A 55,360-nucleotide genomic window follows, 5' to 3' on the forward strand; every position below is an offset into this window, starting at 1 on the left:
CACCACCGCGGCAGGCTTCTGTGAGTTCGCTGTTTGCACAGGTCGCTGAACACGGGATGGCTGGGTACCCTCTCTCGGTGATGGGTCGTCGTGTCAGCGTTGTTGCGGGTTGGACCGCTGCGGCGATCGCCGCGGTGGTGACCGCCGCAGGTTGTGCGCACGAGGTCACCGGCACCGCGGCACCCGTCCGCACCGGCGTCGCGCCCGACCCCGACCGCGATTACGGATACGTCGACAACCGCTGCGGGCTGCTCGAGGACTCCACGGTCTCGGAGACCCTGGCCGCCGACGAGGTGGTCCGGCCCTACAGCGGTGCGGTGTGCCAGTACGTCCTCATGCGTGACGAGGTCATGGTCGACGTCACCTTCTCCTGGTTCGACAGGGGCAACCTCGGGCGGGAACGCTCGCTGGCCGTCGAACGGGGCGCCGAGGTCACCGACACCGACATCGAACGTCACCCCGCCTTCCTGGCCCGCCGCGACAGCACCGGGCCGGGATGCGCGGCGACCGCGGCGGCCGGACAGGGTGTGCTCAGCTGGTGGGTGCAGTACCGGGGCCGGCAGTCCGGCGACCCGTGCGTGGACGCGGAGAAGTTGTTGTCGGCCACTCTTTCGGCGGATCTGTGATGAAGCGGCTCATCCTCGGCATCTCGGCGGCGGCGGCGCTGCTTCTGTCCGGCTGCGGCGGCGCCGACGAACAGGCACCCACCCCGCCGGCCGGCCCGTCCGCCGGATCCTTCCGCAGCGACGGGTGCAACGGCGTGACCGACGAGGACGTCACCAAGGCGGCGGAGTCGACGGTGTTCAAGAAGGTCGTCGACAGCGACGCCGGCTGCTTCTGGCAGGAGGACACCATGCTCGGCACGTTCGGCGCCGGGATGGGAATCTCGACCTGGTGGTACCGCGGCAGCGACATGGACGTCGAACGGGAGCTCGAACAGCAGGCGGGCCGCAAGATCACCGAACTGTCGGTCGACGGCAACAAGGGTTTCAAGGCCGCCGACACCAACGCCTGCAGTATCTATGTGGCCAAGGGCGGCGACGTGATCACCTGGTCGATCCAGACCATGAACCCCGACATGCTCCCCGATCTGTGCTCGATCACCGAACGCCTCGCCCAACTCAGCCAGCAACGGGTGAACTGAGCCGCCGTAGGGTTAGAGTCTCCGCCGACCGCAATTCGATCGGTGACAGACGAAGGGTGGGAAGGACATGCCGGCTCAACCGGACCCGCGGACGGCGGGCGGTCGGGCGCGTGCTGCCGCCAAGACCACCCGGCTGAGCCGCGACGCGATCGTCAACGCCGCCCTGACGTTCCTGGACCGCGAGGGCTGGGACGCGCTGACCATCAACGCGCTGGCCACCCAGCTCGGCACCAAGGGGCCGTCGCTGTACAACCACGTGCACAGCCTCGACGATCTGCGGCGCACCGTGCGGATGCGGGTGGTCGGCGACATCATCGGCATGCTCACCACCGTCGCGCAGGGCCGCACCCGCGACGATGCGGTGATGGCGATGGCCAGCTCCTACCGCAGCTACGCCCACCACCACCCGGGCCGGTACTCCGCATTCACCCGGATGCCGCTGGGCGGGGACGACCCGGAATTCACCGACGCCACCCGCGCCGCGGCCACCCCGGTGATCGAGGTGCTGGCCTCCTACGGCCTCGACGGCGAGGAAGCGTTCTACGCCGCGCTGGAGTTCTGGTCGGCCATGCACGGGTTCGTGCTGCTGGAGATGACCGGGGTGATGAACGGCATCGACACCGACGCGGTGTTCACCGACATGGTCCTGCGCCTGGCCTCCGGTATGGAACGCCGCTCCGGCGGCGTGGGCGCTGACCTGCACTAAGCGCCGGTCAGCGCGCTGCGCGTCCCGCGTGGAACGACTTTTGGAGCGACGGGGCCATCCTGGTATTGTGGGGGATCGTGCCTGGCCGTCGAGGCGCATGCGACGGGGTGACAACCAGACAGCATGCCCACATGCCGGGCAAATTCGCATGTCTACCACGCAGCGGAATTGCTTCGAGGTGTGCGCGTGCGACACGCCCGGACGCGGGGGACGCGAACGGGCCGAAACAGCAGTACAGAGACTTGAGCAGCACCGAAGCAGTACAGAGCAGCACCACAGACGACAAGCATCACCCGAAAGCAACACAGAAAGCCGGTACATGCCAACCATCAACCAGCTGGTCCGCAAGGGTCGCCGCGACAAGATCGCCAAGGTGAAGACCGCGGCCCTCAAGGGCAGCCCGCAGCGCCGCGGCGTGTGCACCCGCGTGTACACGACCACCCCGAAGAAGCCGAACTCGGCGCTTCGGAAGGTCGCGCGCGTGAAGCTGACCAGCCAGGTCGAGGTGACCGCATACATCCCCGGTGAGGGCCACAACCTGCAGGAGCACTCGATGGTGCTGGTGCGCGGTGGTCGTGTGAAGGACCTCCCCGGTGTGCGTTACAAGATCATCCGCGGTTCGCTCGACACCCAGGGCGTCAAGAACCGCAAGCAAGCGCGCAGCCGCTACGGCGCCAAGAAGGAGAAGAGCTGATGCCGCGCAAGGGCCCCGCACCCAAGCGTCCGCTGGTCAACGACCCGGTCTACGGGTCCCAGCTGGTCACCCAGCTGGTCAACAAAGTGCTGCTGGACGGGAAGAAATCGCTGGCCGAACGCATTGTCTATGGTGCGCTCGAACAGGCCCGTGACAAGACGGGCACCGATCCGGTGGTCACCCTGAAGCGCGCTCTCGACAACGTCAAGCCCGCCCTCGAGGTGCGCAGCCGCCGCGTCGGTGGCGCCACCTATCAGGTGCCGGTCGAGGTTCGTCCCGATCGCTCCGTGACGCTGGCCCTGCGGTGGCTGGTGAGCTTCTCGAAGGCGCGTCGGGAGAAGACCATGGTCGAGCGGCTGGCCAACGAGATCCTCGATGCCAGCAATGGCCTGGGTGCCGCCGTCAAACGGCGTGAGGACACCCACAAGATGGCCGAGGCCAACCGCGCCTTCGCGCACTACCGCTGGTGATCTTCGGCCGGCGGCAGCAAGCGGCCGGCGTGTGCGGTATCGGCTGACAACAGCAATCGAGCAAGCGAGAGTGGGAAGACTTCTGTGGCACAGAAGGACGTGTTGACCGACCTGAACAAGGTCCGCAACATCGGCATCATGGCGCACATCGACGCCGGTAAGACGACGACGACCGAGCGCATCCTGTATTACACGGGTGTCAACTACAAGATCGGTGAGACGCACGACGGTGCATCGACCACCGACTGGATGGAACAGGAGCAGGAGCGCGGCATCACCATCACCTCCGCCGCGGTGACCTGCTTCTGGAACGACAACCAGATCAACATCATCGACACCCCCGGGCACGTCGACTTCACCGTCGAGGTGGAGCGCAGCCTCCGTGTGCTCGACGGCGCCGTTGCCGTGTTCGACGGCAAAGAGGGCGTCGAGCCGCAGTCCGAGCAGGTCTGGCGTCAGGCCGACAAGTACGACGTGCCGCGCATCTGCTTCGTCAACAAGATGGACAAGCTGGGCGCGGACTTCTACTTCACCGTGCGCACCATCGAGGAGCGCCTCGGCGCGACCCCGCTGGTCATCCAGCTGCCGATCGGCGCCGAGAACGACTTCATCGGCATCATCGACCTGGTCGAGATGAAGGCCAAGGTCTGGCGCGGTGAGACCGCCCTCGGCGAGAAGTACGAGGTCGAGGACATCCCTGCCGATCTCGCCGACAAGGCCGACGAGTACCGCACCAAGCTGCTCGAGGCGGTCGCCGAGACCGACGAGGCGCTGCTGGAGAAGTACTTCGGTGGGGAAGAGCTCACGATCGACGAGATCAAGGGCGCGATCCGCAAGCTGACGGTCAACTCCGAGCTGTACCCGGTGCTGTGCGGCAGCGCGTTCAAGAACAAGGGTGTGCAGCCCATGCTCGACGCGGTCGTCGACTACCTGCCCTCACCGCTGGACGTCGAGTCCGTGCAGGGCCACGTGCCCAACAAAGAGGACGAGGTCATCACCCGCAAGCCGTCGGTCGACGAGCCCTTCTCGGCGCTGGCGTTCAAGATCGCGGTGCACCCGTTCTTCGGCAAGCTGACCTACGTCCGCGTCTACTCCGGCACCGTCGAGTCCGGTTCGCAGGTCATCAACTCCACCAAGGGCAAGAAGGAGCGGCTGGGCAAGCTGTTCCAGATGCACGCCAACAAGGAGAACCCTGTCGAGCGTGCGTCGGCCGGCCACATCTACGCGGTCATCGGCCTCAAGGACACCACCACCGGTGACACCCTGAGCGACGCGAACCAGCAGATCGTGCTCGAGTCGATGACCTTCCCCGATCCGGTGATCGAGGTGGCCATCGAGCCCAAGACCAAGAGCGACCAGGAGAAGCTCGGCACGGCGATCCAGAAGCTGGCCGAAGAGGATCCCACGTTCAAGGTGCACCTGGACCAGGAGACCGGCCAGACCGTCATCGGCGGCATGGGCGAGCTCCATCTCGACATCCTCGTCGACCGCATGCGTCGCGAGTTCAAGGTCGAGGCCAACGTCGGCAAGCCCCAGGTGGCCTACCGCGAGACCATCAAGCGCAAGGTCGAGAAGGTCGAGTTCACCCACAAGAAGCAGACGGGTGGCTCCGGCCAGTTCGCGAAGGTGCTCATCGACCTCGAGCCGTTCAGCGGCGAGGACGGTGCCACCTACGAGTTCGAGAACAAGGTCACCGGTGGCCGCATCCCGCGCGAGTACATCCCGTCGGTGGATGCCGGTGCGCAGGACGCCATGCAGTACGGCGTGCTCGCCGGCTACCCGCTGGTGAACATCAAGGTGACCCTGCTCGACGGCGCCTACCACGAGGTCGACTCGTCGGAGATGGCGTTCAAGGTCGCCGGTTCGCAGGTCTTGAAGAAGGCCGCGCAGGCGGCTCAGCCGGTGATCCTCGAGCCGATCATGGCCGTCGAGGTGACCACACCCGAGGACTACATGGGTGAGGTGATCGGCGATTTGAACTCCCGCCGTGGTCAGATCCAGGCCATGGAGGAGCGGGCCGGTGCGCGCGTCGTCAAGGCGCAAGTGCCGCTGTCGGAGATGTTCGGCTACGTCGGCGACCTTCGGTCGAAGACCCAGGGCCGGGCGAACTACTCCATGGTGTTCGACTCGTACGCCGAGGTTCCGGCGAACGTGTCGAAGGAGATCATCGCGAAGGCGACGGGTCAGTAACCGTCTCTTCACGGACCACAACTGAACAAACCAACCTGCTGTAACAAGCACCAACAAGTCCAGGAGGACACAGAAGTGGCGAAGGCGAAGTTCGAGCGGACGAAGCCGCACGTCAACATCGGGACCATCGGTCACGTTGACCACGGCAAGACCACGCTGACCGCAGCAATCACCAAGGTTCTGCACGACAAGTACCCCGAGTTGAACGAGTCGCGCGCATTCGACCAGATCGACAATGCGCCTGAGGAGCGTCAGCGCGGCATCACGATCAACATCTCCCACGTGGAGTACCAGACCGAGAAGCGTCACTACGCGCACGTCGACGCCCCCGGTCACGCTGACTACATCAAGAACATGATCACCGGTGCCGCCCAGATGGACGGCGCGATCCTGGTGGTCGCCGCCACCGACGGCCCCATGCCGCAGACCCGTGAGCACGTGCTGCTGGCCCGCCAGGTCGGCGTCCCCTACATCCTGGTGGCGCTGAACAAGGCCGACGCGGTCGACGACGAGGAGCTCATCGAGCTCGTCGAGATGGAGGTCCGCGAACTGCTGGCCGCCCAGGACTTCGACGAGGACGCCCCGGTCGTGCGCGTCTCGGCGCTCAAGGCGCTCGAGGGCGACGAGAAGTGGGTCAAGTCCGTCGAGGACCTCATGGACGCCGTCGACGAGTCGATCCCGGACCCGGTCCGCGACACCGACCGTCCGTTCCTGATGCCCGTCGAGGACGTCTTCACGATCACCGGCCGCGGCACCGTGGTCACCGGTCGTGTGGAGCGCGGCGTGGTCAACGTGAACGAGGAAGTCGAGATCGTCGGCATCCGCCCCGGCACCACCAAGACCACGGTCACCGGTGTCGAGATGTTCCGCAAGCTGCTCGACCAGGGCCAGGCCGGTGACAACGTCGGTCTGCTGCTGCGCGGTATCAAGCGTGAGGACGTCGAGCGCGGCCAGGTCGTGGTCAAGCCCGGCACCACCACCCCGCACACCGAGTTCGACGGCCAGGTCTACATCCTGTCCAAGGACGAGGGCGGCCGCCACACGCCGTTCTTCAACAACTACCGTCCGCAGTTCTACTTCCGGACCACGGACGTGACCGGCGTGGTGACGCTGCCCGAGGGCACCGAGATGGTGATGCCCGGTGACAACACCGACATCTCCGTCAAGCTGATCCAGCCCGTGGCCATGGACGAGGGCCTGCGGTTCGCCATCCGTGAGGGTGGCCGTACCGTCGGCGCCGGCCGCGTGACGAAGATCCACAAGTAAGACCAGTACGCCGAAGCGGCGCTCACCTTCGGGTGGGCGCCGTTTCGCGTTCCCGGGGCAGGCGCGTAACGCGGACGGGCGCCGGTCCGATGATCTTCGCAGTGGCCGTGTGTGGGCCGGGAAGGTTGGGGTTTTTCGTGTTTCGTCGTCTTCATGCATTGGCCGGTGCCGTCGCACTCGGTGGCGCCGCGCTGATCGGGTTGGCCGGCACCGCGAACGCCCAGCCACAGTGCCCCGACGTCCACTGGATCGGCGCCGCCGGATCCGGTGAGCGTGGCGCCGAGGTGTCGATGAACGACGGCATGGGCCGCGTCATCTCCCGTTCCCGCGCCGACCTGCAGCAGTTCGTCCAGAGTGACGGCCGCACCATGACCGCCGAAGCCGTCGTGTACCCGGCGACCGAGGTGCCCGAGGACGGCGGGATCCTCGACTGGGCCGGCTTCATCAGCAGCGTCGACGCCGGCACCGCCGCGCTGGCCAACCAGTACGCGACGTTCGTGCAGCAGTGCCCGACCAGCAAGGTGGTGCTGGCCGGATACTCCCAGGGCGCCATGGTCGTCCACCGCAACCTGCACACCCTCGGCGCCAGCCCCAACTTCGCCGGCGCGCTGCTGATCGCCGACGGCGACCGGCTGCCGACCGACCCCACCTACAACCTCGGTTCGGTCACCGCGGTCCCCGGCGCCGGGAAGGGCGTCGCCCAGGACTGGCCGATCCTGGCGCACGCACCCGCGCCGCTGCCGCCGCACGTCGGTGCCCGCACGATCAGCGTCTGCGAACTGGGCGACGCGGTCTGCGACTACGACCCCGACGCCGAAGAGGTGACGGCCACGGGCGTGGCCGTCCACACCAGCTACGCCCGGGCGACCGGTGGCGGATACACCTGGACAGCACCGCTCTATCAGCTGCTCGGCCCGGCGGCGGCCGCCGAACCCGTCGACACCGTCACCGTTGCGGCGGGCTGAGATTCTCGGGCTGTTCGCCACGCCTGCAGGCACCTTCACCGGCTAGTCTGTGTTCGCCCGCGCGACCCACAGGAGCATGGCCATGTCGACCTTCTGGCGCTACATCCGCATCCAGCTCTTCGTGCTGCTGTGCGGCATCGTCGGTCCGATCTTCCTCGCCATCTACTTCATGACCGGGCCGGACCCGATGCTGGAGTGGATGTTCTGGACGGGTCTGCTCATCACCGCCGCGGACGTGCTGATCGCCCTGGGCATCACCGCGTTCGGCGCCCACTCGGCCGCGAAGACCGCCGAACTCGAGGCGCGTGGTGTGCTGGCGCTCGCGCAGATCACCGGGATCCATGAGACGAACACCCGGATCAACGAACAGCCGCTGGTGAAACTCGACCTGTCCATCACCGGCCCGGGCCTGACACCGTTCACCGCCCAGGACCGGGTGGTGGCCTCGGTGTCCCGCCTGCCGATGATCACCAACCGCACACTCGTCGCGATCGTCGACCCGACCACCAACGAGTATCAGATCGACTGGGAGAGAAGCGCTCTGGTGGGGGGTCTGATGCCTGCGACGTTCACCGTGTCCGAGGACAACCACACCTACGACCTCACCGGGCAGTCCGGTCCGCTGCTGGAGATCCTGCAGATCCTCAAGACGCACGGCATCGGGATGAACAACATGGTGGACCTGCGCGCGAATCCGTCCGCGCGGCAACAGGTCCAGGCCATCGTCCGGCGGGCCGCCGCACAGCAGATGCCCGCGCCCGCGACCATGGCGCCGCCCGCCCCGGGCGGCGCGCCGACGGGTCCGTCGACCGCACAGCGTCTGCAGGAACTCGAGACGCTGCGCGCGACGGGCGCCATCACCGACGCCGAGTACGCGGCGAAACGTCAGCAGATCATCGAAGCCCTGTAGTCAGGGACCCGGCACCACCAGCACCGGTCGGTGCGCCCCGCGCAACGTCGCGCGGGCGACGCTGCCGAGCAGAACCTGGCGGATCGCGGACTGGCCGCGCGAACCCACCACGATCGCCGCGGCCCTGCGGTGTGCGGCCAGACCGGTCAACGCGTCGGCGACGGCGTGTTCCTTGGCTCCCGACGGCGCGTCGATGTGTTCGGTGGCGACACCCTCGGGCGGCGCCTCGGTGACACCCTGCCCGATCGACGCCACGACGATCTCGCGGCCGGGAAAGAGATGCTGGGCGGCCGCCAGCGCGGTCCTGGCGCCACCGGACCCGTCCCAACCGACGACGACGGGACCGTCGGCCAGCGCGTCGTACTCGTCGGCCAGCATGGGTGCCGGTGCGACCAGCGTGGGCCGCGATGCGTAGTGCACGGCCGTGTCCGACACGCTGCCCATCAGTGCCTGGGCGCCGCCGAGCCCGCGCGAGCCGACCAGCAGGACGTCCGCCGACACCTGCTCGGCCAGCTGCGCGAGCACCAAACCCTCACCGCCCCATGACCTTTTGACCAGCGGTTCGGCGTCCAGGCCGGCGGCCCGGGCCAGGGTGGTGCCGGTGGCCGCGATGCGCTGGGCTTCGCGTTCGCCTTCCTGTTCCGTGCGCTCGACGAGTTCGTTGGCGCTGCCGACGATGGCCCGCAGGCGCCGGCGCACCGGCTCGCTGGCGAACGGCGGCGTCCAGAGCTGCGCCACCCAGGCGTGGGCCTGCGGCAGCAGTGTGCCCCCCACTTCGATCGCGGCGGTGGCGGCCGGTGAGCCGTCGTATCCGATGAGCACGCCGAGCGCCATGGGACCTCCCTCGATTTCGACCGATCGTATGCGTCGGAGGCGCGGCGGTCACGCACCGTTCCTAGAACACGTTCCAGTTCTGCTGTTAGCCTGTCGGCAGTCTGATCGAAAGGAGCGTCGGTGAGCGCAGTTGAGGGCCCGCTGGCCGGTCGGGTCGCGTTGATCACCGGGGCCGCCCGGGGCCAGGGACGCGCACACGCCGTCCGCCTCGCCACCGAGGGCGCCGACATCATCGCGATCGACATCTGCGCTCCGGTGCACGAGACCATCACCTATCCCGCCGCCACGGCCGAGGACCTCGCCGAGACGGTCCGCGCGGTCGAGTCGACGGGACGCAAGGTGCTCGCCCGTGAGGTCGACGTCCGGGACCTCGCCGCGCTCGAGCAGGTGGTCGCCGACGGCGTCGAACAGTTCGGCCGGCTCGACATCCTGGTGGCCAACGCCGGCGTGCTCAGTTGGGGCCGGCTGTGGGAGATGTCGGAAGACCAGTGGGACGCCGTCATCGAGGTCAACCTCAACGGCACGTGGAAGACCATCCGCGCCGTGGTGCCCGCGATGATCGAAGCGGGCAACGGCGGGTCGATCATCATCGTGAGTTCCTCGGCGGGCCTCAAGGCGACCCCGGGCAACGGCCACTACGCGGCGTCCAAGCACGGCCTGACGGCGCTGACGAACGGGTTGGCGCTCGAGGCCGGGGAGTACGGCATCCGGGTCAACTCCATCCACCCGTACTCCATCGACACCCCGATGATCGAGCGCGACGCGATGATGGAGATCTTCGCCAAGCATCCGAGCTACCTGCACAGCTTCGCGCCCATGCCGCTGCACCGGGTGGACAAGGACGGCAAGAAGGGCCTGCAGGAGTTCATGACGGCAGAAGAGGTCGCCGACGTGGTGGCCTGGCTGGCCGGTGACGGGTCGGCCACGCTGTCCGGCAGCCAGATCGCCGTCGACCGCGGCGTGATGAAGTACTGAGCTAAGACCGAGCCGCCAGTACGTCCGCGAATAGCGAGACGGCCCAATCGATTTCGGCGGCGGTGATGACCAGCGGCGGGGCGAATCGCAACGTCGAGCCGTGGGTGTCCTTGACCAGCACCCCGCGTTCGGCCAGGGCGAGACTGATCTGCTTACCGGTACCCAGCGCCGGGTCGACGTCGACACCGGCCCACAGCCCCTTGCCGCGCACCGCCACGACACCGCCTCCGACGAGGTCCCCCAGCCGTGCGTGCAGATGCTCGCCGAGTTCTGCTGCGCGGGCTTGGAATTCACCGGTGCGCAGGAGGTCGATCACCGTCGAGCCGACCGCGGCCGCCAGTGGGTTGCCGCCGAAGGTGGAGCCGTGCTCGCCGGGATGCAGCACGCCCAGCACGTCGCGGTCGCCCACCACGGCCGACAGGGGGAGGACGCCACCGCCCAGCGCCTTGCCGAGCAGGTACAGATCGGGCACCACGCCCCAGTGGTCGCACGCGAATGTGCGCCCGGTGCGCGCGAGGCCCGATTGGATCTCGTCGGCGATCAGCAGCACACCCCGTTCGGTGCAGACGCGGCGCACTCTCGGCAGGTAATCGTCGGGCGGGACGACGATCCCGGCCTCACCTTGGATCGGTTCCAGCAGCACCGCGACGGTGTGGTCGTCGACGGCGGCGGCCAGTGCGTCGGCGTCACCGAACGGCACGGCGCGGAAACCCGGTGTGTACGGGCCGAAACCGCGGCGCGCGCAGTCGTCGTCGGAGAAACTGATGATCGTGGTGGTGCGGCCGTGGAAGTTGTTGCGCGCCACGATGATGGTGCCCAGGCCGGCGGGTACGCCCTTGACGTCGGTGCCCCATTTGCGGGCCACCTTGATGCCGCTCTCGACGGCCTCGGCGCCGCTGTTCATCGGCAACACCATGTCCTTGCCGCACAGCCCGGCCAGCGCCTGGCAGAACGGGGCCAGCCGGTCGGAGTGGAAGGCGCGGCTGACCAGCGTGACGGCGTCGAGTTGGGCGTGGGCGGCGTCGATGATCCGCGGGTGGCGGTGGCCGAAGTTCACCGCGGAGTACGCGGCCAGGCAGTCGAGGTAGCGCCGCCCCTCCACGTCGGTGATCCAGGCGCCCTCCGCGGTGGCGGCCACCACCGGCAGCGGGGAGTAGTTGTGCGCGACGTGGCGGCGATCGGCGGCGATCACCGCGTCGGTAGCGGTCCTGTGATCGGCGACGGTCATGGATGCACCTCCAGCGTGCAGCATTTGACGGAACCGCCGCCCTTGAGCAGTTCGGACAGGTCGACGCCGACGGGGTCGAAGCCCGCCGCCCGCAGTTGCCCGGCGAAGCCGGTCGCCGCGGCGGGCAGCACGACGTTGCGGCCGTCGGAGACCGCGTTGAGGCCGAGGACGTGGGCATCGGCGGCGCCGACCTCGATCGCGTCGGGGAACAGGGCCCGCAGGAGCGCGACCGAGGCGCTGTCGAAGGCCGGCGGGTGGAACGCGACCGTCGTGTCGTCGAGCACGGCGAGTGCGGTGTCGAGGTGGTAGAACCGCGGGTCGACGAGTTCGAGGCTGACGACGGGCAGGCCGACCGCCGCTCCGATCTCGTGATGCGCCCGGATGTCGGTGCGAAAACCGTGTCCGGCCAACAGGACCCGCCCTGCGAGAAGAAGATCGCCCTGGCCCTCGTTGACGTGCTCGGTGCGCACCGGGACGTAGCCGTGGCGGGTCATCCATTCGGCGTAGGCGGGCTCTTCGGCGGCGCGCTGCGGGTGGGCGAACCGGGCGACCACCGCGTGACCGCCGACGAGAAGTCCGCCGTTGGCCGTATAGACCATGTCGGGGAGGCCGGCGATTGGCTCGAGCAGTTCCACGGTGTGGCCGAGTTCCTTGTAGGTGCGGCGCAGGGTGTCCCACTGGTCCATGGCGCGGTGGGTGTCGACCGTCGCGGTGGGATCCATCCACGGGTTGATCGCGTATTCGACGGCGAAGAAGGTCGGCGGGGTCATCGCATAGTGGCGGACCCGCGGCGTGCGGGTGACCGGGAACGGCATGGATCGACGATAGGTGGGCGTTCACATGCAAACAATCGCCGGATATTGCGCGTTGAGGCACGATCTGTTGTGCTGAGGCCGTCTCAGTGGTGATTTGTTGCGCGGGAGGGTCATGGACCGGCTGGACCACATCGATGAACGCATCCTGGCCGAACTCAACGAGCATGCGCGCGCCACGTTCGCCGAGATCGGTCAGCGGGTCAACCTGTCGGCGCCCGCGGTCAAGCGCCGGGTGGACCGGATGCTCGACGACGGTGTGATCCGCGGCTTCACCACCGTCGTGGACCGTAACGCGCTGGGCTGGAACACCGAGGCCTACGTGCTGGTGTTCTGCCACGGAACCATTGCGCCGGAACGACTTCGGGCGGCGTGGGTGGACATCCCGGAGGTGGTCAGCGCGGCGACGGTCACCGGCACCGCCGACGCCGTGCTGCACGTGCTCGCCCGCGATATGCGCCACCTCGAGGAGGCACTGGAACGCATCCGTTCCAGCGCCGACATCGAGCGCAGCGAGAGCATCGTGGTGCTGTCGAACCTCATCGAGCGCGCGCTGCCCTGAGTTACCCGAATCACAGGGTGGCGTACCGATCCGGCGACCCATCGTGTACAACCACCACGTGAGCACTTCAGGTGGCATCGTCATCGTCGGCGGCGGTCTGGCAGCGGCCCGCACCGCCGAGCAGCTGCGGCGTTCCGAGTATTCCGGCCCGGTCACCATCGTCAGCGACGAGGACCATCTGCCGTACGACCGGCCGCCGCTGTCCAAGGAAGTGCTGCGCAGCGAGACCGACGACGTCACGCTCAAGCCCGCCGAGTTCTACCAGGAGAACGACATCACCGTGCTGCTCGGCGCCGGTGCGGCCACCCTGGACACCGAGGGCCGAACGCTCACGCTGACCGACGGTCGCGAGATCGGTTACGAGGAACTGGTGATCGCGACCGGGCTGGTGCCCAAGCGGATCCCGTCGTTTCCCGATCTGCCCGGTATCCACGTCCTGCGCAACTTCAACGAGAGCCTCAAGCTGCGCGAGGAGGCCGGCTCGGCGCGGCGTGCGGTGGTGATCGGCGCCGGGTTCATCGGCTGCGAGGTCGCCGCGAGCCTGCGCAAACTCGGCGTCGAGGTGGCGCTGGTCGAACCGCAGCCCGCGCCGCTGGCGTCGGTGCTCGGTCAGCAGATCGGCGAACTGGTGGCCCGGTTGCACCGCGCCGAAGGAGTCGACGTGCGCTGCGGTGTCGGAGTCGCCGAGGTCAAGGGGCAGGACCGGGTGCAGTCGGTCGTCCTGTCCGACGGCGCGGAGGTCGAGGCCGACCTCGTCGTCGTCGGAATCGGCTCACGGCCGGCCACCGACTGGCTCGACGGCAGCGGCATCACGCTGGACAACGGCGTGGTGTGCGACGCCGAGGGCCGCTCCAGCGCACCGCACGTGTGGGCGATCGGCGACGTCGCGTCGTGGCTCGACACCGTCGGCAACCAAGTGCGCGTGGAACATTGGAGCAACGTCGCCGACCAGGCGCGGGTACTGGTGCCCGCGATGCTCGGTCAGGACGTCCCGGGCGTGGTCTCGGTGCCGTACTTCTGGAGCGACCAGTACGACGTGAAGATCCAGTGCCTCGGCGAGCCGGAGGCCGACGACACCGTGCACATCGTCGAGGACGACGGCCGCAAGTTCCTGGCGTACTACGAACGCGACGGCGTGGTGGCCGGCGTGGTCGGCGGCGGGATGCCCGGCAAGGTGATGAAGACCCGTAACAAGATCGCCAAAGGCGCGCCGATCGGCGACGTGCTCTAGAACTCGCCGAGGTAGAACCGGGCGCCCTGGTCGTCGACGCATTCGGCCATCACGCCGTAGGGCTGGCGACTGGGCTCCTGCACCACCGAACCGCCCGCCTCCCGGACCCGCCGCACCGCATCGTCGATGTCGGCAACCGTCCACATCGGTATGGTCGACGACCCCGCGCTGCCGCCGGCGATCCCCGTCATCGGCCGGGCGTTCTCGACCTGCCAGCCGTCGTCGACCCGGCCCGACTCGAAGGTCCAGGACAGCACCCGGCCGTAGAACGCCCGGAACACCGCCGAGTCGGCCACAGTGTGGGTGATGTAGGACAGTTCGCCGGGGCCGGTGCCGTTGAGCGCGGGGCGCGGCGTCGGCCGTGAGGGCGTGAATACCGCGAACGCGCTGCCGAGCGGATCGGTGGCGTCCAATGTCGTGCCGAAGTCGTGTTCGGTTGTCGCGCCGACTGTTCCGCCCGCGGCGACGATGGCCTTCCGTGCGCCGTCGAGATCGTCGACCGCGTAGCAGCAGAACAGGGTGGCGGGTCCGTCGCCGGCGAAGATGCCGGTGGGCAGGTCGGTGTTGGTGACCTGGCGGCCGGCCGGATCGTAGGTCCACCCCAGGACCCGGCCGTAGAACGCGGCCGCCCGTTCGGCGTCGCGCGTCCACAGCGACACGTACCCGACGTCGCCGTGCCGGATCGGTGAGCCCGCCCCGGTGGCCGGCCCGGACAGCATCCAGCGGTGTCCGAACGGGTCGACGATCACCGCGGTGCGGGACCCGTGGGCCTCGTACGGTTCCCGCTGCACGCGCGCGCCCTGCCCCTGGGCCCGGCGCAACGCCGCGTCGGTGTCCGTCACCTGCAGCATCAGGCTCACCGAGACATGCTCGGCCGCAGGCGCTTTCAGCCCGAGCTCGGGAAACTCGTCGGCCAGGTAGAGCATGCCGCCGGACAGCATTAGTTCCGCGTGACCGATGCGGCCGTCGTCCATCACGATCGGTTCGCCGGCCGGTGTCGCGCCCAGCGCCTCGACGTACCAGTCGATGGCCGCTCGGGCGTCCGCGACGGCCAGGTAGGGCAGCGCGGCCGGGCGGGTGACGGCGGCCAGCGCGGTATCGGTTCCACTCATCTCGACTCCTTCGGTGTGATCGGGCAATCTGAGCGCCGACTCCAGGCGGGCGCGCAGCCGCGCCGCGAACGCCGGGTCGGGCTGGACCGGAAGCTCGTCACCGTGCAGAACCCACAGCGGGTCCGTGTGGTCGTTCACGGCGTGCCTCCTTCCGGGTAGTGCGAGCGGAAAGCGCGACGGGCCCGCACCAGCAGCGCCTCGGTGGCGTGCACCGTCCGGCCGATCAACTCGGCGCATTCGGGGACCGAGCAGCCGTCGAGGTAGCGCAGCGCGAGCACCGTCCGATGGTGTTCGGGCAGTCGCGCCAGCACGCTCTCGGCGACGATCCGGTCCAGTTCGGCGTCCCAGCCGTCGACGGGCTCACCGGGTTCGGGCACATCGGCGACCGGAACGGCGTGCCGATCGTGTCTGCGGCGGTAGTGGTCGGCCAGTTTGTGCCGCGCCACCCCGATCAGCCACGGCACGCCGATCGGCGCGGAGGTGCCCCGCCTGGCGGCGTCCATCGCCGCCAGGAAGGTCTCCGACGTCAGATCCTCGGCGGTTCCGCGGTCCGGACAGCGCCTGACGAAGTAGCCGTACACCGTCGGCAGGGCGTCGTCGTAGAGCGCCAGCAGGGCCCGCGGAGCGTCCGCACCGTCAGGTTCGCCGCTCACACCCTCATCGTCGCCGTTGCGCGCCGAACTCCGACGCCCTTGAGTGAAATTCGCTACCGGAGGGCGCGCAGGCCGTCGCGCACGGTGTCGAACGCGTCGCCGAGCGCCTGCGCCAGCGACACCGTCTCGTCGGCCAGCCACTGCTCGTAGGCCGACAACGCGACGCCGAGCATCGTCCACGCCACCGTCTGCGGCACGAGTTCGTCGGCCTTGCTTCCGATCCGGCCGGCCACGAACCGGGCGATCACGGCCCGCCAGCCGGCATACATGGTCATCGAATAGGCCTGCAGCGCATCGGTTTGCAGGATGACGCGCATCCGCTGGCGGTGCCTGGCGGTCTCCGCGGCGTCGAAGCGGTTGAACGCCAGCAGCGCGGCCCGCAGCGCCTCGTCGACCGGGACGGTGGGGTCGAGGTCGTCGAACAGGTGCCGCATGTGCTCGAGGTGCGCGTCGAAGTCGCCCCACGGAATCGCGCTCTTGGACGAGTAGTAGCGGAACAGCGTGCGCCGCGCGATCCCCGCGGCGCCGCCCAGGTCGTCGACGCTGACCTCGTCGAACCCGCGGGCGGCGAACAGTTCGAGCGCGACGTCGGTGATGTGGTCCTGGGTGGTGGAGCGACGCCGGCCCACCCGAGGGGCGGAGTCCTGCCGCATGACGACCCACCCCTTCCGTTCTGGCACTCGATGCCATATCCTAGGCGACCTAGGTCACATCTGAGTGACCCTATCCGACGAAAGGCAGTGCTCATGGAGCCCAACCAGCACGTTGAAGCCGACACCGAGATGGTCACCGAGACGCTGGTCGAAGAGGTCTCGATCGACGGGATGTGCGGGGTCTACTGACCGTGACGGCGCCTGCTGCGTTCGACCCCGATCTGCGGTGGCGGCTGCACCACCAGGTGGCCGTGCGCCCCGAACCGTTCGGGGCGCTGCTGTACCACTTCGGGACGCGCAAGCTGTCCTTCCTGAAGAACCGCACGATCGTCGACGTGGTGAACTCGCTTCCCGAGCACCGCGACGCCCGCTCGGCCTGTCGGGCAGCGGGTATCGACGATGCGCAACAGGCGCCGTACCTGCACGCCCTCGGCGTGCTCGTCCAATCCAAGATGCTCGTCTGCGAGGAGACGCCATGACCGCCGAAGCGGCGCCCGTACCCCGTCTGGTCGAACAGTTCGAGCACGGCCTCGACGCACCGATCTGCCTTACGTGGGAACTCACCTACGCCTGCAACCTGGCCTGCGTGCACTGCCTGTCCTCCTCGGGCAAACGCGATCCTCGCGAGCTGTCCACGCAGCAGTGCAAGGACATCATCGACGAGCTCGAGCGCATGCAGGTGTTCTACGTCAACATCGGTGGCGGGGAACCCACGGTGCGGCCGGACTTCTGGGAGCTGGTCGACTATGCGACCGCCCACCACGTCGGGGTGAAGTTCTCGACCAACGGCGTGCGCATCACCCCGGAGGTCGCCGCCAAGCTCGCCGCCAGCGACTACGTCGACGTTCAGATCTCCCTCGACGGCGCGACCGCCGAGATCAACGACGCCGTCCGCGGCCCCGGCTCCTTCGCGATGGCCGAGCGCGCCCTGGAGAACCTCGCCGCCGCGGGCTTCAAGGACGCCAAGATCTCCGTCGTCGTCACCCGGCACAACGTCGGCCAGCTCGACGACTTCGCTGCGCTGGCGAGCCGGTACGGCGCCACCCTGCGCATCACCAGGCTGCGTCCCTCCGGCCGCGGCGCCGACGTGTGGGACGATCTGCACCCCACCGCCGAGCAGCAGGTGCAGCTCTACAACTGGCTCGTCGCCAAGGGTGAGCGGGTGCTCACCGGCGATTCGTTCTTCCACCTCTCGGGTCTGGGCGAGCCGGGTGCGCTGGCCGGGCTGAACCTGTGCGGCGCCGGACGCGTGGTCTGCCTGATCGACCCGGTGGGCGACGTGTACGCCTGCCCGTTCGCCATCCACGACACGTTCTTGGCCGGAAACATCTTGTCCGACAACGGATTCCAGAACGTCTGGCAGAACTCCGAACTGTTCCGCGAACTGCGCGAGCCGCAGTCGGCGGGGGCCTGCAGCGGTTGCGGGCACTACGACGCCTGCCGCGGCGGATGCATGGCGGCGAAGTTCTTCACCGGTCTGCCGCTCGACGGTCCCGACCCGGAGTGCGTGCAGGGGTACGGCGCGCCGGCCCTCGAACTCGACCGGGTCAAGCCCAAGCCCAGCGGCGACCACTCGCGCGGGACAAAGCTGACCGGTCCCGTACCGCTCACTCTGCTGACCAAGCCGCCCGCTCGGCTGTGCAACGAAAGCCCGGTGTAGTCATGGCGCGCGATACCTGGTTCGAGACCGTCGCCATCGCCCAGCAGCGGGCGAAGAAGCGGTTGCCCAAGTCCGTGTACTCCTCGCTGATCTCCGCCAGCGAAAAGGGTGTGACGGTCTCCGACAACGTGGAGTCCTTCTCCGAGCTCGGCTTCGCACCGCACGTCGTCGGTGTCGCCGAGAAGCGTGACCTGTCGACAACGGTGATGGGGCAAGAGATCTCGATGCCGGTCATGATCTCGCCGACCGGCGTGCAGGCCGTGGACCCCGACGGTGAGGTGGCGGTGGCGCGCGCGGCGGCCGCCCGGGGCACCGCGATGGGGTTGTCCTCGTTCGCCAGCAAGCCGATCGAGGAGGTCATCGCCGCCAACCCCAAGCTGTTCTTCCAGATCTACTGGCTGGGCGGCCGCGAGGCGATCCTGGAGCGGGCGCAGCGAGCCAGGGAGGCCGGCGCGGTCGGGTTGATCGCCACGACCGACTGGAGCTTCTCCCACGGTCGCGACTGGGGCAGCCCCAAGATCCCCGAGCAGATGAACCTCAAGACGATGTTGAGGATGTCGCCCGAGGTGCTCACCAAGCCGCGCTGGCTGTGGGATTTCGGGAAGACGCTGAGCCCGCCCGATCTGCGGGTCCCCAATCAGGGCCGCCGCGGTGAGCCCGGACCGCCGTTCTTCCAGGCCTACGGCGAGTGGATGGGGACGCCGCCGCCCACCTGGGAGGACATCGCCTGGTTACGCGAACGGTGGGACGGTCCGTTCATGCTCAAGGGAATCGTGCGGGTGGACGACGCCAAACGCGCTGTTGACGCGGGTGTTTCAGCCATCTCGGTGTCCAACCACGGTGGGAACAACCTCGACGGCACCCCGGCCGCGATCCGGTGCCTGCCCGCCGTCGCCGACGCTGTGGGCGACCAGGTCGAGGTCCTGCTCGACGGAGGTATCCGGCGCGGCAGCGACGTCGTCAAGGCCCTGGCGCTCGGTGCCCGCGCGGTGATGATCGGCCGGGCCTACCTGTGGGGACTCGCGGCGAACGGACAGGCAGGCGTCGAGAACGTCCTGGACATCCTGCGCGGCGGCATCGACTCCGCGCTGATGGGCCTCGGACGTGCCTCGATCCACGATCTGGGGCCCGACGACATCCTCGTGCCCGACGGTTTCACCCGTGCGCTCGGCGTGCCGGCCGGGAACGACAACTGATCGGCTGAACCACCTGCTGTGACACAGGGGGCAGACGGTGCTGCCGGGGTGGAATCTTTTCAATCCCGTACACCAACAAACGGCGCACGCCAGGTGAATTCGGCTTACCATCGCGGGGTGGCTTTTCCCAGCGAGCTGGGGAACTCGACGTCGAGGCAGCTGCGTGCGACATCGACGGCGTTGATCGTTCCCCTAGGTTCCACCGAGCAGCATGGACCTCACCTTCCGCTGGACACCGACACCCGCATCGCCACCGCGGTGGCCCGCGCGGTCGCGGGCACCCTGCCGCCGTCCTGGTCGCTGGCCCCCGCCATCGGCTACGGCGCCAGCGGCGAACACGAGAGCTTCCCCGGCACCATCTCGATCGGCACCGCCGCACTGCGCCTGCTGCTGGTCGAATTCGGCAGATCGGCCACCAACTGGGCGTCGCGGGTGGTGTTCCTCAACGGCCACGGCGGCAACACCGAGGCCCTCGCCGGCGCGACGGCACTGCTGCGCTACGAGGACCGCGACGTCGCCTGGTGCCCATGCATCGCCGACGATTCCGACGCCCACGCCGGCCACACCGAAACGTCCGTACTGCTGCACATCTCACCCGGCGACGTGCACACCGACCACTGGGAGCGCGGCAACACCGCACCGCTGCGCGACCTGATGCCGCAGCTGCGTCGGGGCGGTGTCGCGGCGGTCAGCGAGGTCGGCGTGCTCGGCGACCCCACCACGGCCACCGACACCGACGGCGCACGGCTGTTCGACGAGATGGTGCGGCACTGCATCGACCGGATCGCGCGTTGGGCGCCGGACCGCAACGGGATGCTGCGGTGACCGGGCCCCGGCTGCCCGACGGGTTTGCCGTCCAGGTCGACCGGCGGGTCAAGGTGCTCGGTGAGGGGGCAGCGCTGCTCGGCGGGTCGCCCACCCGGTTGCTGCGGCTCGCCCCGGCCGCGCAGACCATGCTCAGCGGCGGCCGCCTCGAGGTGCACGACGCCACCAGTGCCCAGCTGGCCCGCACCCTGCTGGACGCCACCGTCGCCCACCCGCGACCCGCGAGCGGCCCGTCGCACCGTGACGTGACGATCGTGATCCCGGTGCGCGACAACCTTTTCGGACTTCAGCGCCTCGTCGGTTCGTTGCGCGGTCTGCGCGTCGTCGTCGTCGACGACGGATCCGCGACGCCGGTCGAGCCCAGCGATCTGGCCGGTGTGCACTGCGACGTGCAGTTGATCCGACACGATCACAGCAGGGGACCCGCGGCCGCCCGCAACACCGGCGCCGCGGCGTGTTCGACCGACTTCGTCGCGTTCCTCGACTCCGACGTCCTCCCGCGACGGGGATGGCTCGAGGCGTTGCTGGGCCACTTCTGCGACCCGGCGGTGGCGTTGGTGGCGCCGCGCATCGTGGGGCTCGGCACCGCCGACAACCCGGTGGCGCGGTACGAGGCGGTGCGCTCCTCGCTCGACCTCGGGCACCGCGAGGCGCCGGTGGTGCCCTACGGTCCGGTGTCCTACGTGCCGAGCGCCGCGATCATCTGCCGGCGGCGCACGCTCGAGGAGGTCGGCGGCTTCGACGAGACGCTGCAGTCGGGTGAGGACGTCGACCTGTGCTGGCGGCTCGTGGAGGCCGGAGCGCGGCTGCGCTACGAACCGATCGCCCTGGTCGCCCACGACCACCGGACCGAGCTGGGGGAGTGGTTCCTCCGCAAGGCCTTCTACGGCAAGTCCGCGGCGCCACTGTCGGTGCGGCATCCGGGCAAGACCGCGCCGCTGGTGATCTCGGGGTGGACGCTGGTGACCTGGGTGCTGATGGCGATGGGCAGCTGCATCGGCTACCTCGCATCGGTCCTCGTCGCCGGCCTGACCGCCCGGCGGGTGGCCAATTCGTTGCGTTCGGTCGAGACCGGGCCCCGGCAGGTGGCCGCGATCGCCGCGCACGGACTGTGGTCGGCGGCGCTGCAACTGGCGTCGGCGATCTGCCGGCACTACTGGCCGATCGCGCTGCTGGCGGCGCTGGTGTCGCGTCGCTGCCGGCAGGCGGTGCTGATCGCCGCGGTCGTCGACGGAGTCGTGGACTGGGCCGCCCGCCGTCGCACCACCGACGAGGACGCCCAACAGGTCGGGTTGCTGACCTACGTGCTGCTGCGCCGGCTGGACGACATCGCCTACGGGCTGGGGCTGTGGACCGGGGTGGTGCGCGAACGCCACCTCGGTGCGCTCAAACCGCAGATCCGAACATAAAGGCTGCCTTGCCCGCAGCCACCGCCCGCGCTCGCGACGTGCTGATCGTCGGTGCTGGAAGCGCCGGATCAGTACTGGCCGAAGGTCTTTCCGCCGATCCGCAGTGCCACGTCACCGTGGTCGAGGCCGGACCGGCGCCGTCCGACCCGCGGGTGGCAGAGCAGATCAGCGACGGGTTGCGGCTGCCGATCGGCACCGCCAGTTCGGTGGTCCGGCACTACCTGACCACCCTCACCGACGACCCCGTCCGTCGTGCGCAGATCACCCGGGGTGCGGTCGTCGGCGGGTCGGGCGCGGTCAACGGCGGATACTTCTGCCGCGGGCTGCCCGCCGATTTCGACGGGTGGGGAGTGCCCGGCTGGACATGGCGCGACGTGCTGCCGCATTTCCGGGCGATCGAGACCGACCTCGACTTCGGCGGGCCGCTACACGGCCACAACGGACCCATCCGGATCAGCCGGGTGCGCGACTTCGACGGGTGCACCGCGTCTTTCGTCGAGGCCACCCGGCGGGCCGGCTTCCGCTGGGTCGAGGATCTGAGCGGACTCGACGCGGGTGTGTCCGCCGACGGCGTCGGTGCGGTGCCGCTGAACGTCGACAGCGGAACCCGCGTGGGACCGGGTGGGGCGTTCCTGCAGCCGGCGCTCGAGCGGGACAACCTCGACCTGCTGTGCGACACGCGCGTGAGGCGGGTCCACATCACGCGGGGCCGGGCGGTGGCCGTCGACTGCGTGGGTCCGGCAGGTCCCCGAACCGTGACAGCGGACCGGATCGTGCTCTGCGCCGGAGCGATCGCCACCGCGCAGCTGCTGATGCTGTCCGGTGTCGGGCCCGCAGATGCGTTGCGCGAGCTAGAAATCGGTGTTTGGGCGGATCTGCCCGTCGGTGCGTCCACCTCCGACCATCCGGAGTGGGTGATTCCGGTGGGGTGGACGCCGACGCACGACCTGCCTCCGCTGGAGGCGGTGCTCACCACCGAGTCGGGTTTGGAGATCCGGCCTTACACATCGGGTTTCGTGGCGATGGTGCACGGTCCCGGGCATGATCCGGCCGACAGTCCGCATGTCGGCGTGGCGTTGATGCGGCCGCGGTCCAGGGGCCGCCTCGCTCTCGCGTCAGCCGATCCGCTGGTCCCCCCGCTGATCGAACACCGCTACGACAGCGAACCCGACGACGTGGCCGACCTCGCCGCGGGTGCCGCGATGGCGCACGAGATCATCAGCGGCACAGTGTCTTCGGGTGACCCATCCTGGTCGACGTCACAGCATCTGACCGGGACGGCGCCGATGGGCGGCGATGACGACCCGTCCGCAGTGCTCGACGGGCGGTGCCGGGTGCGCGGCGTCGACGGGCTGTGGGTGGTCGACGGTTCGGTGATGCCGGCCATCACCAGCCGCGGCCCGCATGCGACGATCGCGATGATCGGTCACCGGGCGGTGGAGTTCATCGCGGGCTGAGGGGTGCCAGCGCCTCGGCCAGGCGGGTGGCGGCCGCCACGCCGTCGACCACCGGGACACCGAGCCGCCGCGACAGCGGTTCGGCGAAGCGGGCCATCGCCGCACAGCCGAGCACGATCGAGCGGCTCCCGTCGGCGCGCAGCGCACGCTCGCACAGGTCGGCGATCGGGTCGATGGTGGCCGGATCGGAGTCGATGCGCAGCACCGGAATGTCGCAGGCGTACACGCCCAGGCAGGCCGACGGGGTGTACGCCTTGGCCAGCTGCCATCCGCGCGGCACCGTCGCGGACATCGACGTCACCACCGAGAAGCTCCCGGCGACCAGCGCAGCCGTGTGCATGGCCGCCTGGGCGATGCCGAACACCGGAGCGTCGACCAGCCCGCGCGCCTCGTCGAGGCCCGGGTCGCCGAAACACGCGATGACGTAGACGTCCGGGCGCTCCGACGGCCGGCGCGCGGCAGAATCCCGAACGACATCGAGAAGATGTGGGACACAATGATGTTCGTCCGATTCGTTCTCGATGCTGGCGGGCCCGTCGGCGGGATTCACCGCCTCGACGAGCGTGTCCGGGCGGGCCACCGCGGCGGCGCTCGCGGCGATGGCGGCCGTCATCGCCGCAGTCGTGTTCGGGTTCACCAGGAGCAACCGCACGACTGGAGAGCCTACGGCTGAACCTCCGCGGGCGCCGAGCGGTTCTCGTCTGCTCGTCGCCGCCGCCGGATCGCGGCCCACTGCCCTCCGTCCCGACCGGGTGACCAGATCGCCACGAACACCGCCCCGACCACCAATAGCGCCGAGAGTACGAACAACGCCTGGTCGGCGGCCTGCATGAACGCGTCTCGGGCGAAGTCGGCCAACTGCTCGCCCTGCGGACCCATCTGTTCGGAGATCGACAACGCATTGGCCAGCGAATCGGTTGCGGCGTCGCGGATCTGCTCGGGCAGAGCGGCGAGCTTCGGGGCCAGCGCGCTCTGGTACACGGCGGCCAGCACCGATCCCGCCACCGCGATGCCGACGGCGGCGCCGACCTCGCGGGTGGCGTCGTTGACCGCCGAGGCGACGCCCTGCTTCTCGTCCGGCACGGCGTTCATGATCGCCGACGTCGTCGGCGCCGTGCACAGTCCGATGCCCGACGCGGCGAGCAGCATCGGCCACATGAGGTCCAGGAAGGTCGCGTCGGCCTCCAGGAACCGCATGAGGAACAGGCCCGAGGCAAGCAGGAGCAGGCCGACCGTGACCGCGAAGCGCAGACCCACCTTCGGCAGATACAGCGGCAGTGTGCCGCCGAGAATCAGCACCGGAAAAGCCAACGGCGACAGCGCGAATGCCGTCTCCAGCGCGCTGTAGCCCATGACCAGCTGCATGAACTGCATCGCGACGTAGAAGAACCCGAAGTTCGCGATGAACAGGAACGTGATGCCCACCGCGCCGGTGGCGAAATCCGGCCGTCGGAAGAGCCGGACGTCGAGCAGCGGATGCGCACGGCGCAGCTGCACCATCGCGAACAACACGGCCAGCACCACCCCGGCGCCCAGGCAGCCGAGCACGGCCGGGTCGGTCCACCCGCGTGCCGGAGCCTCGACCACACCCAGCACGAACACCGCGATCGCGGTGCCGATCAGCGCGGCGCCCACCCAGTCGATGGGGGTGGCGGTCTCGTCGCGGGAGGAGCCGATGGTGCAGGTCGCCACGAACATCAGCAGCGCCCCGCCGGCGAACATGTAGAAGATCGACTGCCACGAGAAGAAGTGCAGCAGAATGCCGGTGCCGAGGAACCCGAACACCGCTCCGGAACCCGCGACGCCGGCCCAGATGCCGACCGCCTTGTTGCGCTCCGACTTCGGGAACGCGGCGGTCAGCAGGGAGAGGGTGGCGGGCATGATGAACGCGGCGCCGACGCCTGCGACGGCCCGCGCGATGATGATCTGCATCGGACTGTCCAGGAACACCGGTGCCAGCGACGCCAGGGAGAAGATCGCGAGACCGACCAGCAGCGCACCGCGTCTGCCGTACCGGTCGCCGATGGCGCCGGCAGGCAGGAGGAGACACGCCAGCGCCAGCGTGTAGCCGTCAACGATCCAGGTGAGCTGGGCCTGGGTCGCGGAGGTCTGGAGCGCGATGTCGGGCAGTGCGGCGTTGAGCGCCACCATCGACGAGATGACCATCAAGACGTCGACGCTGGCGACGGCGAGCAGCCAGATCCGCTTTCGGTTGGACAGCGTGGCGATCTCAGTGTCGTCGAGTCCGGTGCGTGGGAGGGTGTCGACCATGTCGTCTCTCTTCAGCAGGGTTTCGAGAGCGCACCCCCAAAACGTGTAACGAGACTAACAGTCTCGTAGCTAGACCGATAGTCTTGTTACCCGGCTGGGAGATGATGTAAACGATGACTGACGCCAACGCTGACCCGCGCCCCGCCCGTTCGCGCGCCCGCCTCCTCGAGGCCGCGACGACGTTGCTGCGCACGGGCGGGCCCCACGCGGTGACGATCGATGCGGTCACCCGCACCGCCAACGTCGCCAGGGCGACGCTCTACCGGCATTTCACCGGTGCCAACGACCTGTTGGCGGCGGCCTTCCAGAGCCTGCTGCAGCCGGCCCCGATGCCGCCGGTCGAGGGCGGCCTACGGGACCAGCTGATCGCGGTGGTCGTCGGCTGGGCCGACGCGATCTCGGAGGTGCCGACCACCCTGGCCGCGATGACGTGGCTCGCCTCGGGGCCCGACCTCGGGCCGTGGGCCGAGGCGCGAGACCCCCATGCGGGCGGCTCGGTCGCCTCGCTGCGCGAGCGGATCCTGCAGTACTACGCCGCACCGTTCGACGCGATCTTCGACGGCCCCGCGGCCGCCGACCTCGTCCTCGACGAGAAGGGCCGCATCCAGGCCATCGCCCTGCTGATCGGTCCGCTGATCCTCGGCCGGATGAGCACCCTGGCCGACTTCGACTACCGCGCGTGCGCCGAGGCGGCCGTGGACGGTTTCCTGGCCACCCACACCGTCAGCGCAACGCGTACCGAATCGGCAGGTGCTTGAGCCCGCCGACGAAGACGGTCGACGACAATTCGGGTTCGCCGGCCAGCTCGATGTGGTCCAGGCGCGGCAGCAGTTCGGTGAACAGGCTGTTCATCTCCATCCGCGCCAGGGCGGCGCCCAGGCAGAAGTGCACGCCGTAGCCGAAGGCGAGGTGCTTGTTCGGGTCGCGGCCGACGTCGAAGCGGAACGGCTCGTCGAAGATCTCTTCGTCCCGGTTCGCGGAAACGTATGCGAGATAGACGGATTCGCCCTTCGCGATCGGCACGCCGCGCACCTCGGTGTCTTCGGCGGCGGTGCGCATGAACTCCTTGACCGGAGTGGACCAGCGGATCATCTCCTCCACCGCCGTGCCCATCAGGCTGGGATCGTCCTTCAGACGCTGCAGTTCGCCCGGGTTCTCGATGAGTGCGAGGAGGCCGCCCGAGATCGCGTCCTTGGTGGTGTCGTGACCGGCGCTGGCCACGATCACGTAGTAGGACGCGGTGTCGACGTCGGACAGCGGTTCACCGTCGATGCGCCCGTTGGCGATCGCGGACGCGAGGTCGCCGGTCGGATGCTCCCGGCGTGAGGCCGTCAACCGAGCGAAGTAATCGAAGAAGTCGAGCAGCACCGCCATCTGCTCCTCCGGCGTGGTGCCGCGCTTGTACTCCTCGTCGTCGCCGCCGAACAACTCCTGGGTCAGGGCGTGCATCCGGCCGAAGTCCTCTTCGGGCAACCCGAGCAGCGACATGATCACGTACAGCGGGAAGTTGACCGCGATCTCGGTGACGAAGTCGCATTCCGGGCCGATGTCGCGCATCTTGTCGACGTAGCGTTTGGCCAGCTCGTCGACGCGGATCTTCAAGTCGCGCATTGCTTTCGGGCGGAACCAGTCCGCGCCGATGGCCCTCACCTTGCGGTGGTGCGGATCATCCATGTGGATCAGGGTCCGCAGCCCCATCCCGGCCTCGAGCTGGGCCTTGGCGAGGTCGTCGGCCTCCGCGGTGGACAGCAGCGGACGCGGCTCCGACAGGAACAGGTCGTTGGCCCGTTCGATCGCCATGATGTCGGCGTGTTTGGTGATCGCCCAGAACGGCCGGTACGGCGGGTTGTCCACCCACGCCACCGGGTTGTTGGCCCGCAGGTGGGTCAGTGCCGCGTGCAGGCGCTGGTCGTCGGCGTACGCCGACGGGTCGGCCAGGACCTTGGCTGCCTCGTCCATCGTCGGTGTGCTCATGGGACTCCTCACACGGCTGTTCTTGACGGCTGTCATAAACAAGCTTATGTGATCGGAACCACTGGGGACAGCTCAGGGTTACCTGTGTCACTCCCGCGTCAGCGCAGCGAATACCGGATGGGCAGGTGCTTGAGGCCCCCGACGAAGATCGTCGCGATGAACTCGGGATCGCCCGCGAGTTCGATGGACTCCAGGCGCGGCACCAGTTCGGTGAAGAAGCTGTTGATCTCCATCCGCGCCAGCGCGGCGCCGAGGCAGAAGTGCACGCCGTAGCCGAACGACAGGTGCTTGTTCGGGTCGCGGCCGACGTCGAAGCGGAACGGCTCCTCGAAGATGTCCTCGTCGCGGTTGGCCGAGACATAGGACAGCAGGACCGACTCGCCCTCGGCGATCGGCACGCCGCGCACCTCGGTGTCCGCGGTGGCGGTGCGCATGAACTCCTTCACCGGTGTGGTCCACCGGATCATCTCCTCGACCGCGGTGCCTATCAGTTCCGGTTGGGCCTTGAGCCGGGCCAGTTGGTCCTGGTTCTCGATCAGGGCGAGCAGGCCACCGGAGATGGCGGCACTGGTGGTGTCGTGTCCGGCGCTGGCCACGATCACGTAATAGGACAGGCAATCGATGTCGTTGAGGAACTCGCCGTCGATCTTGGCGTTCGCGATGGCCGAGGCCAGGTCGTCGGTGGGGTGTGCGCGGCGTTCGGCGGTCAGCGCGGTGAAGTAGCGGAAGAAGTCGGTGATGACCTCGTGCAGTTCCTCGGGGCTCTTGCCCCGGGTGAACTCGTCGTCGTCGCCGCCGAACATCTCCTGGGTGAGCTTGAGCATCCGGCCGAAGTCGGACTCGGGCAGGCCCAGCAGGGAGAGGATCACGTACAGCGGGAAGTTCACCGCGACCTCCTGGACGAAGTCGCACTCCGGGCCGTTGGCCACCATCTTGTCGACGTAGATCTTGGCCAGCTCGTCGACGCGGGCCTTCAACGCGCGCATGGCCTTGGGACGGAACCAGTCCGCGCCGACCCTGCGGATGTCGCGGTGCAGCGGGTCGTCCATGTGGATCAGCGTGCGGATCCCGCCGCCGGCGGCGAGGTTGGCCTGGGACAGGTCGTCGGTGGCGGCCGTGACGAGCATCGGGCGCGGGGCGTTGATCCACAACTCGTTGTCACGCTCGATGGCCATGATGTCGGCGTGTTTGGTGACCCCCCAGAAGGGCCGGTAGTCGGGGACGTCGACCAGGGACACCGGCGCGTGCTCGCGCAGGTGGGCCAGCGCGGCGTGCAGGCGCGCCTCGTCGGCGTAGGCCTTCGGATCGGCGAGAACCTTCGCCGCGTCGTCGACGATCAGACTGCTCATGATTCCTCGCTCGAAAAGATGACTTGACGGGTGTCAAAAGTGAGCTTATGTGATCGCCGACACGACCGGTAGTCGAGGTCCCGCCTGCGCCTCAGTACTGTCGGGGGCGTGCAGCCCGGACCGGTTCGCCACCGCCGGTCGGCGGCGCTTCTCCTGGCGCTCGCGCTGGTCGTCGGATGCACGACCGGCGGACCGCCGGACCGGCCCGACGCCGCGGCGAACCCCGACCCCGCATTGGTCCGCACCGCCTCCGGCGCGCTGCGCGGCACGGTCGGCGCCGACCACCGCCTGTTCGCCGGCATCCCCTACGCGGCGCCGCCCGTCGGCGAACTGCGCTGGCGTCCACCCGAACCCGCCGCGGCGTGGGACGGAGAACGCCAGGCCACCTGGTCCGGTCCGCGCTGCCTGCAGGATCCGGGCGGTGACCTGGAGCTCGGCAGGCAGACCGACGAGGACTGCCTGACGCTCAACGTGTGGACGCCGCCGGTGTCGACGGAGAGACGCCCGGTGATGGTGTGGATCCACGGCGGCGCGTTCGTCAACGGCAGCGGCGGGATCTACGACGCCCGCCGGCTGGCCGCCCGCGGCGACATCGTCGTCGTCACCGTCAACTACCGCCTCGGCACCATGGGGTTCCTGGCGCACCCTGCGCTGGGGGAGCCCGGCGACGTCGGCAACTACGGGCTGGCCGATCAGCAGGCCGCGCTGCGGTGGGTGCGCGACAACATCGCCGACTTCGGCGGCGACCCCGAGAAGGTGACCGTGGCCGGTGAATCCGCCGGCGGGATGTCGGTGTGCGACCACCTCGTCGCGCCCGGCTCCGAGGGACTTTTCCGGGCAGCCATCGTCCAGAGCGCACCCTGTCAGGCGCAGGCCCCGCTGCCCGTGGCCGAGCGTCGCAGCCTCGACTACGCCGCCGACGTGGGCTGCCCGGATCCGACGACCGCCGCGCAGTGCCTGCGCGCGCTGCCCGCCGACACGCTGCGCAAACCCGTCTGGTTCGTCGAGATCGGGGCCGACCAGCTCACCGGGCCGGTCACCGGCACCAGAGCCCTGCCGGTCGATCCGGTCCGGGCCATCGCCGACGGGGCGGCGGCCAAGGTGCCGGTCCTGATCGGCACGAACCGCGACGAGTTCACGCTCTTCGTCGCGCTGCGCTACCTCCAGCACGACGACCGGTACACCCCCGAGCAGTACCCCGGCCTGCTGGCCGACACCTTCGGCCCGGACGCCGAGCAGGTCGCCGCGCGCTACCCGATCGACCACTTCGGGCCCGACCCTCGCCGGAGCGTCCCGCTCGCCTACGCCGCCACCGTCACCGACGGTGAATTCGCCTGCATCGCCGATCGCATGGCCGCCGAACTCGGCGGTGCCGGCGCACCCGTCTACGCCTACGAGTTCAACGACCGGGCGGCCCCGGCCCCCGAGCCACTGCAGACGCTGCCGTTCCCCGTCGGCGCCAGCCACTCACTCGAGTTGCGCTATCTGTTCGACGTCGGCGGGGCGCCGCCGCTGAACCCCGCCCAGCAGACGCTGTCCGACCAGATGATCGACTACTGGAGCGCCTTCGTGGCCGCAGGCGTGCCGTCGGCCCCCGGCGCGCCCGAATGGCCGCAGTTCGGGGCCGGCTCCCATCTGTCTCTGCACCCCGGCGGCAACACGGTGACGAGGGATTACGCGCAGGAACACCAATGCGCATTCTGGGCCGACCTGGAAGACTGAGAGAGCGGTCGCCCGCAGGTCCGCAGGGATTTGGACGAGGCCCGATCGTCAGGCATACTGTTCGGGTTGCCTTGAGCCGGGACGGTGCCTGTTCGGACCGCCTCGCAGAGGCATCCGACCGGCGCCCGCACGGGCGCATCGGTCCCACCTCTCGAGTGTGACGGATTTCCGCCGGATTCGAGTGCGCGTAGGGCGACACACCCGACCGCGGGGACCGGTGGACCACAGACAGGTAAACAGCGGCGGCAACAGCCGACACCAGGCCGCGCTGGGGTTTCCCAGCGCGGGCAACAAGCAGGAGTGAGGTAGGAAAAGCGTGGCGGGACAAAAGATCCGCATCAGGCTCAAGGCCTACGACCACGAGGCCATCGACGCCTCGGCGCGCAAGATCGTGGAGACGGTCACCCGTACCGGTGCCAGCGTGGTGGGCCCCGTGCCGCTGCCGACCGAGAAGAACGTGTACTGCGTCATCCGCTCACCGCACAAGTACAAGGACTCGCGTGAGCACTTCGAGATGCGGACGCACAAGCGGCTGATCGACATCCTCGACCCGACGCCGAAGACCGTCGACGCGCTCATGCGCATCGACCTCCCGGCCAGCGTCGACGTCAACATCCAGTAGGAGACCCAGAACAAATGGCTAGAAAAGGCATTTTGGGCACCAAGCTGGGCATGACGCAGGTGTTCGACGAGAACAACAAGGTCGTGCCGGTGACGGTCGTCAAGGCCGGGCCCAACGTCGTGACGCGCATCCGTACCCCGGAGCGTGACGGTTACAGCGCGGTGCAGATCGCCTACGGCGAGATCAGCCCGCGCAAGGTCACCAAGCCGGTGACCGGTCAGTTCGCCGCCGCAGGCGTCAACCCGCGCCGCCATCTCGCCGAGCTCCGGCTCGACGACGAGGCCGCGGCCGCCGACTACGAGGTCGGCCAGGAGCTCACGGCGGAGGTCTTCGCCGAGGGCGCCTACGTCGACGTGACCGGCACCAGCAAGGGCAAGGGCTTCGCCGGCACCATGAAGCGCCACGGCTTCCGTGGCCAGGGCGCCGCGCACGGCGCCCAGGCCGTGCACCGCCGGCCCGGTTCGATCGGTGGCTGCGCCACCCCGGGCCGCGTGTTCAAGGGCACCCGCATGTCGGGCCGCATGGGCAGCGACCGGGTCACCACGCAGAACCTGGTGGTGCACAAGGTCGACGCCGAAAAGGGCGTTCTCCTGATCAAGGGCGCCATCCCCGGCCGCAACGGTGGACTGGTGATGGTCCGCAGCGCAATCAAGCGAGGCGAGAAGTAAATGGCAACCACAATCGAGGTCAAGACGCCGGCCGGGACCACCGACGGCTCCGTCGAACTGCCCGCTGAGCTGTTCGACGTCGAGGCCAACATCGCGCTGATGCACCAGGTCGTGACCGCGCAACTGGCCGCCAAGCGGCAGGGCACGCACTCGACCAAGACCCGCGGTGAGGTCTCCGGCGGCGGCAAGAAGCCGTACCGGCAGAAGGGCACCGGCCGCGCGCGTCAGGGTTCGACCCGGGCTCCGCAGTTCACCGGTGGCGGCACCGTCCACGGCCCGCAGCCGCGCGACTACAGCCAGCGCACCCCGAAGAAGATGATCGCCGCCGCCCTGCGCGGGGCGCTCTCGGACCGGGCGCGCAACGGCCGTATCCACGCGGTCACCGAGCTGGTGGAGGGTCAGACTCCGTCGACCAAGAGCGCCAAGGCGTTCCTGTCGTCGCTTCTGTCCGAGCGCGCGGCCGAGAACCACAAGGTTCTGATCGTCATCGGCCGCACCGATGAGACCAGCGAGCGCAGCGTGCGCAACCTGCCCGGGGTGCACATCATCTCGCCGGATCAGCTCAACACCTACGACGTGCTCAAGGCCGACGACGTGGTCTTCAGCGTCGAGGCGCTGAACGCGTATATCAGCGCGCAGACAGCACGCACCGAAAAGGAAGGTGTTAAGGCCTGATGGCAACCGTGACCGATCCCCGCGACATCATCCTGGCGCCGGTCATCTCGGAGAAGTCCTATGGACTGATCGAGGACAACGTCTACACGTTCATCGTGCACCCGGACTCGAACAAGACCCAGATCAAGATCGCCATCGAGAAGATCTTCAAGGTCAAGGTCGATTCCGTGAACACGGCCAACCGGCAGGGCAAGCGCAAGCGCACCCGCACCGGCTTCGGGCAGCGCAAGAGCACCAAGCGCGCGATCGTGACGCTGGCCGCGGGAAGCAAGCCGATCGACCTGTTCGGAGCACCGGCCTGAGCCGGGCGAGAAGCTGGAGAGACTGAAGAGAAATGGCAATTCGCAAGTACAAGCCGACGACCCCCGGTCGCCGCGGTGCCAGCGTCTCCGATTTCGCCGAGATCACTCGCTCGACCCCGGAGAAGTCGCTGGTTCGTCCGCTGCACGGTAAGGGCGGACGCAACGCGCACGGTCGGATCACCACCCGGCACAAGGGCGGTGGCCACAAGCGTGCCTACCGCGTCATCGACTTCCGTCGCCACGACAAGGACGGCGTCGACGCCAAGGTCGCCCACATCGAGTACGACCCCAACCGCACCGCGAACATCGCGCTGCTGCACTACCTGGACGGCGAGAAGCGCTACATCATCGCGCCGTACGGGCTGAAGCAGGGCGCGATCGTGGAGTCCGGCGCCAACGCCGACATCAAGCCGGGCAACAACCTGCCGCTGCGCAACATCCCCGCCGGCACCGTGATCCACGCTGTGGAGCTGCGGCCCGGTGGCGGGGCGAAGCTGGCCCGCTCGGCCGGTGTCAGCATCCAGCTGCTGGGCAAGGAGGGCACCTACGCCTCCCTGCGTATGCCGTCCGGTGAGATCCGTCGCGTCGACGTGCGCTGCCGCGCCACCGTCGGCGAGGTCGGCAACGCCGAGCAGGCCAACATCAACTGGGGCAAGGCCGGCCGGATGCGGTGGAAGGGCAAGCGCCCGACCGTCCGTGGTGTCGTGATGAACCCGGTGGACCACCCGCACGGCGGTGGTGAGGGCAAGACCTCCGGTGGTCGCCACCCGGTCAGCCCGTGGGGCAAGCCCGAGGGCCGCACCCGCAAGCCGAACAAGCCGAGCGACAAGCTCATCGTCCGACGCCGGCGCACCGGCAAGAAGCGCTAGGCCGGGGAAGGAACCAAAGCGATGCCACGCAGCCTGAAGAAGGGCCCGTTCGTCGACGACCATCTGCTCAAGAAGGTCGACGTGCAGAACGAGAAGAACACCAAGCAGGTCATCAAGACCTGGTCGCGTCGGTCGACCATCATCCCTGACTTCATCGGTCACACCTTCGCGGTCCACGACGGCCGCAAGCACGTGCCGGTGTTCGTCACCGAGGCGATGGTCGGGCACAAGCTGGGCGAGTTCGCCCCCACCCGCACCTTCAAGGGTCACATCAAGGATGACCGGAAGAGCAAGAGGCGATGACTACCACGATTGAGTATCCGTCTGCGACGGCCAAGGCGCGCTTCGTGCGCGTCTCGGCGACCAAGGCGCGCCGGGTGATCGACCTGGTTCGCGGCAAGAGCGTCGAGGAAGCCCTCGACATCCTGCGGTGGGCGCCGCAGCAGGCCAGCGAGCCGGTTGCCAAGGTGATCGCCAGCGCCGCAGCCAACGCGCAGAACAACGAGGGTCTGGACCCGGCGACGCTCGTGGTCGCCGCGATCTACGCCGATGAGGGCCCGACGGCCAAGCGCATCCGCCCGCGTGCCCAGGGCCGCGCGTTCCGGATCCGCAAGCGCACCAGCCACATCACCGTGATCGTCGAGAGCCGGCCGCAGAAGAACCAAGGCGCTTCGGCTTCAGCGGCGCGCGCGCGTCGTGCGCAGGCCAGTAAGGCTGCGTCCTCGAAGACCGCCGCCGCCGATTCGAAGGGAGGCTCCGAGTAGTGGGCCAGAAGATCAACCCGCACGGCTTCCGCCTCGGCATCACCACCGACTGGAAGTCGCGGTGGTACGCGGACAAGCAGTACAAGGACTACGTCAAGGAAGACGTGGCGATCCGGCGGCTGCTGGCCACCGGTCTCGAGCGCGCCGGCATCGCCGACGTGGAGATCGAGAGGACTCGCGACCGGGTCCGTGTCGACATCCACACCGCGCGTCCGGGCATCGTCATCGGCCGCCGTGGCACCGAGGCCGACCGCATCCGCGCCGACCTGGAGAAGCTCACCAAGAAGCAGGTGCAGCTGAACATCCTCGAGGTGAAGAACCCTGAGTCGCAGGCTCAGCTCGTCGCCCAGGGTGTCGCCGAGCAGCTCTCGAATCGTGTGGCGTTCCGCCGCGCGATGCGCAAGGCGATCCAGTCCGCGATGCGTCAGCCGAACGTCAAGGGCATCCGGGTCCAGTGCTCGGGCCGCCTCGGTGGCGCCGAGATGAGCCGCTCGGAGTTCTACCGCGAGGGCCGCGTCCCGCTGCACACGCTGCGCGCCGACATCGACTACGGCCTGTACGAGGCCAAGACAACCTTCGGCCGCATCGGCGTGAAGGTGTGGATATACAAGGGCGACATCGTCGGTGGCAAGCGTGAGCTGACCGCCGCGGCGCCCGCGGGTGCCGATCGCCCGCGCCGTGAGCGTCCGTCGGGCAGCCGCCCGCGTCGCAGCGGTGCGTCGGGGACCACGGCCACCAGCACCGACGCCGGTCGTGCCGCCACCAGCGGCACCCAGGAAGCCCCGGCTGCGGCCGAGGCCGCCGCCGGCACCGAGGCAGCTGCCGGCGCGGCCGCCGAAACGACCACCCAGAATCCAGGGAGCTGAGCATGCTGATCCCTCGTAAGGTCAAGCACCGCAAGCAGCATCACCCCCGACAGCGCGGCATCGCCAGCGGTGGCACGTCGGTGAGCTTCGGTGACTATGGCATCCAGGCGCTCGAGCACGCCTACATCACCAACCGGCAGATCGAGTCCGCTCGTATCGCCATCAACCGGCACATCAAGCGTGGCGGCAAGGTGTGGATCAACATCTTCCCCGACCGTCCGCTGACCAAGAAGCCCGCCGAGACCCGCATGGGTTCCGGTAAGGGTTCGCCGGAGTGGTGGGTCGCCAACGTCAAGCCCGGCCGCGTGCTCTTCGAGTTGAGCTACCCGGACGAGAAGACCGCCCGTGACGCGCTGACCCGTGCGATCCACAAGTTGCCGATCAAGGCGCGCATCGTGACCAGAGAGGAGAACTTCTGATGGCAGTTGGAGTTTCGCCTGGTGAACTGCGCGAGCTGAGTGACGACGAGCTGACCGAGCGTCTGCGCGAGTCGAAGGAAGAGCTGTTCAACCTTCGCTTCCAGATGGCCACGGGCCAGCTGTCCAACAACCGCCGGCTTCGCGTCGTGCGGCAGGAGATTGCGCGCGTGTACACCGTGCTGCGCGAACGTGAACTGGGCCTGGCTTCCGGGCCCACAGGTGAGGAATCGTAATGGCAGAGACTGGAACCGATTCGGGCAAGGGGCCGGCCTACACCCCGCGCACCGAGAAGCCGCGTAACCGCCGCAAGACGGCCATCGGCTACGTGGTCAGCGACAAGATGGAAAAGACCATCGTGGTCGAGCTGGAGTCGCGTAAGAGCCACCCGCTCTACGGCAAGATCATCCGGACCACCACCAAGGTCAAGGCGCACGACGAGAACGGCGACGCCGGTGTCGGCGACCGCGTCTCGCTGATGGAGACCCGCCCGCTGTCGGCCACCAAGCGCTGGCGGCTGGTCGAAGTTCTCGAAAAGGCCAAGTAGCCACTTCCGCGGACAACCCGACACGCATTCGCGTGTCGGGTTTTTCCGTCTCAAGCGGGAGTGGTGCGCGCGGCGATGCCGTCGAGCAGCTGCGCCAGCCCGGACCGGAATCCGGCTTGTTCACCGTCGGGATCGTCGAACACGCCGGCGTCGACAGCCGCAGCCAAGGCGGGTAACCGGTCCGCGACGACCACGCGGCGCAAGACCGCGGAATAGCCGAACTCCCGGCCGGCGCCGTCCAGCGCGAGCGCGGCCGCACCCCGCACGAAATTCAAAATCGCCATCACGGCGGCGAGCTTGTCGCGTTCACTCAGGTGGGTGTCGGCCAGCGCCGCCAGCCCCGCATCGAGCCACGCCAGCTGCCCCGGGTCGAGCGGGGGGCCGGCCTTCGCGGTCTGCAGGATCCACCGATGCCGGTGGTAGATCGCCCAGAGGCCGTGTGCCCAATTCTCCAGCGCCGCGCGCCAATCCGCCTCACCGCGGGTCGGCGGTGGACCGGGCGCCTGCGACACCATGAACGTGAGCAGCTCGTCCTTGTTGGCGATGTGGCGGTAGAGCGACATCGTGCCGCAGTTCAGCCGCTCGGCGAGGCGGGCCATCGACAGCGCGGCGAGTCCCTCGGCGTCGGCGAGCTCGATCGCGGCGGCCACGATGAGGTGCCTGCTGAGCCCGCGCGGGCGAGCGGCATCGGGGGAGGGCTCCCGCCACAGCAGTTCCAGTGCCCGGGGGAGCGGTGCCTCATCACGATCGTCGCCTGACATCGCCTCGACCCTATCGGTCCCACACCCGATGCGTATGCCGTACGCTCCGTGCGTATGACATACGCATCCGCTCCCGGGCGCCGACCGTCGACGCCGCTGATCCTCGTCGTCCTTGCCGCGGCCGGCTTCCTGGCCTATTCCGTGCCGCCGTACCTGACGGGCGGCTCACGCGTTCCGCCGACCTTCACGCTGCACCACCCCCTCCTGGTGGCACACGTCCTGCTGGCCACCGTGGCGATGCTGGCCGTCGTCGCGCAGATGTGTGTCAGGCGCCCACGCGTGCACCCGTGGATCGGGCGGGTCTACGTGGTCACGGCCGTCCCGGCGGCGGCCTCGGCGTTGGTGATCGGCGCGCTGACGCCGTTCGGTCCGCTGCTCGCGGTGAGCAACGTGGTCCTGGCGACGCTGTGGCTCTGGTTCACGGTCGGCGGGTATCGGCACGCCCGCGGGCGTCGGTTCGGCGCCCATCGGCGGCACATGCTGTGCAGCGCGGTTCTCGCGCTGTCGGTGATCAGCAACCGGGTCTGGACGCCGGTGCTGTTTGTCGCACTGTATCCATTGCGCGACAGCGTGTTCCAGAGCAACGACGAACACTACCTCTGGTTGGTGGCCGGGTTGGGTGGATGGCTCGGATGGCTGTTGCCGTTGACGCTGCTGAATGTGTGGTTGCGACGGCATGATCCAGAACCGTCGCCCGTTCGGCGAGGACGACAGGGGCGTCCGGTGTAACCTCCGGCTGTGACGACCGATTTCAACGGCAAGATCGAGTTGGACATCCGCGACTCCGAGCCGGACTGGGGGCCGTACGCCGCGCCGACCGCGCCCGAGGGCGCCCCCAACGTGCTGTACCTCGTGTGGGATGACACCGGCATCGCGACATGGGACTGCTTCGGCGGACTGGTGGAGATGCCGGCGATGTCCCGCATCGCCGAGCGCGGGGTGCGCCTGTCGCAGTTCCACACCACGGCGCTGTGCTCGCCGACCCGGGCCTCCCTGCTGACCGGCCGCAATCCCACGACCGTCGGGATGGCCACCATCGAGGAGTTCACCGACGGCTTCCCGAACTCCAACGGCCGCATCCCCTTCGACACCGCGCTGATCTCGGAGGTCCTCGCGGAGAACGGGTACAACACCTACTGCGTCGGCAAGTGGCACCTCACGCCGCTCGAGGAATCGAATCTCGCCGCCACCAAACGGCACTGGCCGCTGTCGCGCGGGTTCGAACGGTTCTACGGGTTCATGGGCGGCGAGACCGACCAGTGGTATCCCGAACTCGTCTACGACAACCACCCGGTCGCCCCGCCGGGAACCCCCGACGACGGCTATCACCTGTCAAAAGATCTGGCCGACAAGACGATCGAGTTCATCCGCGACTCCAAGGTGATCGCACCGGACAAGCCGTGGTTTGCCTACGTCTGCCCCGGCGCCGGACATGCCCCGCACCACGTCTTCAAGGAGTGGGCCGACCGCTATGCAGGCCGCTTCGACATGGGCTACGAGCAATACCGCGACATCGTGCTCGAGAACCAGAAACAGCTCGGCATCGTCCCGCCGGACACCGAGCTGTCACCGGTGAACCCGTACGCCGACGTCACCGGACCCAACGGCGAGCCGTGGCCCGTCCAGGACACCGTGCGTCCGTGGGATTCGTTGTCCGACAGCGAGAAACGGTTGTTCAGCCGGATGGCGGAGGTGTTCGCCGGGTTCCTGTCCTACACCGACGCGCAGATCGGCAGGATCCTCGACTACCTGGAGGATTCGGGTCAGCTCGACAACACGATCATCGTCGTGATCTCCGACAACGGGGCCAGCGGCGAAGGCGGGCCCGACGGTTCGGTCAACGAGACGAAATTCTTCAACGGCTACATCGACACCGCCGAGGAAGGTCTGAAGGTCATCGACGACCTCGGCGGCCCGCACACCTACAACCACTATCCGACCGGCTGGGCGATGGCGTTCAACACGCCCTACAAGCTGTTCAAGCGCTACGCCTCCCACGAGGGCGGCATCGCCGACACCGCGATCATCTCCTGGCCCGACGGGATCGCCGCCCACGGCGAGGTACGCGACAACTACGTCAACGTCTGCGACATCACCCCCACCGTCTACGACCTGCTCGGCCTCACCGCCCCGGCATCGGTGCGCGGGGTGCCGCAGAAGCCGCTCGACGGTGTGAGTTTCACAGTGACACTTGACAATCCGACCGCGCCCACCGGTAAGGACACCCAGTTCTACTCGATGCTCGGCACCCGGGGGATCTGGCACAAGGGCTGGTTCGCCAACACCGTGCACGCGGCCTCGCCCGCCGGCTGGTCGCACTTCGACGAGGACCGGTGGGAGTTGTTCCACATCGAGGCCGACCGCGCGCAGGTGCGTGATCTGGCCGCCGAACATCCCGAGAAGCTCGAGGAACTCAAGGCGCTGTGGTTCAGCGAGGCGGGCAAGTACAACGGGCTGCCGCTCGGTGACCTCAACATCTTCGACACCATCGGGCGCTTCCGGCCCACCCTGTCGGGCGCCCGCGACGCCTACGTCTACTACCCGGGCACGGCGGACGTCGGCATGGGTGCCGTCGTCGAGATCCAGGGCCGCTCGTTCGTCGTGCTCGCCGAGGTCACCGTCGACGACGACGGCGCAGCCCAGGGTGTGGTGTTCAAACACGGCGGCGCACACGGCGGGCACGTGATGTTCGTGCAGGACGGCCGGCTGCACTACGTCTACAACTTCCTCGGCGAAACCGAACAGAAGCTGACGTCGTCGGTGCCGATCACGTCCGGCAGGCACACCTTCGGCATCGCCTACACCCGCACCGGCACCGTCGAGGGCAGCCACACACCCCTCGGTGACGCGGTGCTCTACATCGACGACGACGAGGTCGCCTCGTACCCGGGCATGATGAGCCACCCCGGGACGTTCGGTCTGGCCGGCGCCACGCTCGCCGTCGGGCGCAACACCGGGTCGCCGGTCTCGCGCGACTACCGGCCGCCTTTCGCGTTCACCGGCGGCACCATCGCCCAGATCTCGTTCGACGTCTCCGGCACGCCCTACCTCGATCTGGAGCGCGAGTTCGCCCGCGCGTTCGCGAGGGACTGACGCTTAGGCTGGACCCATGCTGACCGAGCTGGTCGAACTGCCCGGCGGCGCCTACCGGATGGGATCCACGCAGTTCTATCCGGAGGAAGTGCCGGTCCACACGGTGACGGTCGGACCGTTCGCGATCGAGCGGCACCCGGTCACGAACGCGCAGTTCGCCGACTTCGTCGACGCCACCGGCTACGTCACCGTCGCCGAACGGGCGCTCGACCCCGCGCTGTATCCGGGCGCCGCCCCTGCCGTCCTGGTACCCGGTGCGCTGGTGTTCCGGCCGACCCCGGGGCCGGTCGACCTGCGCGACTGGCGGCAGTGGTGGACGTGGTCGCCGGGGGCGTGCTGGCGCCACCCGTTCGGCCCGGACTCGGACTGGCGCGACCGCCCCGACCACCCCGTGGTCCAGGTCGCCTATCCGGACGCCGCCGCCTATGCGAAGTGGGCCGGACGGGCGTTGCCCTCCGAGGCGCAGTGGGAGTACGCGGCTCGCGCCGGAGTGGCCGCCACCTATCCGTGGGGGGACGACCCGCAACCCGGGGGCCGGCTGATGGCCAACACGTGGCAGGGCCGGTTCCCGTACCGCAACGACGGTGCGCTGGGCTGGGTCGGCACGTCGCCGGTCGGCGCGTTCCCCGCCAACGAGTTCGGCCTGGTCGACATGATCGGCAACGTGTGGGAGTGGACGACCACCCGGTTCTCGGCGCACCACCGGCCCGACGGCGCGATCGAATCCTGTTGCGGGCCGGCCGATTTCGATCCGTCCGTCAACCAGGCCCTCAAGGGCGGCTCGCACCTGTGCGCACCCGAGTACTGTCACCGGTACCGGCCCGCCGCGCGGTCGCCGCAGTCGCAGGACAGCGCCACGACGCACATCGGTTTCCGCTGCGTGGCCTGACGCGCGCGGTGCGCGGAAGCTGACCTGCGGCGATTTGGTTCTGCGCTGGCGCTCACCTAGAATCAAACGGTTGCCTTGGGCAGACCTCGGCCGATCATGTGTGACCGGCCCTGCGTGCTCTTCGGTGACAGCAAGGACCGCGTACGTCAGGTCGGTATCTGGCGTGCAGACATAACCAGGTCAGGAGATCGAGTGATTCAGCAGGAATCGCGGTTGAAGGTCGCCGACAACACGGGCGCCAAGGAGATCTTGTGCATCCGCGTTCTCGGTGGTTCATCGCGACGCTACGCAGGCATCGGTGATGTCATCGTGGCCACCGTCAAGGAAGCCATCCCGGGCGCCAACGTCAAGCGCGGCGACGTCGTGAAGGCCGTCGTGGTGCGCACCGTCAAGGAGCGCCGCCGCGCCGACGGCAGCTACATCAAGTTCGACGAGAACGCCGCGGTGATCATCAAGAACGACAACGACCCGCGCGGCACCCGCATCTTCGGGCCCGTCGGTCGCGAACTGCGCGAGAAGCGCTTCATGAAGATCGTCTCGCTCGCCCCGGAGGTGTTGTAGATGAAGGTCCACAAGGGCGACACCGTGCTGGTGGTCTCCGGCAAGGACAAGGGCGCCAAGGGCAAGGTCATCCAGGCCTACCCCGACCGCAACAAGGTCCTCGTCGAGGGCGTCAACCGGATCAAGAAGCACACCGCGCAGTCGGCCAACGAGCGCGGCGCGTCGTCGGGCGGCATCGTCACCCAGGAGGCGCCGATCCACGTGTCCAACGTGATGGTGGTCGACTCCGACGGCAACCCCACCCGAGTCGGCTACCGCTTCGACGAAGAGACCGGCAAGAAGGTGCGTATCTCGAAGCGCAACGGCAAGGACATCGGCTGACATGACCACGGTAGAGAACACTGAGAAGACCCTTCCCCGGCTCAAGCAGCGCTACCGCGAGGAGATCCGCGAGTCGCTGCAGCAGCAGTTCGGCTACGCCAACGTGATGCAGATCCCGGGCGTCGTGAAGGTCGTCGTGAACATGGGCGTCGGTGACGCCGCCCGCGACGCGAAGCTGATCAACGGCGCGGTCAACGACCTCGCCTTGATCACCGGCCAGAAGCCGGAGATCCGCCGGGCCCGCAAGTCCATCGCCCAGTTCAAGCTGCGTGAGGGCATGCCGATCGGCGCCCGCGTCACGCTGCGCGGCGACCGCATGTGGGAGTTCCTGGACCGCCTCGTCGCGATCGCGCTGCCGCGTATCCGCGACTTCCGCGGCCTGAACCCCAAGCAGTTCGACGGCACCGGCAACTACACCTTCGGCCTGACCGAGCAGTCGATGTTCCACGAGATCGACGTCGACAGCATCGACCGCCCGCGCGGCATGGACATCACCGTCGTGACCTCGGCGACCAACGACGACGAGGGTCGGGCGTTGCTGCGGGCCCTGGGCTTCCCCTTCAAGGAGAACTGAGCTAATGGCAAAGAAAGCACTGGTCAACAAGGCCAACAAAAAGCCGAAGTTCAAGGTGCGGGGTTACACCCGCTGCCAGCGCTGCGGTCGCCCGCACGCCGTCTTCCGCAAGTTCGGCCTGTGCCGGATCTGCCTGCGCGAGATGGCCCACGCCGGCGAACTGCCGGGCGTGCAGAAGTCCAGCTGGTAAGCCAGCCACTACGAAAACAGTTGCGGTAGGCCCAGTTCAGGGAACCGCCGCGAGAAAGGTGAACCGGCTGTCATGACCATGACGGATCCGATCGCAGACTTCTTGACACGTCTGCGCAACGCCAATTCGGCGTACCACGACGAGGTGGCCCTGCCACACAGCAAGATCAAGGCGAACATCGCCGAGATCCTCAAGGCGGAGGGCTACATCTCCGACTACCGCACCGAGGACGCCCGCGTGGGCAAGTCGCTCGTGGTGCAGCTCAAGTACGGCCCGAGCCGTGAGCGCAGCATCGCCGGCCTGCGACGGGTGTCCAAGCCCGGTCTGCGGGTCTACGCGAAATCCACCAACCTGCCTCGGGTGCTCGGCGGCCTGGGCGTGGCGATCATCTCCACGTCCTCGGGTCTGCTCACCGACCGTCAGGCAGCCCGATCCGGCGTGGGCGGCGAAGTCCTCGCCTACGTGTGGTGAGGGGGTAGGAAACATGTCGCGTATTGGTAAGCAGCCGGTTCCGGTTCCCGCCGGAGTCGATGTGACGATCGAAGGCCAGAACGTGTCGGTGAAGGGGCCCAAGGGTTCCCTGTCGCTGGCCGTCGCGGAGCCCATCGCGGTGGCGCGTGACGACGACGGCGCCATCGTGGTGACCCGGCCCAACGACGAGCGGCGCAACCGTTCGCTGCACGGGCTGTCCCGCACCCTGGTCGCCAACCTCGTCGAGGGCGTCACGCAGGGTTACACCACCAAGATGGAGATCTACGGCGTCGGTTACCGCGTCGCGCTCAAGGGTTCCAACCTGGAGTTCGCGCTCGGTTACAGCCACCCCGTGGTCATCGAGCCGCCGGAGGGCATCACCTTCGCGGTCGAGACGCCCACGAAGTTCTCGGTCACGGGTATCGACAAGCAGAAGGTCGGCCAGATCTCGGCGATCATCCGTCGTCTGCGCCGCCCCGACCCCTACAAGGGCAAGGGCGTGCGTTACGAGGGTGAGCAGATCCGCCGCAAGGTCGGAAAGACAGGTAAGTAAGCGATGGCTACTGCTCAACAAGCTGATGCAACCAAGCAGCACAAGCCGGTCGGGGCGAACATCTCCCAGACGCGCCGGCGGGACCGCATCCGCCGCCACGCCCGGCTGCGCAAGAAGGTCTCGGGTACCGCGCAGCGGCCCCGTCTGGTCGTGAACCGCTCCTCGCGGCACATCCACGTACAGTTGGTGGACGACCTCACCGGCACGACGCTGGCCGCCGCATCCTCGATCGAGGGTGACGTGCGGGCGGTCGACGGTGACAAGAAGGCGCACAGCGTGCGTGTCGGTCAGCTGATCGCCGAGCGCGCGAAGGCGGCGGGTATCGACGAGGTGGTCTTCGACCGTGGCGGTTACAGCTACGGCGGACGTATCGCCGCGCTCGCCGACGCCGCTCGTGAAGGCGGGCTGAAGTTCTGATGACCGACGTGTACAAGACTGGAAGGACTGCATGATGGCCGAGCAGGCAAACAATGCCGGGCCGGCGACATCCGACGGCCGGGGCGCGCGGGGTGACCGCGATGGTCGCGGCCGCCGCGACGACCGTGGCGGCCGTGGCCGCGACGGTGGCGACAAGAGCAATTACCTGGAGCGCGTCGTCTCGATCAACCGCGTCTCCAAGGTGGTCAAGGGTGGCCGTCGGTTCAGCTTCACCGCCCTGGTCATCGTCGGCGACGGCAACGGCATGGTCGGTGTCGGGTACGGCAAGGCCAAGGAAGTTCCGGCCGCCATCGCCAAGGGTGTCGAGGAGGCTCGCAAGGGCTTCTTCCGCGTGCCGCTGATCGGCGGGACCATCGTGCACCCCGTGCAGGGTGAGGCCGCCGCGGGCGTCGTCATGCTGCGTCCGGCGAGCCCCGGTACCGGTGTGATCGCCGGTGGCGCGGCCCGTGCGGTGCTGGAATGCGCCGGCGTCCACGACATCCTGGCCAAGTCCCTGGGCAGCGACAACGCGATCAACGTGGTGCATGCCACCGTTGCCGCGCTGAAGCAGATCCAGCGTCCCGAAGAGGTCGCGGCCCGTCGCGGTCTGCCCCTCGAGGACGTCGCGCCGGCCAGCATGCTCAAGGCCCGGCGTGAGGCCGACGCGCTCGCCGCGTCCTCGTCACGTGAAGGGTCGGTGTGACCATGGCGGAACTGAAGATCACCCAGGTGCGCGGCACCATCGGTGCGCGCTGGAAGCAGCGGGAGAGCCTGCGCACGCTCGGCTTGCGGAAGATCCGCCAGTCGGTCGTCCGTGAGGACAACGCGCAGACCCGCGGCCTCATCAAGACCGTGCATCACCTCGTCGTCGTAGAGGAGGTCTGAGACGATGACACAGCCGATCAAACTTCACGACCTGAAGCCGGCTCCGGGGTCCAAGACCGCGAAGACGCGCCTCGGGCGCGGTGAGGGCTCGAAGGGTAAGACCTCGGGCCGCGGCACCAAGGGCACCAAGGCCCGCAAGAACGTCCCCTCGACGTTCGAGGGCGGCCAGATGCCGATCCACATGCGGCTGCCGAAGCTCAAGGGCTTCCGTAACCGCTTCCGCACCGAGTACGCCGTCATCAACGTCGGCGACCTCGAGCGGCTGTTCCCGAACGGTGGCGACATCGGCGTCGACGAGCTGGTGGCCTCCGGCGCCGTTCGCAAGAACACGCTGGTGAAGGTGCTCGGAGACGGCAAGCTGACCGCGGCGGTAAACGTGTCCGCCCACAAGTTCAGCGGTAGCGCCCGCGAGAAGATCACGGCGGCAGGCGGTTCGGCGACCGAGCTGTCCTGACACGTCCGCAGGAGACCCCGGCGCACTTCGGTGTGCCGGGGTTTTCTCGTATCCGCCTTGGTCCTTGCGCTCCGTAACGCGGCCGTCATCGATGCGCGATTACACTTTCGGACACCCAACCGAGGAGCAGCCGATGTTCTGGAGCCGACGTACCATCGCCACGCTGGCAGTCGCGGGCATGGCCGTTTGCGGTGGCGCGGCGACCGCCCACGCACAGACCAGCGACGAGCGATTCCAGGAGATGGTGACTTCCATGGGTATCAAGGCAGGGCCCGAGACGGATCTGCCCGCCATGGGGAGGTCTCTGTGCGCCACGCTGACTCAACAGATGGCCGCCAATCCCAACCCGGTGCCGTTGGTGCGCGGGATCGTCGCGTCGTTGGAGAACAGCAACATGTCGCGGGAGCAGGCGGTGGGCTTCTTGAAGGCCTCGGTCACCACCTACTGTCCTCAGCACTACCGCCTCACCGGTCGTTAGACAGTCTGGTCCGAGAGCTGCGCCGGCGTACGAGGATGAATCAATAGGGCGGTAGATCGTCGCCGGGTGTATCAGTCGGCGAGTGCGTTCACCACCGCGTTCACCGGATGACGGGGTGTCGCCGAGCGCGTTCGCGCGGGCCTCGGGGTGAGTTCGGCGGCCGGTTGTCCACAGCGGCGAATTCATCCACAGGCGTTGGGTTTTGGCCTCGTGGCGTGTCGGTGCCGACTGCCATAATCGAAAGCATGTTCGACGACCTCTCGGATGCAGCTGTGGTGGCAGCCATCGAGGAGACCGCCCGCGCCGAAGCGATCTCCGGGGCGAAGCGGTCGGCGTTGGTGGCCGAGTTGGCCAGCCGGCGCCGCGTCGACGCCGATGACGAGGAGCGCCAACTGTGGGTGGTCGATCCCTGGGCGGCCACCGCCGCCGAGATCAGTGCCGCGATGGGCATCAGCGCCCGCGCGGCGTCGAAGGAGATGTGCATCGCGCTGGCGTTGCGGGACCGGTTGCCGATGCTGGCGGCGCTCTACGCCGAGGGCACGATCAGTTCCCGGATGGTCATCGCGATCACCTGGCGTACCCGACTGGTCGCCGAGGGCGCCCCGCTGCAGCAGATCGACGCCGCGATCGCCGAGGCGGTGCGCGGGTGGGGCGTCCTGGCGGGCGACAGACTCGATCAGGCCATCGACGTATGGGTGGAGCGGTTCGATCCGGCGGCGGTGATCCGCGGGCGCACCGCCGCCCAGGAACGGGATTTCTCGATCGGGGCGCATAATGACGGGGCCATGACGACATCGGTCTGGGGGCGGTTGTCGGCCACGGACGCGGAGCTGTTGCGGCGGCGGGTGGCGCAACTGGTGGCCGGGGTGTGCGCCAACGATCCGCGCACCGCCGGGCAGCGGCGCTCAGATGCACTCGGCGTGCTCGCCGCCGGCGGGGACCGGTTGGCCTGCCGGTGCGGTGACCCCAACTGCGCGGCCGCCGCCCCCGATGCCCGCGCCGAGGCGGTGAGCATCCACATCCTCGCCGACCAGAACGCCGCGATCGCCCCGTGCGACGGCGCCGCTGCGGAACCTGTAGCCGCTCACGCGCAACCCGACCCGCCAGCGGCGGAGTCGGCGCCCCGGCCGGTGGCGCAGGTGAGCCCAGCCGGTACCGCGGTGATCGTGGGTGGCGGTGTGGTGCCGACGCCGCTACTGGCCGAATTGATCCAGGCGGGGGCGAAGCTGGCTCCGATCCGGCCACCCGCCGCCGCCCCGGAGCCGCGGTACCGCCCCTCCGCCCGGTTGGCGGCGTTTGTGCGGATGCGCGATCTGACGTGCCGGTTCCCCGGCTGCAACCGGCCCGCCGACCGCGCCGACATCGACCACACCACCCCTCATCCGGCCGGCCCGACCTGCGCGTCGAACACCAAATGCCTGTGCAGACTCCACCACTTGCTGAAAACCTTCTGGATCGGCATCGGCGGCTGGGCCGATGAACAACTGCCCAACGGCACCATCATCTGGACCTCCCCCACCGGCCGCCGATACCACACCAAACCCGGCAGCCGACTGTTCTTCCCCGACTGGAACACCACCACCGCCGGCCGACCCCCACCCCGCACCGATACTCCCGCGACGGCATCACGGGGACTGAAGATGCCCAAACGCCGCCGCACCCGCGCCGCCGAACGCCGCGCCCACATCAACGCCGAACGCGCCCGCAATCAGGCCCACCTCACACGGCACCACAACCCGCCACCCGAACCGAGCACGGCGGAAGCACCCGCCGACAGCGAAACGGATTGCCTGGCTGGCCTATTCGACCACCCGAGCGCCGCCGATCACGACATACCCCCACCCTTCTAAGGGGCATTTCAACCCAGTTGCGGGAGCACCTCGGCCGCCAGGCGTTCCATCTGCTCGCGGTCCTCGGCGACGGTCGCCCCGACCGGATTGCACAGCACCATCTGCGCGCCGGCGTCGATGACCTCCTGCAGTCCCTGCGCCACCTCATCCGGCCTGCCGGCCACGGGAACGGCATCGATCCCCGCCATGCTGCCGTAGATGCGGTGCAACCCGGCCATCACACGTTCCCTGGCCCGCGCCGCGTCGTCGTCGACCATCAGGTACACGCGCTTACCGATCCTGAATCGCGTTGCGTCACGGCCCTGTTCAGTGAGTTCGCGGCGCACCGTCAGCACGGCGGCGGCGAAGCTCTCAGTGCTCGACGAGCCGGCGCCCAGGAATCCGTCACCATGTCGAACCGCCCTCGCGAGCGCCGCAGGAGCGTTGGCGCCGAACCAGATCGGCGGATGCGGACGTTGGACCGGCTTCGGCTCGATCGGCAGGTCGTCGACATCGCGGAACCGCCCGTGGAAGGACACCCGCGTCTCATCCGACCACGCCGCCTTCATCAGCTCGAGGCCTTCGGTGAAGTACCCCACGAACGTCTCGCTGGCCACGCCGAACGCCGCGAACTTCCGCCTCCCACCGCCCGGCGCCACCCCGACATCCAGCCGTCCGTGGCTGAGCCGGTCCACCGCGGTGATGGAGGCCGCCAACTGCAGCGGGTCGTGCAGCGACGACACCAGCACCCCCACGCCGAGCCGCAACCGCGTCGTACACGCCGCCGCATACGCGAGCAGTTCCAGCGGTGCGATGAGCGGCGTCGGCCCGATCGGCTGCTCCAACACCCATCCGGCTTCGAAGCCCAACTCCTCGGCGCGGGCCAGGTAACTCTTCACGCCCTCCGCGTCGAAGCCGTCGGGGTCGAGCTGGGGGATCGAGATCGAGAACCGCACGCCACCACGGTACGGCGACCCGCCGGTGCACTCTCGGCACGCCGGTACCCTCGGTCCTATGTTCGCCTTCTTACCCGGCATCCCCGGCGCCGACGATGTGCGCGCCCTGGTTCGGCGGGTCGACACCGCTCGTCACAAGGGCATCCCCAACGGCTGCGTGCTCGAACTCGACCTCATGTCGGTGCCACCGGAGACCAGCGGGTTCGACCCGTTGGCGATGATCTCGGCAGGCGGACGCCCCCTGGTGCTCCGACAGGTGATCGCCGCCATCCACCGCGCCGCCGAGGACGACCGCGTGGCCGGCCTGATCGCGCGTGTGCAGATCAGCGCCGCGCCCGCCGCGCCCGTACAGGAACTGCGGCAGGCCATCGCCGCCTTCAGCGCCAAGAAGCCCTCGGTCGCCTGGGCGGAAACCTATCCCGGCACGCTGTCCTACTACCTCGCCTCCGCGTTTCGTGAGGTGTGGATGCAACCGTCCGGCACCGTCGGCCTGGTCGGCTTCGCCACCAGCGCGCTGTTCCTGCGTGACGCCCTCGACAAGGCCGGCATCGAGGCTCAGTTCACCGCCCGCGGCGAATACAAGTCCGCGGCAAACCTTTTCACCCAGGACAGCTACACCGAGCCGCACCGCGAGGCCGACAGCCGGCTGATCGAGAGCCTCAACCAGCAGGTGCTCACGGCCGTCGCCGACTCCCGCAACCTCAACGCGGACGACGTCGACGCGCTGGCCGACAACGCCCCCCTGCTGCGCGACGCCGCGGTGAACGGCGGCCTGGTCGACCGCATCGGCTTCCGCGACGAGGCCTACGCGCGCATCGCCGAACTCGCCGGGGTCGACGGCGTCACACCCCATAACGTCGACGGCCCCGACGCGCCGCCGCGGCTGTTCTTGTCGCGCTACGCCCGCGCGACCGCGCCCGGTGGCGGTCCCTCGATCCCCGGCCGCAAAGCCAAACCCACCGTCGCCGTCGTCACCCTCCACGGTCCGATCGTCAGCGGCCGCGGGGGACCCGGCCTGCTGCCGCTTGGCAATTCGAGCGCCGGCGGTGACACCATCGCCGCGGCACTGCGGGAAGCGGCCGCCGACAAGGATGTTTCGGCGATCGTGCTCCGAGTCGAGAGCCCCGGCGGTTCGGTCACCGGATCGGAGACCATCTGGCGCGAGGTGCTGCGCGTCCGCGAGGGCGGCACCCCCGTCGTCGCGTCCATGGGTGCGGTCGCCGCATCCGGCGGTTACTACGTCTCGATGGGTGCCGACGCGATCGTCGCCAACCCGGGCACCATCACCGGATCGATCGGCGTCGTCACGGGCAAGCTCGTCGCCCGTGAGCTCAAGGACCGTCTGGGCGTCGGCTCGGACTCGGTGCGTACCAACGCCAATGCCGATGCCTGGTCGGCCAATTCGCCGTTCACCGACGAACAGCAGGCGCACGTCGAAGCCGAGGCCGACCTGTTCTACACCGACTTCGTCGAACGCGTCGCCGACGGCCGTGGGCTGTCCGTGGACGCCGTCGGTGAGGTGGCGCGCGGCCGGGTGTGGACCGGCGCCGACGCCAAGGAGCGTGGACTGGTCGACGAGCTCGGCGGGCTGCGCACCGCGATCGACCGGGCCAAGGTGCTGGCGGGGCTGGAGTCCGACACCGACGTCCGCGTCGTCAGCTACCCGGCGTCGTCGCTGCTCGACATGCTCCGCCCCAAGCAGTCCTCTCAGCCCGCCGCGGCATCGTTGCCCGACGCCATCGGGGTGCTGGTCGGCCGGTCCGTGGTCAACCTCATCGACCAGGCCGAGCGGTCGATGAGCGGCGTCAACGCAATGTGGTTGGGGGACTACAGGTTCTGAAGCCGGCCGCTCACGTAGACGATCTCACCGAGCGGATCGTTGTCGTGGTCCACCATCGTCACACCGTGCTTGGCGAACAGCTCCGCACGGGGCAGCCCCGTCACCTGCCACCCCAGTGACGTCAGGTACTCCATGACGTGTTTGCGGTCGCCGTGGTAGACCAGCGACGGCATGTCCAGGTCCAGCCCGTGCTCGCGCATCTGCGCCGTCGACGCCCTGGCCTTCTCGGCGTCGAAGTTCAGTATCCCCGGCACGTACTCCGTCGCCACCGTGCTGCCTGCCGCGCTCAGCGTGGTGACGTTGTCGAACAACAGATCCTGGGCCTCGGGTGGCAGGTAGATCAGTAGACCTTCGGCGCACCACGCGGTGGGCGCCTCGCTGTCGAAACCGGCCGCCCGCAACGCGGCAGGCCAGTCCTCCCGCAGGTCGATCGCGACGGTCCGCCGCTGCGCCGTGGGCTCGGCCCCGATCGCGGCCAGCGTGGACGTCTTGAACTCGATCACGGCCGGCTGATCGATCTCGTAGACCACCGTGCCCTCGGGCCACGGCCGGCGGTAGGCCCGCGAGTCCAAGCCCGACGCCAGGATCACCACCTGACGGATGCCATCGGCGGTGGACTCCACGAAGTAGTCGTCGAAAAACCGTGTCCGCAAGGCCATCTCGTCGATGCGCGCCTGCATCTCCGCGCCGGCCGACGGATCGAGTTCGCTCATGTCGAATTCGCCGTCGGCGACCTTGGTGAAGAACTCGATCCCGACTGCGCGCACCAGCGGCGCGGCATACGGATCGTCGATCAGGCCCCGCGGATCGCGGCTCGCGACCGCCCGGCCCGCCGCCACCATCGTGGCCGTCGCGCCGACGCTCGATGCCACATCCCAGCTGTCGCCCTCGGCGCGTGCCATGGCCTACCTCGTTTCGAGTGTCGCCGTGAGATACCCGGAGTCGGCGGCACCGTGGCCAGGTCTTCCGGATACTCGAATCCGTTGGCAGCGTACGCCTGAGTCGACGTCAGCCACGAGGGCTGTTACGTCTTCGTCGCGGTCACGGCGAGCGACTGGCGTAGCGCCGCCACGTCGTCGCCGGTGGGGAAGGGCCGCCCGTAGTGGGCGAACATGTCCGGTCTGCTCCGCGCCTCGACGTCCCAGCCCCGCTCGCCCAGGTAGCCGACGACCGGGTTGCGCTCACCGTCGTAGAACAGGTCGGCCATGTCGAGGTCGAGGCCGTGGCGGCGCCACTCCCGGCTCAGGCGCGCCGACGCCGCGCCGATCCGTGCATTCGGGTCCGGGTGGAACTCGGTGGCCAACCGGCTGCCCGGCGCGGACAGCGCGGTGATGTTGTCGAACAGCCGGTCCTGCGCCTCGGGCGGCAGATAGATCAACAGCCCCTCGGCGATCCATGCCGTGGGTACCAGCGGGTCGAAGCCGCGGTCCCGCAGCGCACGCGGCCAGTCCTCGCGCAGGTCGACGGCCACCGTGCGCAGTTCGGTCGCGGGTGAGGCGCCGATGTCGTTCAGCGTGCGGGTCTTGAACTCGATGACCGCGGGCTGGTCGATCTCGTAGACCACCGAGTCCGACGGCCACGGCAGCCGGTACGCGCGGGCGTCGAGACCGGACGCCAGGATGACCGCCTGGTGGACCCCCGCCTCACTCGACGAGAGGAAGAAGTCGTCGAAGAAGCGGGTGCGCACCGCCATCACGTCGGTCATTGTCGCCAGCATCGCGGCGTCGTCCGCCTCGAGGGCGATCTCACCGTCGAGCAGTTTGACGAAGTACTTCACGCCCACCGCGCGCACGAGCGCCTCGGCGTACGGGTCGTCGATCAACGGGTCGGGTCCGCGGCCGGCCACCGCGCGCGCTGCGTGCCATCGCCGGCGCCCCTACCTGACCGCGGTGACGTAGCGGACGTCGGCGAAGTTGGCGCTGGAGTGGTCGGCCGACTGCAGCCCGCACTTCTCGAGCAGGGCCGTCGCGGTGATGCTGTCGGTCCGCCAGCCGCGCTCACCCAGGTAGGCCGCCACCTCGGCGCGCTCGCCGGTGTAGACCAACTCGGAGAAGTCGAGGTCGAACCCGTACCTGCGCCACTGGTCGCGCACCGCCTGCATCCGCTCGCGGATCTGCTCCTCGTCGACGTCCGGCGAACTCACCACACCCTCGGCGGCCAGCCGGCTCCCCGGCGGGCTGAGTTCGGTGATCTGGTCGAGGAGCCGGTCCTGCGCCTCGGGCGGCAGATATCCGAACAGCCCCTCGGCGATCCAGGCCGTCGCCGCCGTGCGGTCGAACCCCGCGGCGTCCAGCGCGCCGATCCAGTCGTCGCGCAGGTCCACCGACACCGTCCGCCGGTCGGCGGTCGGCCGCGCCCCCAGCCGGGCGAGCGTGTCGGTCTTGAACGTGATCACACCGGGCTGGTCGATCTCGAACACCACGGTGCCCGCGGGCCACGGCAGCCGGTAGGCGCGCGAGTCCAGCCCTGCGGCCAGGATGACCGCCTGGCGGACCCCGGCATAGGCGGCGTCGGAGAAGAAGTCGTCGAAGAATCGGGTGCGCGCGGCCATCCCGTCGGCGAACCGATCCATGTTGCCGGCGCCGCCGGTGCCGTCCGGATCGAGATCGGTCGGCGTGATGTCCCCGGTCGCGAGCCGGGTGAAGAAGTCCACACCCACCGCGCGCACCAGAGGTTCGGCGAACGGATCGTCGATCACCGCGTCCGGCTGCCGGGTCGCCACCGCCCGCGCCGCGGCGACCATGGTGGCGGTCGCTCCGACGCTGGACGCCAGATCCCATGTGTCGTTGTCGGTACGTGCCATCGGTAGACCCCTTCATCGAGAGTGCGGCCCGTCAAACTAATTAGCCGGGTTAACCAGCTGGCGCCGACTGTACGCTTCGAATCTGTAGGCAATCTGCGAGTGCGCAGCGATGCGGGCATGCCCGGTGGCAACTGTTACTCTCGTAGACTGTTTGACGCGTGCCGCTAGCAGGCCAGACGGTGCGTGTGACTTGACCATGACGCTGGTTTGTCCAGCCCCATTTGGCACGCCGCGCTCAAGAGGTCGGCTGCGCAGGAGGAAAGAGTGCTTTCGGCTTTCATCTCGTCGCTGCGGACGGCCGACCTGAGGCGCAAGATCCTGTTCACGCTGGGCGTGGTCCTGCTCTATCGGGTCGGCGCCTCGCTGCCGTCTCCCGGGGTCAACTACCCCAACGTGCAGGAGTGCATCGCACAGGTCAGCGGCGGTGAGTCGGGCCAGATCTACTCGCTGATCAACCTGTTCTCCGGCGGTGCGCTGCTCCAGCTGTCGGTGTTCGCGGTGGGCGTCATGCCCTACATCACCGCGAGCATCATCGTGCAGCTGTTGACCGTGGTCATCCCGCGGTTCGAGCAGCTGCGCAAGGAGGGTCAGGCCGGTCAGGCCAAGATGACGCAGTACACGCGTTATCTGGCGGTCGCGCTGGCCGTCCTGCAGTCCACCAGCATCGTCGCGCTGGCCGCCAACGGCGGCCTCCTGCAGGGCTGCGCGCTCGACATCATCAACGACCAGTCGATCTTCTCGCTGCTGGTCATCGTCCTGGTGATGACCGCGGGCGCCACTCTGGTGATGTGGATGGGCGAGCTGGTCACCGAACGCGGTATCGGCAACGGCATGTCGCTGATCATCTTCGCCAGCATCGCCGCGGCCATGCCCGGCGAGGGCAAGTCGATCCTGGACAGCCGCGGTGGCATGGTCTTCGCCGCCGTCTGCGCCGGCGCGCTGATCATCATCATCGGCGTCGTGTTCGTCGAGCAGGGCCAGCGCCGCATCCCCGTGCAGTACGCCAAACGCATGGTCGGCCGCCGGATGTACGGCGGCACCTCGACCTACCTGCCGTTGAAGGTCAACCAGGCCGGCGTCATCCCCGTCATCTTCGCCTCGTCGCTGATCTATATTCCGCAGCTGATCACGCAGTTGATCCAGAGCGGCAGCTCGAATCCGGGCACCGGCTGGTGGGATCGGCTGGTCGCCGAGTATCTGACCGACCCGAGCAGCCCCTGGTACATCGGGATCTACTTCGCGCTGATCATCTTCTTCACCTACTTCTACGTCTCGATCACGTTCAACCCGGACGAGCGGGCCGACGAGATGAAGAAGTTCGGCGGCTTCATCCCCGGCATCCGCCCGGGTAAGCCGACCGCCGACTACCTGCGCTACGTGCTGAGCCGGATCACGCTGCCCGGCTCGATCTACCTGGGTGTCATCGCGGTGCTGCCGAACCTGTTCCTCACCGTCGGCAGCGGCGGTCCCGTGCAGAACCTGCCCTTCGGCGGCGTCGGGGTGCTGATCATGATCGGCGTGGGTCTGGACACCGTGAAGCAGATCGAAAGCCAGCTCATGCAGCGCAACTACGAAGGGTTCCTGAAGTGAGGATCGTTCTACTCGGACCGCCGGGTGCGGGCAAGGGCACGCAGGCCGCGAAGCTGGCCGACAAGCTGGGCATCCCGCACATCTCGACCGGTGATCTGTTCCGCGACAACATCACGAACGAGACCGAGCTCGGGGTGGAGGCCAAGCGTTACCTCGACGCCGGTGACCTCGTGCCGAGCACCCTCACCAACGCGCTCGTGGAGGACCGCATCGGTCAGGACGACGCCGAGAACGGCTTCATCCTCGACGGCTACCCGCGTTCGGTCGAACAGGCCCGGGCGCTCAACGACATGCTCGAGGCCCGCAACCTGTCCCTCGACGCGGTGGTCGAATTCCGCGTCTCCGAGGACGAACTGCTCTCCCGGCTCAAGGGCCGCGGCCGCGCCGACGACACCGAGGAGATCATCCTCAACCGGATGAAGGTGTACCGCGACGAGACGGCCCCGCTGCTCGACCACTACCGCGACGAGCTCAAGACGGTCGACGCCGTCGGCTCCATGGACGAGGTGTTCGCCCGGGCGCTGCAGGCTCTGGGCAAGTGACGTGGCCGGCCTGAGGCTGCGCAAGGACAAGGTCGTCGCGCAACGCACCCCCGCGGAGTTGGACGCGATGGCCGCCGCCGGTGCGCTGGTCGCCGCGGCCCTGAGCGCGGTGCGGGAAGCGGCCGTCCCGGGGGTGAGCACCAAGGAACTCGACGC

At 68.6% G+C, this 55,360-nt stretch carries 64 protein-coding genes and 2 pseudogenes (1 of these 66 cut by a window edge); 51 read left to right on the forward strand and 15 right to left on the reverse strand.

Annotated elements, in window-relative coordinates:
* Nucleotides 1-80 precede the first annotated feature (80 nt).
* The 9 genes from AU196_RS18550 to AU196_RS18590 all read left to right on the forward strand — a co-directional run bounded on the left by AU196_RS18550 (nt 81) and on the right by AU196_RS18590 (nt 8,345).
* Nucleotides 81-626 carry a DUF3558 domain-containing protein gene (locus tag AU196_RS18550; protein WP_059096526.1) on the forward strand — a complete coding sequence of 182 codons (546 nt, stop codon included), beginning with the start codon at nt 81-83 and terminating at the stop codon, nt 624-626.
* Complete coding sequence (locus tag AU196_RS18555; RefSeq protein ID WP_059096527.1) at nt 626-1,144, forward strand: DUF3558 domain-containing protein; 519 nt, start codon at nt 626-628, stop codon at nt 1,142-1,144. The genes AU196_RS18550 and AU196_RS18555 overlap by 1 nt, the downstream gene beginning before the upstream one ends.
* A 67-nt stretch (nt 1,145-1,211) precedes the next feature.
* A complete protein-coding gene (locus AU196_RS18560; protein ID WP_059096528.1) occupies nt 1,212-1,850 on the forward strand; it encodes a TetR/AcrR family transcriptional regulator in 639 nt (212 codons plus the stop codon).
* 319 nt (nt 1,851-2,169) lie between these two features.
* Complete coding sequence (gene rpsL / locus AU196_RS18565; RefSeq protein ID WP_011558401.1) at nt 2,170-2,544, forward strand: 30S ribosomal protein S12; 375 nt, start codon at nt 2,170-2,172, stop codon at nt 2,542-2,544.
* The gene (gene rpsG / locus AU196_RS18570) at nt 2,544-3,014 is read left to right on the forward strand and encodes a 30S ribosomal protein S7 (protein WP_011558402.1); all 471 of its coding nucleotides are present in this window, start codon (nt 2,544-2,546) and stop codon (nt 3,012-3,014) included. Before rpsL ends, rpsG begins: the two co-directional genes overlap by 1 nt.
* Nucleotides 3,015-3,098: 84 nt before the next feature.
* Entirely contained in the window at nt 3,099-5,204 is a 2,106-nt protein-coding gene (gene fusA / locus AU196_RS18575; protein ID WP_082695780.1) for an elongation factor G, read from the forward strand.
* Nucleotides 5,205-5,279: 75 nt separating this feature from the next.
* The gene (gene tuf, locus AU196_RS18580) at nt 5,280-6,470 is read left to right on the forward strand and encodes an elongation factor Tu (RefSeq protein WP_059096529.1); all 1,191 of its coding nucleotides are present in this window, start codon (nt 5,280-5,282) and stop codon (nt 6,468-6,470) included.
* An 89-nt stretch (nt 6,471-6,559) separates the two neighbouring features.
* Nucleotides 6,560-7,435 (forward strand): cutinase family protein, encoded by an 876-nt coding sequence (locus tag AU196_RS18585; protein ID WP_082695781.1) that lies wholly within the window; start codon nt 6,560-6,562, stop codon nt 7,433-7,435.
* 82 nt (nt 7,436-7,517) lie between these two features.
* Nucleotides 7,518-8,345, forward strand: coding sequence for an SHOCT domain-containing protein (locus tag AU196_RS18590; RefSeq protein WP_059096659.1), 828 nt, complete (start codon nt 7,518-7,520; stop codon nt 8,343-8,345).
* On the opposite strand, the gene AU196_RS18595 is transcribed toward AU196_RS18590, so the two are convergent.
* Nucleotides 8,346-9,179, reverse strand: a complete 834-nt coding sequence (locus AU196_RS18595; RefSeq protein WP_059096530.1) for a universal stress protein — start codon at nt 9,177-9,179, stop codon at nt 8,346-8,348.
* 120 nt (nt 9,180-9,299) lie between these two features.
* On the opposite strand from AU196_RS18595, the gene AU196_RS18600 reads away from it, so the two are divergent.
* Nucleotides 9,300-10,154, forward strand: a complete 855-nt coding sequence (locus AU196_RS18600; protein WP_082695782.1) for a mycofactocin-coupled SDR family oxidoreductase — start codon at nt 9,300-9,302, stop codon at nt 10,152-10,154.
* Between the two features lies 1 nt (nt 10,155).
* On the opposite strand, the gene rocD is transcribed toward AU196_RS18600, so the two are convergent.
* Together rocD and ddaH are read right to left on the reverse strand one after the other, a co-directional pair.
* Nucleotides 10,156-11,382, reverse strand: coding sequence for an ornithine--oxo-acid transaminase (rocD, locus tag AU196_RS18605; RefSeq protein ID WP_059096531.1), 1,227 nt, complete (start codon nt 11,380-11,382; stop codon nt 10,156-10,158).
* Nucleotides 11,379-12,197 carry a dimethylargininase gene (gene ddaH, locus AU196_RS18610; RefSeq protein ID WP_059096532.1) on the reverse strand — a complete coding sequence of 273 codons (819 nt, stop codon included), beginning with the start codon at nt 12,195-12,197 and terminating at the stop codon, nt 11,379-11,381. Before ddaH ends, rocD begins: the two co-directional genes overlap by 4 nt.
* Before the next feature lie 112 nt (nt 12,198-12,309).
* On the opposite strand from ddaH, the gene AU196_RS18615 reads away from it, so the two are divergent.
* Nucleotides 12,310-12,756, forward strand: a complete 447-nt coding sequence (locus tag AU196_RS18615; protein ID WP_059096533.1) for an Rv2324 family transcriptional regulator — start codon at nt 12,310-12,312, stop codon at nt 12,754-12,756.
* 28 nt (nt 12,757-12,784) lie between these two features.
* Nucleotides 12,785-13,987 carry an NAD(P)/FAD-dependent oxidoreductase gene (locus tag AU196_RS18620; protein ID WP_197415842.1) on the forward strand — a complete coding sequence of 401 codons (1,203 nt, stop codon included), beginning with the start codon at nt 12,785-12,787 and terminating at the stop codon, nt 13,985-13,987.
* Here the strand turns inward: AU196_RS18620 and AU196_RS18625 are convergent.
* From AU196_RS18625 to mftR, 3 genes are read right to left on the reverse strand one after another with little or no spacing between them, the layout of a single operon-like run.
* Complete coding sequence (locus AU196_RS18625) at nt 13,984-15,237, reverse strand: VOC family protein (protein ID WP_059096535.1); 1,254 nt, start codon at nt 15,235-15,237, stop codon at nt 13,984-13,986. The genes AU196_RS18620 and AU196_RS18625 overlap by 4 nt on opposite strands.
* Nucleotides 15,234-15,752, reverse strand: a complete 519-nt coding sequence (locus AU196_RS18630; RefSeq protein WP_059096536.1) for an RNA polymerase sigma factor — start codon at nt 15,750-15,752, stop codon at nt 15,234-15,236. The genes AU196_RS18625 and AU196_RS18630 overlap by 4 nt, the downstream gene beginning before the upstream one ends.
* 53 nt (nt 15,753-15,805) lie before the next feature.
* The gene (gene mftR, locus AU196_RS18635; protein WP_059096537.1) at nt 15,806-16,405 is read right to left on the reverse strand and encodes a mycofactocin system transcriptional regulator MftR; all 600 of its coding nucleotides are present in this window, start codon (nt 16,403-16,405) and stop codon (nt 15,806-15,808) included.
* 93 nt (nt 16,406-16,498) lie between these two features.
* On the opposite strand from mftR, the gene mftA reads away from it, so the two are divergent.
* The 7 genes from mftA to mftG all read left to right on the forward strand — a co-directional run bounded on the left by mftA (nt 16,499) and on the right by mftG (nt 22,952).
* Complete coding sequence (gene mftA, locus AU196_RS25280) at nt 16,499-16,594, forward strand: mycofactocin precursor MftA (protein WP_082695783.1); 96 nt, start codon at nt 16,499-16,501, stop codon at nt 16,592-16,594.
* Between the two features lie 2 nt (nt 16,595-16,596).
* On the forward strand, nt 16,597-16,884 hold the full coding sequence (mftB, locus tag AU196_RS18645) for a mycofactocin biosynthesis chaperone MftB (protein WP_059096539.1): 288 nt from the start codon (nt 16,597-16,599) through the stop codon (nt 16,882-16,884).
* Entirely contained in the window at nt 16,881-18,065 is a 1,185-nt protein-coding gene (gene mftC / locus AU196_RS18650) for a mycofactocin radical SAM maturase (protein ID WP_059096540.1), read from the forward strand. Before mftB ends, mftC begins: the two co-directional genes overlap by 4 nt.
* Nucleotides 18,066-18,067: 2 nt before the next feature.
* Nucleotides 18,068-19,261, forward strand: a complete 1,194-nt coding sequence (gene mftD, locus AU196_RS18655; protein ID WP_059096541.1) for a pre-mycofactocin synthase MftD — start codon at nt 18,068-18,070, stop codon at nt 19,259-19,261.
* A gap of 93 nt (nt 19,262-19,354) precedes the next feature.
* Complete coding sequence (gene mftE / locus AU196_RS18660; RefSeq protein WP_197415837.1) at nt 19,355-20,086, forward strand: mycofactocin biosynthesis peptidyl-dipeptidase MftE; 732 nt, start codon at nt 19,355-19,357, stop codon at nt 20,084-20,086.
* Nucleotides 20,083-21,495: a mycofactocin biosynthesis glycosyltransferase MftF gene (gene mftF, locus AU196_RS18665; protein ID WP_059096662.1), complete on the forward strand. Its 1,413-nt coding sequence runs from the start codon at nt 20,083-20,085 to the stop codon at nt 21,493-21,495. Before mftE ends, mftF begins: the two co-directional genes overlap by 4 nt.
* Nucleotides 21,496-21,533: 38 nt before the next feature.
* On the forward strand, nt 21,534-22,952 hold the full coding sequence (mftG, locus tag AU196_RS18670) for a mycofactocin dehydrogenase MftG (RefSeq protein ID WP_197415843.1): 1,419 nt from the start codon (nt 21,534-21,536) through the stop codon (nt 22,950-22,952).
* Here mftG and AU196_RS18675 read toward each other — a convergent pair.
* Nucleotides 22,939-23,604, reverse strand: a complete 666-nt coding sequence (locus AU196_RS18675) for an aspartate/glutamate racemase family protein (RefSeq protein ID WP_059096543.1) — start codon at nt 23,602-23,604, stop codon at nt 22,939-22,941. The genes mftG and AU196_RS18675 overlap by 14 nt on opposite strands.
* 11 nt (nt 23,605-23,615) lie before the next feature.
* Entirely contained in the window at nt 23,616-25,223 is a 1,608-nt protein-coding gene (locus AU196_RS18680; RefSeq protein ID WP_059096544.1) for an MFS transporter, read from the reverse strand.
* A 113-nt stretch (nt 25,224-25,336) separates the two neighbouring features.
* On the opposite strand from AU196_RS18680, the gene AU196_RS18685 reads away from it, so the two are divergent.
* Nucleotides 25,337-25,981: a TetR/AcrR family transcriptional regulator gene (locus AU196_RS18685; protein WP_059096545.1), complete on the forward strand. Its 645-nt coding sequence runs from the start codon at nt 25,337-25,339 to the stop codon at nt 25,979-25,981.
* Here the strand turns inward: AU196_RS18685 and AU196_RS18690 are convergent.
* A complete protein-coding gene (locus AU196_RS18690) occupies nt 25,947-27,197 on the reverse strand; it encodes a cytochrome P450 (protein WP_059096546.1) in 1,251 nt (416 codons plus the stop codon). The genes AU196_RS18685 and AU196_RS18690 overlap by 35 nt on opposite strands.
* A gap of 98 nt (nt 27,198-27,295) precedes the next feature.
* Nucleotides 27,296-28,546, reverse strand: a complete 1,251-nt coding sequence (locus AU196_RS18695) for a cytochrome P450 (RefSeq protein WP_059096547.1) — start codon at nt 28,544-28,546, stop codon at nt 27,296-27,298.
* A 108-nt stretch (nt 28,547-28,654) separates the two neighbouring features.
* Here AU196_RS18695 and AU196_RS18700 point away from each other — a divergent pair, with 108 nt between their 5' ends.
* From AU196_RS18700 to rpsQ, 12 genes and pseudogenes are all read left to right on the forward strand, one after another.
* Nucleotides 28,655-30,268: a carboxylesterase/lipase family protein gene (locus tag AU196_RS18700; protein ID WP_059096548.1), complete on the forward strand. Its 1,614-nt coding sequence runs from the start codon at nt 28,655-28,657 to the stop codon at nt 30,266-30,268.
* 316 nt (nt 30,269-30,584) lie between these two features.
* A complete protein-coding gene (gene rpsJ / locus AU196_RS18705) occupies nt 30,585-30,890 on the forward strand; it encodes a 30S ribosomal protein S10 (protein ID WP_003883485.1) in 306 nt (101 codons plus the stop codon).
* A gap of 14 nt (nt 30,891-30,904) precedes the next feature.
* Nucleotides 30,905-31,558 carry a 50S ribosomal protein L3 gene (gene rplC / locus AU196_RS18710; protein WP_059096549.1) on the forward strand — a complete coding sequence of 218 codons (654 nt, stop codon included), beginning with the start codon at nt 30,905-30,907 and terminating at the stop codon, nt 31,556-31,558.
* A complete protein-coding gene (gene rplD / locus AU196_RS18715; RefSeq protein ID WP_059096550.1) occupies nt 31,559-32,233 on the forward strand; it encodes a 50S ribosomal protein L4 in 675 nt (224 codons plus the stop codon).
* Entirely contained in the window at nt 32,233-32,535 is a 303-nt protein-coding gene (gene rplW / locus AU196_RS18720) for a 50S ribosomal protein L23 (protein WP_059096551.1), read from the forward strand. Before rplD ends, rplW begins: the two co-directional genes overlap by 1 nt.
* 32 nt (nt 32,536-32,567) lie before the next feature.
* Nucleotides 32,568-33,404: a 50S ribosomal protein L2 gene (rplB, locus tag AU196_RS18725; protein ID WP_059096552.1), complete on the forward strand. Its 837-nt coding sequence runs from the start codon at nt 32,568-32,570 to the stop codon at nt 33,402-33,404.
* A gap of 21 nt (nt 33,405-33,425) precedes the next feature.
* Entirely contained in the window at nt 33,426-33,707 is a 282-nt protein-coding gene (rpsS, locus tag AU196_RS18730) for a 30S ribosomal protein S19 (RefSeq protein WP_003892827.1), read from the forward strand.
* A pseudogene (gene rplV / locus AU196_RS18735) lies at nt 33,704-34,153 on the forward strand (50S ribosomal protein L22); the annotation flags it as partial. The gene rpsS and the pseudogene rplV, both read left to right, overlap by 4 nt.
* Nucleotides 34,154-34,167: 14 nt before the next feature.
* Nucleotides 34,168-35,034 (forward strand): 30S ribosomal protein S3, encoded by an 867-nt coding sequence (gene rpsC, locus AU196_RS18740; protein ID WP_059096554.1) that lies wholly within the window; start codon nt 34,168-34,170, stop codon nt 35,032-35,034.
* A gap of 2 nt (nt 35,035-35,036) precedes the next feature.
* On the forward strand, nt 35,037-35,453 hold the full coding sequence (rplP, locus tag AU196_RS18745) for a 50S ribosomal protein L16 (RefSeq protein ID WP_059096555.1): 417 nt from the start codon (nt 35,037-35,039) through the stop codon (nt 35,451-35,453).
* Entirely contained in the window at nt 35,453-35,686 is a 234-nt protein-coding gene (rpmC, locus tag AU196_RS18750; protein ID WP_059096556.1) for a 50S ribosomal protein L29, read from the forward strand. Before rplP ends, rpmC begins: the two co-directional genes overlap by 1 nt.
* Nucleotides 35,686-35,997 (forward strand): 30S ribosomal protein S17, encoded by a 312-nt coding sequence (gene rpsQ / locus AU196_RS18755; protein WP_059096557.1) that lies wholly within the window; start codon nt 35,686-35,688, stop codon nt 35,995-35,997. The genes rpmC and rpsQ overlap by 1 nt, the downstream gene beginning before the upstream one ends.
* A gap of 50 nt (nt 35,998-36,047) precedes the next feature.
* Here the strand turns inward: rpsQ and AU196_RS18760 are convergent, their stop codons facing one another.
* Nucleotides 36,048-36,758 carry a TetR/AcrR family transcriptional regulator gene (locus AU196_RS18760; RefSeq protein WP_059096558.1) on the reverse strand — a complete coding sequence of 237 codons (711 nt, stop codon included), beginning with the start codon at nt 36,756-36,758 and terminating at the stop codon, nt 36,048-36,050.
* A gap of 54 nt (nt 36,759-36,812) precedes the next feature.
* Between AU196_RS18760 and AU196_RS18765 the strand changes: the two genes are divergently transcribed.
* The 15 genes from AU196_RS18765 (at nt 36,813) to AU196_RS18835 (ending at nt 47,494) form a co-directional block, all read left to right on the forward strand.
* Nucleotides 36,813-37,487, forward strand: a complete 675-nt coding sequence (locus AU196_RS18765; RefSeq protein ID WP_059096559.1) for a DUF2306 domain-containing protein — start codon at nt 36,813-36,815, stop codon at nt 37,485-37,487.
* A 9-nt stretch (nt 37,488-37,496) separates the two neighbouring features.
* Nucleotides 37,497-39,851 carry an arylsulfatase gene (locus tag AU196_RS18770; RefSeq protein ID WP_059096560.1) on the forward strand — a complete coding sequence of 785 codons (2,355 nt, stop codon included), beginning with the start codon at nt 37,497-37,499 and terminating at the stop codon, nt 39,849-39,851.
* Between the two features lie 16 nt (nt 39,852-39,867).
* On the forward strand, nt 39,868-40,740 hold the full coding sequence (locus tag AU196_RS18775; RefSeq protein ID WP_059096561.1) for a formylglycine-generating enzyme family protein: 873 nt from the start codon (nt 39,868-39,870) through the stop codon (nt 40,738-40,740).
* Nucleotides 40,741-40,932: 192 nt separating this feature from the next.
* Complete coding sequence (gene rplN, locus AU196_RS18780) at nt 40,933-41,301, forward strand: 50S ribosomal protein L14 (protein ID WP_011558441.1); 369 nt, start codon at nt 40,933-40,935, stop codon at nt 41,299-41,301.
* Entirely contained in the window at nt 41,302-41,622 is a 321-nt protein-coding gene (gene rplX / locus AU196_RS18785) for a 50S ribosomal protein L24 (protein WP_059096562.1), read from the forward strand. It abuts the gene before it with no gap.
* Nucleotide 41,623: 1 nt separating this feature from the next.
* The gene (rplE, locus tag AU196_RS18790) at nt 41,624-42,196 is read left to right on the forward strand and encodes a 50S ribosomal protein L5 (RefSeq protein WP_059096563.1); all 573 of its coding nucleotides are present in this window, start codon (nt 41,624-41,626) and stop codon (nt 42,194-42,196) included.
* 4 nt (nt 42,197-42,200) lie between these two features.
* The gene (locus AU196_RS18795) at nt 42,201-42,386 is read left to right on the forward strand and encodes a type Z 30S ribosomal protein S14 (protein WP_011558444.1); all 186 of its coding nucleotides are present in this window, start codon (nt 42,201-42,203) and stop codon (nt 42,384-42,386) included.
* 72 nt (nt 42,387-42,458) lie between these two features.
* Entirely contained in the window at nt 42,459-42,857 is a 399-nt protein-coding gene (gene rpsH / locus AU196_RS18800) for a 30S ribosomal protein S8 (RefSeq protein WP_059096564.1), read from the forward strand.
* 13 nt (nt 42,858-42,870) lie between these two features.
* Nucleotides 42,871-43,410 carry a 50S ribosomal protein L6 gene (gene rplF / locus AU196_RS18805; RefSeq protein WP_059096565.1) on the forward strand — a complete coding sequence of 180 codons (540 nt, stop codon included), beginning with the start codon at nt 42,871-42,873 and terminating at the stop codon, nt 43,408-43,410.
* Nucleotides 43,411-43,413: 3 nt separating this feature from the next.
* On the forward strand, nt 43,414-43,827 hold the full coding sequence (rplR, locus tag AU196_RS18810; RefSeq protein WP_059096566.1) for a 50S ribosomal protein L18: 414 nt from the start codon (nt 43,414-43,416) through the stop codon (nt 43,825-43,827).
* Nucleotides 43,828-43,861: 34 nt separating this feature from the next.
* The gene (rpsE, locus tag AU196_RS18815; RefSeq protein WP_197415838.1) at nt 43,862-44,530 is read left to right on the forward strand and encodes a 30S ribosomal protein S5; all 669 of its coding nucleotides are present in this window, start codon (nt 43,862-43,864) and stop codon (nt 44,528-44,530) included.
* Between the two features lie 2 nt (nt 44,531-44,532).
* Nucleotides 44,533-44,712: a 50S ribosomal protein L30 gene (rpmD, locus tag AU196_RS18820; protein WP_024453893.1), complete on the forward strand. Its 180-nt coding sequence runs from the start codon at nt 44,533-44,535 to the stop codon at nt 44,710-44,712.
* Between the two features lie 4 nt (nt 44,713-44,716).
* A complete protein-coding gene (gene rplO / locus AU196_RS18825; protein ID WP_059096568.1) occupies nt 44,717-45,166 on the forward strand; it encodes a 50S ribosomal protein L15 in 450 nt (149 codons plus the stop codon).
* A 91-nt stretch (nt 45,167-45,257) separates the two neighbouring features.
* Nucleotides 45,258-45,644, forward strand: coding sequence for a DUF732 domain-containing protein (locus AU196_RS18830; protein WP_231737641.1), 387 nt, complete (start codon nt 45,258-45,260; stop codon nt 45,642-45,644).
* Nucleotides 45,645-45,889: 245 nt separating this feature from the next.
* Complete coding sequence (locus AU196_RS18835; RefSeq protein ID WP_082695784.1) at nt 45,890-47,494, forward strand: HNH endonuclease signature motif containing protein; 1,605 nt, start codon at nt 45,890-45,892, stop codon at nt 47,492-47,494.
* A gap of 8 nt (nt 47,495-47,502) precedes the next feature.
* Here the strand turns inward: AU196_RS18835 and AU196_RS18840 are convergent, their stop codons facing one another.
* Nucleotides 47,503-48,429: an LLM class flavin-dependent oxidoreductase gene (locus AU196_RS18840; RefSeq protein WP_059096569.1), complete on the reverse strand. Its 927-nt coding sequence runs from the start codon at nt 48,427-48,429 to the stop codon at nt 47,503-47,505.
* A gap of 58 nt (nt 48,430-48,487) precedes the next feature.
* On the opposite strand from AU196_RS18840, the gene sppA reads away from it, so the two are divergent.
* On the forward strand, nt 48,488-50,269 hold the full coding sequence (sppA, locus tag AU196_RS18845) for a signal peptide peptidase SppA (protein WP_059096570.1): 1,782 nt from the start codon (nt 48,488-48,490) through the stop codon (nt 50,267-50,269).
* Here the strand turns inward: sppA and AU196_RS18850 are convergent.
* From AU196_RS18850 to AU196_RS18860, 3 genes and pseudogenes are all read right to left on the reverse strand, one after another.
* Nucleotides 50,257-51,171, reverse strand: a complete 915-nt coding sequence (locus tag AU196_RS18850) for a class I SAM-dependent methyltransferase (RefSeq protein WP_059096571.1) — start codon at nt 51,169-51,171, stop codon at nt 50,257-50,259. The two genes, sppA and AU196_RS18850, sit on opposite strands and share 13 nt — an antisense overlap.
* A 122-nt stretch (nt 51,172-51,293) precedes the next feature.
* Nucleotides 51,294-52,127: pseudogene (locus AU196_RS18855) on the reverse strand (class I SAM-dependent methyltransferase); the annotation flags it as partial.
* A gap of 18 nt (nt 52,128-52,145) precedes the next feature.
* Nucleotides 52,146-53,072 carry an SAM-dependent methyltransferase gene (locus AU196_RS18860; RefSeq protein ID WP_059096572.1) on the reverse strand — a complete coding sequence of 309 codons (927 nt, stop codon included), beginning with the start codon at nt 53,070-53,072 and terminating at the stop codon, nt 52,146-52,148.
* A 264-nt stretch (nt 53,073-53,336) separates the two neighbouring features.
* Between AU196_RS18860 and secY the strand changes: the two genes are divergently transcribed.
* The 3 genes in view from secY to map are tightly spaced (at most 1 nt apart) and all read left to right on the forward strand, a layout consistent with a single transcriptional unit that may run on beyond the window.
* Nucleotides 53,337-54,662 carry a preprotein translocase subunit SecY gene (gene secY, locus AU196_RS18865; protein ID WP_059096573.1) on the forward strand — a complete coding sequence of 442 codons (1,326 nt, stop codon included), beginning with the start codon at nt 53,337-53,339 and terminating at the stop codon, nt 54,660-54,662.
* Nucleotides 54,659-55,204 carry an adenylate kinase gene (locus AU196_RS18870; RefSeq protein ID WP_059096574.1) on the forward strand — a complete coding sequence of 182 codons (546 nt, stop codon included), beginning with the start codon at nt 54,659-54,661 and terminating at the stop codon, nt 55,202-55,204. The genes secY and AU196_RS18870 overlap by 4 nt, the downstream gene beginning before the upstream one ends.
* 1 nt (nt 55,205) lies before the next feature.
* Nucleotides 55,206-55,360 carry the beginning of a type I methionyl aminopeptidase gene (gene map, locus AU196_RS18875; protein WP_059096575.1) on the forward strand. 649 nt of this gene lie beyond the right edge of the window, so the window shows 155 of its 804 coding nt (coding positions 1-155); its start codon is at nt 55,206-55,208; the stop codon falls past the right edge of the window.

It is taken from the genome of Mycobacterium sp. IS-1742, from assembly GCF_001500125.1.
GTDB lineage: Bacteria > Actinomycetota > Actinomycetes > Mycobacteriales > Mycobacteriaceae > Mycobacterium.

Coding starts and splice junctions, on each gene's coding strand:
- AU196_RS18550 (WP_059096526.1), top strand. CDS start 81: ATGGGTCGTCGTGTCAGCGTTGTTGCGGGTTGGACCGCTGCGGCGATC.
- AU196_RS18555 (WP_059096527.1), top strand. CDS start 626: ATGAAGCGGCTCATCCTCGGCATCTCGGCGGCGGCGGCGCTGCTTCTG.
- AU196_RS18560 (WP_059096528.1), top strand. CDS start 1,212: ATGCCGGCTCAACCGGACCCGCGGACGGCGGGCGGTCGGGCGCGTGCT.
- rpsL (WP_011558401.1), top strand. CDS start 2,170: ATGCCAACCATCAACCAGCTGGTCCGCAAGGGTCGCCGCGACAAGATC.
- rpsG (WP_011558402.1), top strand. CDS start 2,544: ATGCCGCGCAAGGGCCCCGCACCCAAGCGTCCGCTGGTCAACGACCCG.
- AU196_RS18585 (WP_082695781.1), top strand. CDS start 6,560: ATGATCTTCGCAGTGGCCGTGTGTGGGCCGGGAAGGTTGGGGTTTTTC.
- AU196_RS18590 (WP_059096659.1), top strand. CDS start 7,518: ATGTCGACCTTCTGGCGCTACATCCGCATCCAGCTCTTCGTGCTGCTG.
- AU196_RS18595 (WP_059096530.1), bottom strand. CDS start 9,179: ATGGCGCTCGGCGTGCTCATCGGATACGACGGCTCACCGGCCGCCACC.
- rocD (WP_059096531.1), bottom strand. CDS start 11,382: ATGACCGTCGCCGATCACAGGACCGCTACCGACGCGGTGATCGCCGCC.
- ddaH (WP_059096532.1), bottom strand. CDS start 12,197: ATGCCGTTCCCGGTCACCCGCACGCCGCGGGTCCGCCACTATGCGATG.
- AU196_RS18615 (WP_059096533.1), top strand. CDS start 12,310: ATGGACCGGCTGGACCACATCGATGAACGCATCCTGGCCGAACTCAAC.
- mftR (WP_059096537.1), bottom strand. CDS start 16,405: ATGCGGCAGGACTCCGCCCCTCGGGTGGGCCGGCGTCGCTCCACCACC.
- mftA (WP_082695783.1), top strand. CDS start 16,499: ATGGAGCCCAACCAGCACGTTGAAGCCGACACCGAGATGGTCACCGAG.
- mftC (WP_059096540.1), top strand. CDS start 16,881: ATGACCGCCGAAGCGGCGCCCGTACCCCGTCTGGTCGAACAGTTCGAG.
- mftD (WP_059096541.1), top strand. CDS start 18,068: ATGGCGCGCGATACCTGGTTCGAGACCGTCGCCATCGCCCAGCAGCGG.
- AU196_RS18680 (WP_059096544.1), bottom strand. CDS start 25,223: ATGGTCGACACCCTCCCACGCACCGGACTCGACGACACTGAGATCGCC.
- AU196_RS18685 (WP_059096545.1), top strand. CDS start 25,337: ATGACTGACGCCAACGCTGACCCGCGCCCCGCCCGTTCGCGCGCCCGC.
- AU196_RS18690 (WP_059096546.1), bottom strand. CDS start 27,197: ATGAGCACACCGACGATGGACGAGGCAGCCAAGGTCCTGGCCGACCCG.
- AU196_RS18695 (WP_059096547.1), bottom strand. CDS start 28,546: ATGAGCAGTCTGATCGTCGACGACGCGGCGAAGGTTCTCGCCGATCCG.
- rplC (WP_059096549.1), top strand. CDS start 30,905: ATGGCTAGAAAAGGCATTTTGGGCACCAAGCTGGGCATGACGCAGGTG.
- rplD (WP_059096550.1), top strand. CDS start 31,559: ATGGCAACCACAATCGAGGTCAAGACGCCGGCCGGGACCACCGACGGC.
- rplW (WP_059096551.1), top strand. CDS start 32,233: ATGGCAACCGTGACCGATCCCCGCGACATCATCCTGGCGCCGGTCATC.
- rplB (WP_059096552.1), top strand. CDS start 32,568: ATGGCAATTCGCAAGTACAAGCCGACGACCCCCGGTCGCCGCGGTGCC.
- rpsS (WP_003892827.1), top strand. CDS start 33,426: ATGCCACGCAGCCTGAAGAAGGGCCCGTTCGTCGACGACCATCTGCTC.
- rplP (WP_059096555.1), top strand. CDS start 35,037: ATGCTGATCCCTCGTAAGGTCAAGCACCGCAAGCAGCATCACCCCCGA.
- rpmC (WP_059096556.1), top strand. CDS start 35,453: ATGGCAGTTGGAGTTTCGCCTGGTGAACTGCGCGAGCTGAGTGACGAC.
- rpsQ (WP_059096557.1), top strand. CDS start 35,686: ATGGCAGAGACTGGAACCGATTCGGGCAAGGGGCCGGCCTACACCCCG.
- AU196_RS18760 (WP_059096558.1), bottom strand. CDS start 36,758: ATGTCAGGCGACGATCGTGATGAGGCACCGCTCCCCCGGGCACTGGAA.
- AU196_RS18765 (WP_059096559.1), top strand. CDS start 36,813: ATGACATACGCATCCGCTCCCGGGCGCCGACCGTCGACGCCGCTGATC.
- AU196_RS18775 (WP_059096561.1), top strand. CDS start 39,868: ATGCTGACCGAGCTGGTCGAACTGCCCGGCGGCGCCTACCGGATGGGA.
- rplX (WP_059096562.1), top strand. CDS start 41,302: ATGAAGGTCCACAAGGGCGACACCGTGCTGGTGGTCTCCGGCAAGGAC.
- rplE (WP_059096563.1), top strand. CDS start 41,624: ATGACCACGGTAGAGAACACTGAGAAGACCCTTCCCCGGCTCAAGCAG.
- AU196_RS18795 (WP_011558444.1), top strand. CDS start 42,201: ATGGCAAAGAAAGCACTGGTCAACAAGGCCAACAAAAAGCCGAAGTTC.
- rpsH (WP_059096564.1), top strand. CDS start 42,459: ATGACCATGACGGATCCGATCGCAGACTTCTTGACACGTCTGCGCAAC.
- rplF (WP_059096565.1), top strand. CDS start 42,871: ATGTCGCGTATTGGTAAGCAGCCGGTTCCGGTTCCCGCCGGAGTCGAT.
- rplR (WP_059096566.1), top strand. CDS start 43,414: ATGGCTACTGCTCAACAAGCTGATGCAACCAAGCAGCACAAGCCGGTC.
- rpsE (WP_197415838.1), top strand. CDS start 43,862: ATGGCCGAGCAGGCAAACAATGCCGGGCCGGCGACATCCGACGGCCGG.
- rpmD (WP_024453893.1), top strand. CDS start 44,533: ATGGCGGAACTGAAGATCACCCAGGTGCGCGGCACCATCGGTGCGCGC.
- rplO (WP_059096568.1), top strand. CDS start 44,717: ATGACACAGCCGATCAAACTTCACGACCTGAAGCCGGCTCCGGGGTCC.
- AU196_RS18830 (WP_231737641.1), top strand. CDS start 45,258: ATGCGCGATTACACTTTCGGACACCCAACCGAGGAGCAGCCGATGTTC.
- AU196_RS18835 (WP_082695784.1), top strand. CDS start 45,890: ATGTTCGACGACCTCTCGGATGCAGCTGTGGTGGCAGCCATCGAGGAG.
- sppA (WP_059096570.1), top strand. CDS start 48,488: ATGTTCGCCTTCTTACCCGGCATCCCCGGCGCCGACGATGTGCGCGCC.
- AU196_RS18850 (WP_059096571.1), bottom strand. CDS start 51,171: ATGGCACGCGCCGAGGGCGACAGCTGGGATGTGGCATCGAGCGTCGGC.
- AU196_RS18860 (WP_059096572.1), bottom strand. CDS start 53,072: ATGGCACGTACCGACAACGACACATGGGATCTGGCGTCCAGCGTCGGA.